At 67.4% G+C, this 56,486-nt stretch carries 52 protein-coding genes and 1 pseudogene (1 of these 53 running past the window's edge); 30 read left to right on the plus strand and 23 right to left on the minus strand.

From position 1 onward, the window contains the following. Positions 1–346: 346 nt before the first annotated feature. Entirely contained in the window at positions 347–1,867 is a 1,521-nt protein-coding gene (locus ARC63_RS14985; RefSeq protein WP_057503677.1) for a thioredoxin family protein, read from the minus strand. A 119-nt stretch (positions 1,868–1,986) separates the two neighbouring features. Beyond that, positions 1,987–2,436 (minus strand): GNAT family N-acetyltransferase, encoded by a 450-nt coding sequence (locus tag ARC63_RS14990; RefSeq protein WP_010485217.1) that lies wholly within the window; start codon positions 2,434–2,436, stop codon positions 1,987–1,989. A gap of 66 nt (positions 2,437–2,502) precedes the next feature. On the opposite strand from ARC63_RS14990, the gene ARC63_RS14995 reads away from it, so the two are divergent. The 9 genes from ARC63_RS14995 (at position 2,503) to ARC63_RS15035 (ending at position 13,590) form a co-directional block, all read left to right on the plus strand. Next, positions 2,503–3,438, plus strand: a complete 936-nt coding sequence (locus tag ARC63_RS14995) for a TIGR03571 family LLM class oxidoreductase (protein WP_057503678.1) — start codon at positions 2,503–2,505, stop codon at positions 3,436–3,438. A 125-nt stretch (positions 3,439–3,563) separates the two neighbouring features. Continuing rightward, a complete protein-coding gene (locus tag ARC63_RS15000; RefSeq protein ID WP_057503679.1) occupies positions 3,564–3,875 on the plus strand; it encodes a DUF3817 domain-containing protein in 312 nt (103 codons plus the stop codon). A gap of 154 nt (positions 3,876–4,029) precedes the next feature. After that, positions 4,030–5,226, plus strand: coding sequence for an MFS transporter (locus ARC63_RS15005; protein WP_057503680.1), 1,197 nt, complete (start codon positions 4,030–4,032; stop codon positions 5,224–5,226). After that, on the plus strand, positions 5,223–6,416 hold the full coding sequence (locus ARC63_RS15010) for an isochorismate synthase (protein ID WP_057503681.1): 1,194 nt from the start codon (positions 5,223–5,225) through the stop codon (positions 6,414–6,416). The genes ARC63_RS15005 and ARC63_RS15010 overlap by 4 nt, the downstream gene beginning before the upstream one ends. Then, a complete protein-coding gene (locus ARC63_RS15015; RefSeq protein WP_057503682.1) occupies positions 6,413–8,065 on the plus strand; it encodes a (2,3-dihydroxybenzoyl)adenylate synthase in 1,653 nt (550 codons plus the stop codon). Before ARC63_RS15010 ends, ARC63_RS15015 begins: the two co-directional genes overlap by 4 nt. Further along, positions 8,065–8,697, plus strand: a complete 633-nt coding sequence (locus tag ARC63_RS15020) for an isochorismatase family protein (RefSeq protein ID WP_019337843.1) — start codon at positions 8,065–8,067, stop codon at positions 8,695–8,697. Before ARC63_RS15015 ends, ARC63_RS15020 begins: the two co-directional genes overlap by 1 nt. Then, positions 8,697–8,954, plus strand: a complete 258-nt coding sequence (locus ARC63_RS15025; RefSeq protein ID WP_046986169.1) for a phosphopantetheine-binding protein — start codon at positions 8,697–8,699, stop codon at positions 8,952–8,954. Before ARC63_RS15020 ends, ARC63_RS15025 begins: the two co-directional genes overlap by 1 nt. Continuing rightward, a complete protein-coding gene (locus ARC63_RS15030; RefSeq protein ID WP_057503683.1) occupies positions 8,951–12,841 on the plus strand; it encodes an enterobactin synthase subunit F in 3,891 nt (1,296 codons plus the stop codon). The genes ARC63_RS15025 and ARC63_RS15030 overlap by 4 nt, the downstream gene beginning before the upstream one ends. Beyond that, positions 12,832–13,590, plus strand: coding sequence for a 2,3-dihydro-2,3-dihydroxybenzoate dehydrogenase (locus tag ARC63_RS15035; RefSeq protein ID WP_010485235.1), 759 nt, complete (start codon positions 12,832–12,834; stop codon positions 13,588–13,590). The genes ARC63_RS15030 and ARC63_RS15035 overlap by 10 nt, the downstream gene beginning before the upstream one ends. A gap of 138 nt (positions 13,591–13,728) precedes the next feature. Here the strand turns inward: ARC63_RS15035 and ARC63_RS15040 are convergent, their stop codons facing one another. From ARC63_RS15040 to ARC63_RS15065, 6 genes are all read right to left on the minus strand, one after another. After that, on the minus strand, positions 13,729–15,186 hold the full coding sequence (locus tag ARC63_RS15040; protein WP_057503684.1) for an esterase-like activity of phytase family protein: 1,458 nt from the start codon (positions 15,184–15,186) through the stop codon (positions 13,729–13,731). Positions 15,187–15,207: 21 nt separating this feature from the next. Beyond that, complete coding sequence (locus ARC63_RS15045) at positions 15,208–17,526, minus strand: TonB-dependent receptor (RefSeq protein WP_057503685.1); 2,319 nt, start codon at positions 17,524–17,526, stop codon at positions 15,208–15,210. A 284-nt stretch (positions 17,527–17,810) separates the two neighbouring features. Continuing rightward, on the minus strand, positions 17,811–18,188 hold the full coding sequence (locus ARC63_RS15050; RefSeq protein WP_057503686.1) for a DUF2894 domain-containing protein: 378 nt from the start codon (positions 18,186–18,188) through the stop codon (positions 17,811–17,813). Continuing rightward, positions 18,178–18,816 (minus strand): OmpA family protein, encoded by a 639-nt coding sequence (locus ARC63_RS15055; protein WP_049480903.1) that lies wholly within the window; start codon positions 18,814–18,816, stop codon positions 18,178–18,180. The genes ARC63_RS15050 and ARC63_RS15055 overlap by 11 nt, the downstream gene beginning before the upstream one ends. Further along, complete coding sequence (locus ARC63_RS15060) at positions 18,813–21,077, minus strand: DUF802 domain-containing protein (RefSeq protein ID WP_057503687.1); 2,265 nt, start codon at positions 21,075–21,077, stop codon at positions 18,813–18,815. The genes ARC63_RS15055 and ARC63_RS15060 overlap by 4 nt, the downstream gene beginning before the upstream one ends. Before the next feature lie 10 nt (positions 21,078–21,087). After that, positions 21,088–21,741, minus strand: a complete 654-nt coding sequence (locus ARC63_RS15065; RefSeq protein ID WP_010485248.1) for a DUF3348 family protein — start codon at positions 21,739–21,741, stop codon at positions 21,088–21,090. A 146-nt stretch (positions 21,742–21,887) separates the two neighbouring features. Here ARC63_RS15065 and ARC63_RS15070 point away from each other — a divergent pair, with 146 nt between their 5' ends. Next, positions 21,888–22,808, plus strand: coding sequence for a M14 family metallopeptidase (locus ARC63_RS15070; protein WP_043396360.1), 921 nt, complete (start codon positions 21,888–21,890; stop codon positions 22,806–22,808). On the opposite strand, the gene ARC63_RS15075 is transcribed toward ARC63_RS15070, so the two are convergent. From ARC63_RS15075 to ARC63_RS15105, 7 genes are all read right to left on the minus strand, one after another. Further along, a complete protein-coding gene (locus tag ARC63_RS15075) occupies positions 22,712–24,523 on the minus strand; it encodes a phosphoethanolamine transferase (protein ID WP_057503688.1) in 1,812 nt (603 codons plus the stop codon). The genes ARC63_RS15070 and ARC63_RS15075 overlap by 97 nt on opposite strands. Positions 24,524–24,596: 73 nt before the next feature. Then, on the minus strand, positions 24,597–24,983 hold the full coding sequence (locus tag ARC63_RS15080) for a diacylglycerol kinase (protein ID WP_057503689.1): 387 nt from the start codon (positions 24,981–24,983) through the stop codon (positions 24,597–24,599). 59 nt (positions 24,984–25,042) lie between these two features. Next, positions 25,043–26,275, minus strand: a complete 1,233-nt coding sequence (locus ARC63_RS15085) for a HAMP domain-containing sensor histidine kinase (RefSeq protein WP_057503690.1) — start codon at positions 26,273–26,275, stop codon at positions 25,043–25,045. After that, positions 26,272–26,946, minus strand: coding sequence for a response regulator transcription factor (locus tag ARC63_RS15090; RefSeq protein WP_057503691.1), 675 nt, complete (start codon positions 26,944–26,946; stop codon positions 26,272–26,274). Before ARC63_RS15090 ends, ARC63_RS15085 begins: the two co-directional genes overlap by 4 nt. 111 nt (positions 26,947–27,057) lie before the next feature. Beyond that, positions 27,058–27,588, minus strand: a complete 531-nt coding sequence (locus ARC63_RS15095; RefSeq protein WP_057503692.1) for a Cif family virulence factor — start codon at positions 27,586–27,588, stop codon at positions 27,058–27,060. A gap of 35 nt (positions 27,589–27,623) precedes the next feature. After that, the gene (locus ARC63_RS15100) at positions 27,624–28,070 is read right to left on the minus strand and encodes a YbbD-related protein (protein WP_057503693.1); all 447 of its coding nucleotides are present in this window, start codon (positions 28,068–28,070) and stop codon (positions 27,624–27,626) included. After that, complete coding sequence (locus ARC63_RS15105; RefSeq protein ID WP_057503694.1) at positions 28,063–28,257, minus strand: hypothetical protein; 195 nt, start codon at positions 28,255–28,257, stop codon at positions 28,063–28,065. Before ARC63_RS15105 ends, ARC63_RS15100 begins: the two co-directional genes overlap by 8 nt. Before the next feature lie 492 nt (positions 28,258–28,749). Between ARC63_RS15105 and ARC63_RS15115 the strand changes: the two genes are divergently transcribed. Then, on the plus strand, positions 28,750–29,067 hold the full coding sequence (locus ARC63_RS15115; RefSeq protein WP_057503695.1) for a hypothetical protein: 318 nt from the start codon (positions 28,750–28,752) through the stop codon (positions 29,065–29,067). Positions 29,068–29,116: 49 nt separating this feature from the next. Here ARC63_RS15115 and ARC63_RS15120 read toward each other — a convergent pair whose 3' ends face one another. From ARC63_RS15120 to ARC63_RS15140, 5 genes are all read right to left on the minus strand, one after another. Continuing rightward, positions 29,117–29,464: an RcnB family protein gene (locus ARC63_RS15120; protein WP_019337825.1), complete on the minus strand. Its 348-nt coding sequence runs from the start codon at positions 29,462–29,464 to the stop codon at positions 29,117–29,119. A 133-nt stretch (positions 29,465–29,597) separates the two neighbouring features. Continuing rightward, positions 29,598–31,034 carry an efflux transporter outer membrane subunit gene (locus ARC63_RS15125; protein WP_057503696.1) on the minus strand — a complete coding sequence of 479 codons (1,437 nt, stop codon included), beginning with the start codon at positions 31,032–31,034 and terminating at the stop codon, positions 29,598–29,600. Then, positions 31,031–31,915: an HlyD family secretion protein gene (locus ARC63_RS15130; protein WP_057503697.1), complete on the minus strand. Its 885-nt coding sequence runs from the start codon at positions 31,913–31,915 to the stop codon at positions 31,031–31,033. The genes ARC63_RS15125 and ARC63_RS15130 overlap by 4 nt, the downstream gene beginning before the upstream one ends. 1 nt (position 31,916) lies before the next feature. After that, a complete protein-coding gene (locus ARC63_RS15135) occupies positions 31,917–32,126 on the minus strand; it encodes a DUF1656 domain-containing protein (RefSeq protein ID WP_057503698.1) in 210 nt (69 codons plus the stop codon). A 4-nt stretch (positions 32,127–32,130) separates the two neighbouring features. Continuing rightward, complete coding sequence (locus ARC63_RS15140) at positions 32,131–34,092, minus strand: FUSC family protein (protein ID WP_231298645.1); 1,962 nt, start codon at positions 34,090–34,092, stop codon at positions 32,131–32,133. A gap of 79 nt (positions 34,093–34,171) precedes the next feature. On the opposite strand from ARC63_RS15140, the gene ARC63_RS15145 reads away from it, so the two are divergent. The 3 genes and pseudogenes from ARC63_RS15145 to ARC63_RS15155 all read left to right on the plus strand — a co-directional run bounded on the left by ARC63_RS15145 (position 34,172) and on the right by ARC63_RS15155 (position 37,185). Next, positions 34,172–34,966, plus strand: coding sequence for an AraC family transcriptional regulator (locus ARC63_RS15145; protein WP_057503699.1), 795 nt, complete (start codon positions 34,172–34,174; stop codon positions 34,964–34,966). An 18-nt stretch (positions 34,967–34,984) separates the two neighbouring features. Further along, positions 34,985–36,099, plus strand: a pseudogene (locus ARC63_RS15150) (RHS repeat-associated core domain-containing protein); the annotation flags it as partial. Positions 36,100–36,849: 750 nt separating this feature from the next. Next, entirely contained in the window at positions 36,850–37,185 is a 336-nt protein-coding gene (locus ARC63_RS15155) for a DUF6984 family protein (protein ID WP_049480918.1), read from the plus strand. Between the two features lie 45 nt (positions 37,186–37,230). Here the strand turns inward: ARC63_RS15155 and ARC63_RS15160 are convergent, their stop codons facing one another. After that, a complete protein-coding gene (locus ARC63_RS15160; protein ID WP_057503701.1) occupies positions 37,231–37,605 on the minus strand; it encodes a hypothetical protein in 375 nt (124 codons plus the stop codon). A gap of 564 nt (positions 37,606–38,169) precedes the next feature. Between ARC63_RS15160 and moaA the strand changes: the two genes are divergently transcribed. The 11 genes from moaA to ARC63_RS15215 all read left to right on the plus strand — a co-directional run bounded on the left by moaA (position 38,170) and on the right by ARC63_RS15215 (position 46,141). Continuing rightward, positions 38,170–39,150 carry a GTP 3',8-cyclase MoaA gene (moaA, locus tag ARC63_RS15165; RefSeq protein ID WP_057503702.1) on the plus strand — a complete coding sequence of 327 codons (981 nt, stop codon included), beginning with the start codon at positions 38,170–38,172 and terminating at the stop codon, positions 39,148–39,150. 8 nt (positions 39,151–39,158) lie between these two features. Next, the gene (gene moaCB / locus ARC63_RS15170) at positions 39,159–40,157 is read left to right on the plus strand and encodes a bifunctional molybdenum cofactor biosynthesis protein MoaC/MoaB (protein ID WP_057503703.1); all 999 of its coding nucleotides are present in this window, start codon (positions 39,159–39,161) and stop codon (positions 40,155–40,157) included. Beyond that, entirely contained in the window at positions 40,154–41,407 is a 1,254-nt protein-coding gene (locus tag ARC63_RS15175; RefSeq protein ID WP_057503704.1) for a molybdopterin molybdotransferase MoeA, read from the plus strand. The genes moaCB and ARC63_RS15175 overlap by 4 nt, the downstream gene beginning before the upstream one ends. Continuing rightward, a complete protein-coding gene (locus tag ARC63_RS15180; protein ID WP_005413671.1) occupies positions 41,407–41,667 on the plus strand; it encodes a MoaD/ThiS family protein in 261 nt (86 codons plus the stop codon). The genes ARC63_RS15175 and ARC63_RS15180 overlap by 1 nt, the downstream gene beginning before the upstream one ends. Before the next feature lie 3 nt (positions 41,668–41,670). Next, positions 41,671–42,171: a molybdenum cofactor biosynthesis protein MoaE gene (locus tag ARC63_RS15185; protein WP_057503705.1), complete on the plus strand. Its 501-nt coding sequence runs from the start codon at positions 41,671–41,673 to the stop codon at positions 42,169–42,171. 108 nt (positions 42,172–42,279) lie between these two features. After that, positions 42,280–42,822, plus strand: coding sequence for a molybdenum cofactor guanylyltransferase (mobA, locus tag ARC63_RS15190; RefSeq protein WP_057503706.1), 543 nt, complete (start codon positions 42,280–42,282; stop codon positions 42,820–42,822). Further along, positions 42,819–43,184 (plus strand): hypothetical protein, encoded by a 366-nt coding sequence (locus ARC63_RS15195; RefSeq protein ID WP_057503707.1) that lies wholly within the window; start codon positions 42,819–42,821, stop codon positions 43,182–43,184. Before mobA ends, ARC63_RS15195 begins: the two co-directional genes overlap by 4 nt. 68 nt (positions 43,185–43,252) lie before the next feature. After that, positions 43,253–44,029, plus strand: coding sequence for a helix-turn-helix domain-containing protein (locus tag ARC63_RS15200; RefSeq protein ID WP_057503708.1), 777 nt, complete (start codon positions 43,253–43,255; stop codon positions 44,027–44,029). 23 nt (positions 44,030–44,052) lie between these two features. Beyond that, positions 44,053–44,796: a molybdate ABC transporter substrate-binding protein gene (gene modA, locus ARC63_RS15205; RefSeq protein ID WP_057503709.1), complete on the plus strand. Its 744-nt coding sequence runs from the start codon at positions 44,053–44,055 to the stop codon at positions 44,794–44,796. 3 nt (positions 44,797–44,799) lie between these two features. Beyond that, on the plus strand, positions 44,800–45,483 hold the full coding sequence (gene modB / locus ARC63_RS15210; protein WP_057503710.1) for a molybdate ABC transporter permease subunit: 684 nt from the start codon (positions 44,800–44,802) through the stop codon (positions 45,481–45,483). Then, the gene (locus ARC63_RS15215; protein WP_057503711.1) at positions 45,473–46,141 is read left to right on the plus strand and encodes an ATP-binding cassette domain-containing protein; all 669 of its coding nucleotides are present in this window, start codon (positions 45,473–45,475) and stop codon (positions 46,139–46,141) included. Before modB ends, ARC63_RS15215 begins: the two co-directional genes overlap by 11 nt. 93 nt (positions 46,142–46,234) lie before the next feature. On the opposite strand, the gene ARC63_RS15220 is transcribed toward ARC63_RS15215, so the two are convergent. Both ARC63_RS15220 and ARC63_RS15225 read right to left on the minus strand, forming a co-directional pair. Next, positions 46,235–47,764 (minus strand): diflavin oxidoreductase, encoded by a 1,530-nt coding sequence (locus ARC63_RS15220; RefSeq protein WP_057503712.1) that lies wholly within the window; start codon positions 47,762–47,764, stop codon positions 46,235–46,237. After that, positions 47,761–48,189 (minus strand): PAS domain-containing protein, encoded by a 429-nt coding sequence (locus tag ARC63_RS15225; RefSeq protein ID WP_010485321.1) that lies wholly within the window; start codon positions 48,187–48,189, stop codon positions 47,761–47,763. Before ARC63_RS15225 ends, ARC63_RS15220 begins: the two co-directional genes overlap by 4 nt. A gap of 441 nt (positions 48,190–48,630) precedes the next feature. Between ARC63_RS15225 and glgA the strand changes: the two genes are divergently transcribed. The 5 genes in view from glgA to treY are tightly spaced (each overlapping or abutting the next) and all read left to right on the plus strand, a layout consistent with a single transcriptional unit that may run on beyond the window. Continuing rightward, positions 48,631–50,157: a glycogen synthase GlgA gene (gene glgA, locus ARC63_RS15235; RefSeq protein ID WP_082587881.1), complete on the plus strand. Its 1,527-nt coding sequence runs from the start codon at positions 48,631–48,633 to the stop codon at positions 50,155–50,157. Further along, positions 50,154–52,388 (plus strand): 1,4-alpha-glucan branching enzyme, encoded by a 2,235-nt coding sequence (locus tag ARC63_RS15240; RefSeq protein ID WP_057503715.1) that lies wholly within the window; start codon positions 50,154–50,156, stop codon positions 52,386–52,388. Before glgA ends, ARC63_RS15240 begins: the two co-directional genes overlap by 4 nt. Beyond that, positions 52,385–54,103: a malto-oligosyltrehalose trehalohydrolase gene (gene treZ, locus ARC63_RS15245; RefSeq protein ID WP_057503716.1), complete on the plus strand. Its 1,719-nt coding sequence runs from the start codon at positions 52,385–52,387 to the stop codon at positions 54,101–54,103. Before ARC63_RS15240 ends, treZ begins: the two co-directional genes overlap by 4 nt. After that, positions 54,100–55,944, plus strand: coding sequence for a 4-alpha-glucanotransferase (locus tag ARC63_RS15250; protein ID WP_057503717.1), 1,845 nt, complete (start codon positions 54,100–54,102; stop codon positions 55,942–55,944). Before treZ ends, ARC63_RS15250 begins: the two co-directional genes overlap by 4 nt. After that, positions 55,941–56,486, plus strand: the start of a protein-coding gene (gene treY / locus ARC63_RS15255) for a malto-oligosyltrehalose synthase (RefSeq protein ID WP_057503718.1). 2,028 nt of this gene lie beyond the right edge of the window; the window shows 546 of its 2,574 coding nt (coding positions 1–546); it begins with the start codon at positions 55,941–55,943; its stop codon lies off the right edge, out of view. The genes ARC63_RS15250 and treY overlap by 4 nt, the downstream gene beginning before the upstream one ends.

Consider the following 56,486-nt stretch of genomic DNA (forward strand, 5'->3'; position numbering starts at 1 on the left):
CGACCTGTCGGAACGGCGTATTGCCCTGGTGGGTGTCGACCTTGGTCGACACGGTAGATCCACGCCGTGCGTGGATGACTCATTCGATATATGCAAGAAAAATCGTGTCGACCAAGGTCGACACCCACCAACAACCGCGCTGAACAACGGCCGCAGTTACCAACAGACCGCAGGGATCTATCAGAGGCGGGGCGGTGGGGGTGGACAGGACCGTTGGCGCCATGGATGGCGCCATCGAGCCCCCCAGGATGGGTTTACGGCGTGTCCCGGCCAGCCCCTCCCCCCGCCAGAACCGATATCAACAAAAGCGCCGGCAGGCGAACCCGCCGCCAGCGTTTTCATCAACTCAACTCAACCAATCCTTGCACGCGCCATCTACCTGATCGCCGCACGCCTGCTGCATCCTCTGCTGCAGCCGCGCCAGCGTCTCCGCGCCCTGGTGCTTGCCGCTCCACGTCTTCAACTGTCCTGCCAGGCGTTCGAAACGCTGGCGGGTACGCTGGTGGTAACCGGAAGGCTGCGCTTCCAGTTCGGCGATCAGCGAGGCGGTGGCCTGCTCGATGCGTGGTGCGTCGTCCGGCGCCAGCTTCAGCAGGCCCTCCACGTACAGCACGCCCCACTGCACGCGGGTGGCCGGGCCCTGCGCACCGTCGTAGGCACGCTTCAACCACTCCAGCGCACCGGCGGTGTCGCCGCGCTGCTCGGCCAGTTCGGCCAGCTCGGGCATGTAGTAGTACGGCTGTTCGCTCCGCTTCAGTTCCGCCAGCAACAGCGACTCGGCGCCTGCGTCGTCGTCGACCTGGCGTAGTGCGTAGACCGCGCTGCTGATCGTGGCCTGGCGCGCATGCGCATCGGTGGCGGCAGCGTCGGCAGCAGCCACGCGCTGCTTGACCCGATCAACCAGGGCCGCGGGCAATGCGCCCTTCGGCTGCTGCTGGCGGGCCAGCGACACTTCGGTCAACGCACGCGACAATGCGTCGTCGGCGCGGTCGCCGCGCTCGGCGTCTGCCCGCTCCAATGCCACCAGCAGCTGCTGTCCCAGCGTGTTGCTGGTGGCCGGCCCGGCACTGGCCTGCTTGACCAGCTGTACGCCTGCATAGCCCAGCAACTCACGGTTGCGGCGGACTTCGGCGGGCTGCGCCAGCACGGCCTGCAGCAGCTCGCGTACTTCGGTGGGCGAGGCATCGGGCTTTTCGGCCGTTGCCAAGGCCAGCAGGGCGAAGCGGCGCTGCAGGGCAGCGTCGGGTGCGGCCTTGGACAACTGGCGCAGCACATCCTCGCTGCTGCGCTCGCCGGCCAGGCGGTTGGCGTCCACTTCCCAGCCGTAGTCGCCCAGCACCTGCCAGTCTTCTGCGGCCAGTCGGTCCGGCGTTGCCAACGCGGTGGCCAAGGTGGCGGCAACAGCACTGCGGCGGCCTCCGGCGACGGTCAGTGCCCGGGTCAGTTCGGTGGCATCATTGCCGCCGGCCACGCGGGTGATTTCGTTGCGCTTTGGGTCCAGCACGATCAGGGTCGGATAGCCGCGTACGCCGAAGCGCTCACCCCAGGCTTGCGCACCTTCCTCGTCGCCATCCAGGTAGACGGGAACGAATTTGCTGGTCAGCGCGATGAAGGCCGGGTCCTTGAACAGGCCCGCCTTGAGCTGGTTGCACGGTGGGCACCAGACGGCGCCCCAGTACAGCAGCACCGGCTTGCCGCTGTCGGCGGCCTCGGCGAAGGCATCATCGACATCGCCCTGGCGCCAGGCGATTGCCTTGGCCGGCGCGGGCACCTCGGCGGAGTTGGCGATGGAAACCGGGGCCGGGGTGCAGGCGCTCAGCGCCGAAGCCAGCAGCAACATAGAAAGCGCGACGCGCATCGGCAGCATCTCGAAGGCCAGGGTGACAGGCCATTGTAGGAACGGCCGGGGAGCCTGCTGATTCAGTTTGCTTATGACGGGCGTGCCGCAGGGCATGACGCCCGCCGGGCATTGGCCGGCGGATGCCTTCAGGCCGCTGCCCGCACCATCTGCTGATACACCAGCCCATTGAACTCGCCGACGTCGCCGTCCAGCACGAAGCCATAGCGCAGGTAGGTTGGCACTGCATTGAGTGAGGCGCGCACGGTCAGGACCGGCTCGCGCACCTGCGGGAGCACCGCGTCGAACAAAGCATGGCCGATGCCCTGGCCCTGGTAGCCGGGATCGACGAACAGCATCGCCAGGTGCCGGCCTTCCTTCAGTTCGATCACGCCGACGACGCGGCCGTCCTGCTCGGCCACCAGGATGTGGTTGTCGCCGTGCAGGCGCGCGCCGAACGCTTCGGCCGCGGCGACGCTGCCGAAGGTGGCGATGCCGGCCGCGCTGAGCGAAGGTGCGACCGCCGCAGTGAAGGCAGCCAGGCACACCGTGCTGATCGCGGGCAGGTCATCGACGTGGGCGGGGCGGATCGTCGGCATGCAGTGTTCTTCCGGTGGTGGGCGGCGCGTCATTGTTGCCGCAGGCCTTCACGCTAAGCTGGCGGCATGAGTGATTTCAATCCCGCGTACGCTGCCTTGTTTCCGCAGCAGGGTCTGAGCCTGGGCCTGATGACGCCCGTGGCGTCGCATGGGTTGGCCGATCCACGTGAGGCGCGACGTATCGCGCGACTGGCCGATGACCTGGGCTTTGCCGCGTTGTGGACGCGCGACGTGCCGCTGATGGTGCCGCAGGGTCCGGACGCGACAACGAGCGCGTTGGACGACCCGTTCCTGTGGCTGGGCATGCTGGCTGCGGCGACCGAGCGCATCGTGGTCGGCAGCGCGGCCATCGTGCTGCCATTGCGCCATCCGCTGCAGGTGGCGAAGTCGGCCTTGAGCCTGGACCGGATCAGCGACGGCCGCTTCGTGCTGGGCCTCGGGTCTGGCGATCGGCCGGAAGAGTTCGCCGCATTCGGCGAGGATCTGCAGGGCAGGGCGGCGACGTTCCGTGAACGCTGGACCTTGTTGCGCGCGGCGTTGTCACCGGAGTCCGAAGAAAGGGTCGCGGTAGTGCAAGCCACCGGTGGCTTAGACGTACTGCCGGCCCCGGCCACGCGCATTCCGATGCTGGTGGTGGGCACTGCGCGGCAGAGCCTGCAGTGGATCGCACGCGAAGCCGAAGGCTGGGCCACCTATCACCGCGAAGAGGCCGCGCAGGAAGGGCGCATCGGCCTGTGGCAACAGGCGCAGGCGCAAGGCGCTGGGCCAGGCAAGCCGTTCGTGCAGTCGATGCTGCTGGATCTGCAGGCCGATCCGCAGGCACCGCCCGAGCCGCTGCCACTGGGCCTGAAGGTCGGCCGCGACGGCTTGCGTGACTACCTGCTGCGCGTGCATGCGCAGGGCGTGGGGCACGTGATGTTCAACCTGGTCGACAACGGGAGGCCGATGGACGCGGTGCTGCGTGAGATCGGGGAGCACGTTCTGCCATACACACTCCGGTAGGTGTCCACCTTGGTGGACACGCTCCAGCAGTCGAGCACGGCTCGACTCTACATGGCGTTCGCATCTGCGTATCATTCGCATTTGATATCCCGATGCCGGAGCCCCGCGTGACCCAACGTTCCCCCATGCACTCGACCGGACGCCTGTTCGCCGCGGTCGCTTTCATCGAGGCCGTGACCTGGGCCGGCCTGCTCATCGGCATGTGGATGAAATACGGCCCCATGACCAACGTGGCGCTGGTGAAGCTGTTCGGGCCCCTGCACGGCGTGGCCTTCCTGGTGTACGTGGCGGTCACGCTGTTTGCGGCGGTGCGCCTGCGCTGGCCGTGGTGGGCCAGTGCCCTGGCCCTGCTGGCGGCCATCCCGCCGTTGGTGACGCTGCCGCTGGAGTGGTGGTTCAAGCGCCGTGGTCTGCTGGGCCTGCGTGCAATGCGCTGAACCCACTGTTGCATGCCCATTCAAGAGAATGGGTATCAAATGCAAATACGAGCCGTTATCATTTAAGGGTGGCATCCGGTCCTGAGTGGGGCGGGTGCCGGGCGGGGCGTGCAGACGCGCCCGGCCAATCCTTTCCTGTTACGGCTGGTGTTTCATGCACGCACGTCCCGTCGTTCCCGGCTTGCCGGCGCTGGTGTTGGCTGCCCTGATCGGCACCATGGCGATGATGTCCTTCGTCGCTGTGATCGGCCCGGTGGTCCGCATGCTCGGCCTGTCCGAGTGGCATGCCGGCCTGTCGGTCACCGCCGCAGGCGTGCTGTGGATGCTGGCCGCGCGCCCCTGGGGCCAGCTCAGCGACCGCATCGGCCGCAAACGCGTGCTGATGCTGGCGATGAGCGCCTACACCGTCGTCTATATCGCGCTGGCGGTGTTCATCGATGTCGCCCTGCAGGCAGCGCCGCCGGTGCTGGTGTCAGTGCTGGTGCTGGTCGGTGCGCGTGGCCTGATCGGCCTGTTCTACGCGGCTGTGCCTCCTACCGCAGCGGCGCTGATCGCCGACAGGGCACCCACCGGACAGCGTGCAAAATTCCTCGCCCGCCTGGGCAGTGCCAACGCGCTGGGCATGGTGCTCGGCCCGGCCGCCGCGGGCTGGCTGGCCTATACGAACCTGTCGCTGGCGCTGTACGTGGCCGCGCTGCTGCCGTTGCTGGCACTGGCATTGCTGGCCTGGCGGCTGCCGGCTACACCGCCCGTGGTGGGCGCGTCCGCACAGCGCCGCACGCCGATGAGCCGCCTCGACGCGCGCCTGTGCCTGCCGCAGCTGGCAGCGTTCATCGCCATGGTCTCGGTGACTATCGCGCAGGTCACGGTCGGCTTCTTCGCAATTGATCGCCTGGGTCTGGATGCGGCGACCGGTGCGCGCATGGCCGGCATTGCACTCACCGCCGTTGGCGTCGGCCTGATCCTGGCGCAGGCGCTGGTGATGAAGCTGGAGGTGCATCCACGTCGCTGGATCGTCCTCGGCGCTCTCATTTCCGGCATCGGCTTCACTTCGGTGGCGGGCGTGCAGCAGGCCTGGCAATTGCCTGCGGCGTATGCGCTGGCTGCGTTCGGCATGGGCTTCGTATTCCCCTCGTTCCAGGCGCTGGCCGCCGATGCGGTAGAGGCGCACGAGCAGGGCGCCGCCGCAGGCACCGTGGCGGCCGCGCAAGGGCTGGGCATGGTGGCCGGTCCGATGCTCGGCACGCTGTTGTATCGCGGCGGGCCAAGCCTGCCTTACCTGCTGGTGGGCGCGCTGCTGCTGTTGCTGTGCGCGCTGGCCGCAGCGCATCGGATGAAGGAGACCCCATGAACGATTCCCTGATGCAGGGCGCGTGGCCGGAGGCTGCGCCAGCACCACAGGAGAGCACCGACGACGCGTCGCTGTTCCTGCTGCAGCATGCCGGCCAGCACGTGCACGCCCGCGGTTGCCGCGCCACGTTGCCAGCCGGTGCACTGGCGACGTTGGCAGAACGCGTTTCGGAGTTCTTTGCCCAGCAGCGTGGCGGCCCGGGCCTGCTGGTTGGCGCGGTGCCGTTCGAGCCGCGTGCCGACGATGCGCTGTACCAGCCCGAGCGCCTGCTGCCGGCGCTGGCACTGCAGCCGCAGGCCGCACCGCCGCTGGACGGCGCCCTGCGGGCCGAACCTGTGCCGCAGGACTATGCCGCTGCAGTCGCTGCGGCAGTGCAGGCCTTGCGTGCGCCCGAGCAGAACCTGCACAAGGTGGTGCTGGCGCGCAGCCTGCTGGCACGCACCCGCCAGGCGCTTTCTCCGGACGTGCTGCTGGCACGCCTGGGCGCGGATCCGTCGGTGGCGACCTACGCGGTGCCGCTTCCGGTGGAGCTGGGCCAGGCACCGGCATGGCTGGTCGGTGCGACGCCGGAGCTGCTGCTGCGCAAGCGCGGCGCCGAACTGTTGTCGCATCCGTTGGCGGGTTCCGCGCGGCGCAGTGCCGATGCCGCCGAGGACGAGCGTGCGGCGCAGGCGCTGCTGGCCTCGACCAAGGACCACGACGAGCACCGCCACGTGGTCGAAGCCATCGTCGAGGGCCTGGCACCGTACTGCAGCCACATCGATGCACAGCCGCGCCCGGTGCTGCATGCCACCGCCAGCATGTGGCACCTCGGCACCCGCATCCACGCCACCCTGAAGGTTCCGCAGACATCGGCGGCCGAGCTGTTGGCACAGCTGCATCCCACGCCGGCGGTCTGCGGTACGCCGCGGTTGGCGGCGCTGCAGCGCATCCGCGAGCTGGAACCTGTACCGCGTGGCTTCTATGCCGGCGCCGTGGGTTGGTTGGACGCGCAGGGTGACGGCGACTGGTACGTGGCGATCCGCTGCGCGCGCCTGCAGGGCACGCAACTGCGCCTGTATGCCGGTGCCGGCATCGTCGCCGAGTCGCACCCCGAGGCCGAGGTGGCTGAAACCGCAGCGAAGTTTGCTGCCCTGTTGAACGCGCTGGGTGTCCATGAATCCGCGCCCGCCATCGAGCCTGCCGCATGAATGCTTCCGTTGAATCCTCCCGCCTGCCACTGCAGCAGGTGTGGCCCGACGCGCTGGTGGCGCGCTATCGCGAGGCCGGTCACTGGCGTGGCGAGACCTTCCCGGCGTTCCTGCGCGACCGTGCAGAACGCTATGCCGATGACATCGCGGTGGTCGCCGGCGACGTCCGCCTGAGCTATGCACAGCTGTGGCACGAGGCCGGGCGGATCGGCGCCGGCCTGTTGGCGCTGGGCCTGCAGCCAGGGGGGCGGGTGCTGGTGCAGCTGGGCAACACGGCAGGCTTCATCACCACGGTCTGTGGCCTGTTCCGTGCCGGGCTGGTGCCGGTGTACGCGTTGCCGGCGCACCGCATCACCGAGCTGGTGCACTTCGCCAGCAAGGCCGAAGCCAGTGCCTACATCACCACGGCACTGCACGACGGCTTCGATCACCGCGGGCTGGCGCGGGCGCTGCAGGCCGAGGTCCCGGCGGTTCGCCATGTGGTGATCGACGGCGATGCGGCGGAGTTCGTCGCGCTGGAGGCGCTGCAGGGCGATCGCAGCCAGCTGCCGGTCGATCCGGACCCGCAATCGGTAGCGTTCCTGCAGATTTCCGGAGGCAGCACCGGGCTGTCCAAGCTGATTCCGCGTACCCACGACGACTACATCTACTCGTTCCGCGCCAGCAATGACCTCTGCGGCATAGACCGCGACAGCGTCTACCTGGTCGCGCTGCCGGCTGCGCACAACTTCCCGATGAGCTCGCCCGGCTTCTTCGGCGCGCTGTACGCCGGTGCCCGCGTGGTGCTCAGCCCCGGCCCCGGACCGGATGCGGCCTTCCCGCTGATCGCACGGGAGCGGGTGACCTGCTGTGGCCTGGTGCCGCCGCTGGCGTTGCTGTGGGCGCAGGCCGCCGCCACCAGCAGGCATGACCTGTCCAGCCTGCAGGTACTGCAGGTGGGCGGCGCCAAGCTGGTGCCGGAAGCCGCGCGGCGGGTGATCGACGGCCTCGGCTGTACCTTGCAGCAGGTATTCGGCATGGCCGAAGGGCTGGTGAACTACACCCGCCTGGATGATCCGGAAGAACTGATCGTGGCCTGCCAGGGGCGACCGATCAGTCCGGATGATGAAGTGCGCGTGGTCGATGACCATGACCAGCCGGTGGCCGAGGGCGAGGTGGGGCATCTACTCACCCGTGGCCCGTACACCATCCGTGGCTACCACAACGATGCGGTGGCCAATGCGCGCTCGTTCACCGACGACGGCTTCTATCGCACCGGCGACCGTGTGCAGCAGCTGCCCGGTGGCTATCTGGTGGTACAGGGCCGTGCGGGTGACCACATCAACCGCGCTGGCGAGAAGATCTCCGCTGAGGAGATCGAGGACCACCTGCTGGCGCACCCGGGTGTGTTCGACGCCGCCGTGGTCTCCATTCCCGATGAGTATCTGGGCGAGCGCAGCTGTGCGTTCGTGATCGCGCAGGGCGAGCCGTTCAAGGCCCCGGCACTGAAGGCCTGGATGCGCGGGCGCGGCCTGGCGGCGTTCAAGGTGCCCGACCAGGTCGTGTTCGTCGAAAGTTTCGATACCACTGCGGTCGGCAAGATCAGCCGCCGCGAACTGCGCGCGCAATTGCGTGCGCGTCATCTGCAACAGACAGGAGGAACGCGCTGATGGCGCTGCCCCGTATCACCGATTATCCCTTGCCGACTGCCGCCGAACTGCCGCAGGCGCGTGGCCCGTGGCGCCCGCAGCGCGCTCGTGTCGCGCTGTTGGTGCACGACATGCAGCGTTACTTCCTGGCCGCCTTCGACGCCGGTAATGCACCGCTACGGCCGGCCGTGGACAACATCGCACGGCTGCTGGCGCACTGCCGCGCGCACGGCATTCCGGTGTTCTACACCGCCCAGCATGGTGACCAGGATCGCCGTGACCGTGGCCTGCAGGCCGATCTGTGGGGGCCGGGCATGCGCCGCAGCGCCGACCACGAACCGATCATCGAGGCGCTGGCACCGCAGCCAGGCGAGCACGTGCTGGTGAAGCACCGCTACAGCGCCTTCCAGCGCAGCAACCTGGAGACGCTGATGCGGGTACGTGGGCGCGACCAGCTGCTGGTGACCGGCGTGTACGCCCATATCGGCTGCACCGCGACCGTGGTCGAGGCCTTCCAGCGTGATATCGAGGCCTTCATCGCCGCTGACGCGGTGGCGGACTTCTCGCGTGCCGATCATGATCAGGCGCTGCACTGGATCGCACGCACCAGCGGGGTGCCGATGACCACCGACCAGCTGCTGGAGGTGCTGTGATGGCTGCCACGGGTGAGGTGCTGGATTTGGAGCGGATGCGTGCCGATGTGGCGCGCGTGCTGGAGTGCACACCGGCAGAGATCGGTGACGACGACAACCTGATCGACCTGGACCTGGATTCGATGCGCATGCTCGGCCTGGTCCTGGCCTGGGGCAACACCGGCCTGCCGCTGGAGTTCTCGCAGTTGGCCGAACACACCACGCTGCGCCAGTGGTGGAACGTGGTGCAGACGCTGCAGGCCGCGCAGAACGCATGAACGCCGCCGCGCTGGCCACGCCGGTGGCATTGACCGAGGCCCAGGCGGGACTGTGGTTCGCACAGCGGCTGGCACCCGACAACCCGTCATTCAATACCGCGCACGCGGTGTGGATCGATGGCCCGCTGGACGTGGCCGCGTTCGTCGCAGCGGCAGACCAGGCTGCAGGCGAGGCCCAGGCCTTAGCACTGCGCTTTGCCGAAGGGGCCGATGGCCAGCCGCTGCAGTGGCATGACCCCGCACACGTGCCGTTGCTTTCGGTGCGTGATGTGTCCACCGAGACGGATCCCGCCGCTGCGGCACGCAACCTGATGCACGCCGACCGGCTGAGCCCGGTCGATCCCACCCGCGACCGGATCAGTCAGCAGGTGCTGCTTGAGCTGGGTGGGCAGCGCTGGGTCTGGTACCTGCGTGTGCATCATCTGGCCACCGATGGCTATGGCATGGCGCTGTTCACTGATCGCATGTGCGCGTTGTATGCCGGTCGTATGGGTGAGCCACTGCCGGGGCTGGCGGGCGTGCTGGCCGACGATGCTGCTTATCGTGCCGACCCGCGCCGCACGCAGGCCGGGCAGTGGTGGCGCGAGCACATGCAGGGGGCACCGGCGGGCGTCGGTCTGGCCGGTACGCTCGCGGCCAGTGACGACGCGCTGCGCTGGGTGCAGCCGCTCGATGCGGCATTCCGTGAGCAGTTGCTGCAGGCATCGGTACGTTGGTTGCAGCCCTGGCCAGACGTGCTGGCCGCGTTGTCGGCCGAGTACCTGCGGCGGATGAGCGCGGCCGATGAAGTGGTGCTGGGCGTGCCCTACATGGGCCGGCTCGGCAACGCGTCGGCGCGGGTGCCGGCGATGGTGATGAATGTGTTGCCGCTGCGCGTGGCCGCCGGCGAGGGCAGCGTCGAGACCTTTACCCGCAGCGTGGGCCGGCAGCTCAGCCAAGGGCGCAAGCACGGCCGTTACCGAGGCGAGCAACTGCGCCGGGATCTGGGCCTGGTGGGCGCGCAGCAGCGCCTGCACGGTCCCATGGTAAATGTGCAGCCGTTCTACAAGCCGCTTGCGCTGACGGGCGTGCAGGCGACGCTGGAGGTGCTGTGCACCGGGCCGGTGGATGACCTGACGCTGGGCTTCCGTGGCGATGGCCAGCGTCTGCTGGATCTGGAGATCGAGGCCAATCCCGCGCTGTACAGTCGCGAGGATGTCGAGGCACACGCGGCACGGTTGCTGCATTTCGTGTCGGCGGCACTGCAGGCTGACGATATCGCAGCCGTACCTCTGGCGACGACCGACGAGGTGCAGCAGGTGCTGCACGGTTTCAATGCCACCGCGCACGCGCTGCCGGAGACGACCCTGGTCGAGCTGCTGCAGCAGGGCATGGATCGGGACCCGCACGCGCCGGCACTGGTGTTCGGCGACACTACGCTGGACTACGCAACGCTGGAAGCGCGCAGCTTCGCGCTGGCGGCACAGCTGCGGGCAATGGATGTCGGCCCGGGCAGCGTGGTGGCGGTGGCATTGCCGCGCTCGCTGGAGCTGGTGATCGCTCTGGTCGCGGTGCTGCGAGCAGGCGCGGCCTACCTTCCGCTGGACCTGGCCCATCCCGATGAGCGGCTGGCACGTATTTTCGCGTCGGCACAGCCGGTGTGCGTACTGGCTGCGGCGGACGTATCGGTGCGCGTGGCCGGCGTACCGGTGCTCGCGCCGGAGCAGTGGACTGCGCTGAGTTTTGCCGCACCGTGGGCCGATCCGGCACCTGACGATGCGGCCTACGTGATCTATACCTCCGGCTCGACCGGCGAGCCCAAAGGCGTGGTCATCGAACACCGTGCCATCGTCAATCGCCTGCTGTGGATGCGCGAGCACTACGACATCCGCGCCGATGACCGCGTGCTGCAGAAGACCCCGGCCACCTTCGACGTCTCGGTCTGGGAGTTCTTCCTGCCGCTGCTGTGCGGGGCCACGCTGGTGGTCGCCGGGCCGGACGCGCATCGCGATCCCACTGAACTGGCGCGGCTGATCCGCGAGCATGGCATCACCACGGCGCATTTCGTGCCATCGATGTTGGATGCCTTCCTCGCTGCACCGGCCTCCGAAGGGCTGCAGCTGCGACGGGTGTTCACCAGTGGCGAGGCGCTGGATGCTTCGTCCCGCGACCGCTTCCACGCGCGTGTGCACGCCGAGCTGCACAACCTGTATGGCCCGACCGAAGCTGCGGTGGACGTCAGCTACTGGCCGGCGTCGGCGCAGGATCGTTCGCGGCCGGTGCCGATCGGGTTCCCGGTCTGGAACACCCGCCTGTACGTGCTGGACGCCCGGATGCAGCCGGTGCCGGTGGGCGTGCCCGGTGACCTGTACCTGGGTGGCGTCCAGCTGGCGCGTGGCTATCTCGGTCGCGATGATCTGACTGCCGAACGTTTCATTGCAGATCCGTTCCGGGCGGGCGAGCGTATCTACCGCACCGGCGACGTAGCCCGTTGGCGCCGCGATGGTGCGGTCGAGTATCTCGGCCGCAGCGACCACCAGGTGAAACTGCGCGGCCTGCGCATCGAACTGGGCGAGATCGAGGCGGCACTGCGCGAGCTGCCTGGCATGGAGCGGGTGGAAGTGCTGCTGCGCCAGGATGCTCCCGGCGAAGTGCGTCTGGTGGCGTATCTGCCGACCGCGCTTGCCGATGCCGTAACGCTGCGCAGCCACCTGGCCACGCGCGTGCCGGACTATATGGTGCCCTCGGCATTTGTCGGCGTGGACCACTGGCCGGTGACCGCCAACGGCAAGCTCGACCGCAACGCGTTGCCGAAGCCACCGCAACTTGAAGTTGCCGGCTTGGCGCCGCGCACGCCGTTGGAACAGGAGCTGGCGTTGTTGTTCGCCCAGGCGCTTGGGCGTGAGGCGCCGGTGGCAGTGGATGCAGATTTCTTCAGTCTCGGCGGTGATTCGCTGTCGGCGGTGCACCTGCTGCTGGCGATCGAGCAGCGCTGGCGCTGCGATCTGGGTCTGGGTGCATTGTTTGCGCAGCCCACCGTGGCCGCGCTGGCGGTTCGTATTGCCGAGCCTCCCGCGCTGGCCGATCACGCACTGGGGCCGGTGATCGCATTGGCCGCAACCGACGCCGCCGGGCCCACGCCGCTGTTCGTGCTGCATCCGGCCGGGGGGATCGCCTGGAACTACCGCACCCTGGCCCGGGCACTGCAGCCGGCACGCCCGGTGTACGGCCTGCAGTCGCCGGCACTGGACGCCCGGCAGCCGCTGCCGAGCAGCATCGAGGCGATGGCCAACGACTACGTGCAGCGCGTGGTCGCACTACAGCCGAAGGGGCCAGTGCATCTGCTGGGGTGGTCGGTAGGTGGCATCCTCGCCCAGGCGATGGCGGTGCGCCTGCATGAAATCGGCCGCGACGTCGGCGAGCTGGTGCTGCTGGACGCGTATCCCAGCGAGTGCTGGCGGGCCGAACCGGAACCCGATCCCATCGCCGCATTGCGGGCATTGCTGGCGATTGCCGGCCACGATCCGGATGCGCATCCGGAACTCGACAGCCGTGAACGCATTCTGGGGTTCCTGCGCCGTGGCGGCAGTGCACTCGGCAGCCTGCCGGATGTGGTGCTCGATGGCGTGGTGCGCGGGGTGACCGGCACCAATCGACTGATCCGCGAACATATTCACCAACCGTTCGACGGCACGCTGGTGCACGTCCGTGCGGGTCGGGATCATCAGGCGCGGCCACAGCTGCAATCGACGTTGTGGCGGACCCACGCGCGCAGGGTGCAGGCGCTGGAACTGCCGTTCCTGCACGCCGAACTGACCGGCCGCGATGCGGTGGCGCAGCTGGCGCCGTGGTTGTCGGCGCGGCTGCGCCACTGGGATGAGCAACAGGAGATCGCAACATGCAGTTGACCGGTTTCGACGGCCGCGTGGCGTTGGTTACGGGTGCATCCGGCGGCATCGGCGAGGCGTTGGTACGGCTGTTGGCCGAGGCCGGCTGCACGGTGGTGGCGACCGATCGCGAGACGCCGCGCGTGGCCGATACCCGGGTGAAGTCGCTCGCACTCGATGTAACCGACAGCGCCGCCGTGGACGCCTTGGTGGATCAGGTCGAGTCCAGCATCGGGCCGATCATGCTGGCCGCCAGCGTAGCCGGCGTACTGCATGTGGGCGGCGTCACCGGGACCACCGACGACGACTGGCGCCGGGTGTTTGCAGTCAATGCCGATGGCGTGTTCCATGTCGGAAGGGCGTTGGCGCGGGTGATGTCACCGCGTCGGCAGGGCGCGATCGTTACCGTCAGCTCGAATGCGGCCGGTGTACCAAGGCACGGCATGGCGGCCTATGCGGCCTCCAAGGCCGCCGCCACGATGTTTACCCGCTGCCTCGGGCTGGAACTGGCGCCGCTGGGCATCCGCTGCAACATCGTTGCCCCGGGTTCAACACTGACCCCAATGCAGACCGGCATGTGGCTGGACGAGCATGGTGCCGAGCGGGTGATCGCCGGCAACCTTGAAACCTACAAGGCCGGCATTCCGCTGCGCAAGCTGGCCACCCCGGAGGACATCGCGCACTCGGTGATGTTCCTGCTCTCCGAACAGGCCGGGCATGTGGCGATGAGCGACCTGTATGTGGACGGCGGCGCCACCCTGCGTGGGTGAGCTTTTGTAGAGCCGAGCCCATGCTCGGCTGTTCCTTCAGAGATACGGATGCCTGAAGGAAAAGCAGCCGAGCATGGGCTCGGCTCTACAACAAACAGCGGGTTGATCCGGTAGCGGCGGGCCAAGCCCGGCGACGATTCAAGGCAGGGTCAGGCGGTACACCAGCACGCGGTTGTCGTTGTCGTACGGGCTGTCGCAGGCCTGGCCCTGCATGCGGCAGTGGCGGGCGATGAAGTCGTTGTCGTTGCCGATCAGCAGCAGTACGCCGTTCGGGTGCTGCGGGTCGAGCGCCGGCAGCACGTCCATGGCTTCCCACTTCTCTGACAGCAGTCCGGCATGTGGGCCGCGCTTTGTGTCCAGGTCCAGCCCGGCACGGGCCAACTGCGGGCGGTCCAGCAGGTTCAGCAGTTCGTCGCTGCGTGCTGGCATGATTTCCGGCTTCAGCGCGGTGTCGGTCGGGTCGGCCAGAACCGAGGCCGTGCCGGTTTCATAGGCACTTTCGGCCAGGTTGGTGGCATCGGCCACATCGACCAGCAGCACCGACTTGTAGACGATCGGGTCGTCGCCGTCCTTGCCCAGCCCGTTTCCGTCGCGGGCCAGCAGCAGAAAGCGATGGCCATCCAGCGCGCGCAGCTCGCTCTGCGCCGCGGTTCGGTCCAGCTTGCCCTTGCCGTCGTGCGCGTAGGCAGGCAAAGCCATCACGTAATGGCCGATCGGCTGCTGTGGCGTTGGCGAGGCCGTCACGTCGTAGACCAGCACGCGGGTGTTGATGCGGCCCGCCGCGTTGCCCTGCGCGCTGTCCTGCAGCGTCGCGCTCTGCAGGGCGACGAACAGGCGGCTGCCGTCGGGTGACAGGCCCATGCCTTCCACGCCCTGGTTGTTGCGTCGGCCGGTCTGCGGTGGCGCCAGCGAACCGAACGCCGGCTTGCCGTCGCGCTGCGGACGGATCGCGGGTGGTGCCACGATCACACCCTGCACCTGGCCCTGCGCATCGAAGTAGTAGACGTTGGCGGTGTACTCGTCGCCGATATAGAAGTGGCCATCTGCGGTGAACTGCAGTGACTCAGCATCCAGCGAGACCTTGCCCGCACCGGCGCCGCTGGCCGGCGAAGGCAGCACCACCTGGCGCTGGGTGACCGTGTGGTCGCCCGGGTCGGCACCGGTGAACGGCTGCCCGTTGAAATCCTTCAGTACCACACCCTTGTCGGGCGCCATCGTCAGCGTGCCAAGCTCGGACTTGCCCGGGGAAACGTCGATGCGCAGCTGCATGCGCTCCACGCGGCCGGTGTAGTCGTAGAACAGGCCAGCCCCGGGATCGTTGCGGCCGCGGTCGGGCAGGGTCCACAACACGCCTTCGTAGCCGTTGGCAGTGCGCTTCCAGGTGCCGGGCTGCACCGCCAGCGACGAGAACGATCCCAGCGTGTCGCCCAGGAAGTCCACCGTGCCCGCCGACAGCCGCCCGGCGGCGACCAGGCCTTTGTCCACATAGCTGCGACCGCCCAGCTGCAGGGTGCGCGGCGCTGCGCCCGTCGCCTCATGCGGAGCGGAGTATCCGCTGGCGGAGAGAGTGGCCATCAGCAGGGCGGTCGTGAGCATCAGTGGACTCCGGACGGTCAATCAGAAGCGAAGGTCGATCGTACCGAACACCTGGCGTGGTGCCGAGGCATGGAACACGTACAGTTTGCCGGCCGGGTCGCTCGGGGCGAACACGCTCGAATCCAGGTTGCTGGCATAGCGCTTGTTGGTCAGGTTGGTCACGTTGAACGACACGCGCATGCCCTTGGCGAAGCCGACCTGGCCGAAGTCATAGCCACCGGCCAGATCGAACACGGTAAAGCCGCCGAAGCCCTGGTCGTTGGTGTAGGTGTAGAAGCGTTCGCCGGTGTACTTGCCGCGCAGGCTGGCGAACCAGACGTTGTCGCGCCAGGTGATCTCGGTGGCCAGCAGCTGCTTGGGTGTATCGGTCTGGATCTTGCCCTTGATCTGCTGCTCGACGCCGGCCTGCACGTAGTTCGACGCATAGGTCGAGCGGTTCAGCGAGGCCGAGGTGTACCAGCTGAAGTGCTCGTTCGGGGTCCACAGCACGGTCAGCTCGGCACCACGGCTGTCGACGCCGCCCACGTTGTAGAAGCGGTTGCCGCAGGTCGGGCCGACCGGCTGCCGCGAGTCGCAGGGGTTGTACTGCAGCAGGCGGTTGTCGAAGCGCACGCTGTAGGCCGCGACCGAGGCCTGCAGGGTATCGGTGACGAAGCGGTAGCCGGCCTCCAGCGAGCGGGATTCTTCCGGCTTCAGGTTGCCCTGCGCGTTCCAGGTGGCCTGGCTGACTGCCTGCGGGCCCAGCTTGAAGCCGCCCTGGAACATGGCGATGTTCTCGGCGTAGCTGGCGAAGATTTCGTGGTGCTCGGCCAAGCGGAAGTTGGCGCCGATGCTGGGCAGGAAGTTCTTGCTGGCCTTCAGCGAGCCGGTGGCGAACTGGTTGTTGGAGGTCGGCGAGATCGGCGTCTTCGCGTCGCCCGGCAGGGCCTGCGCATCGGAGGTGGCATGCGGGCTCTTGGCACCGAACTCCAGGGTCAGGCGATCATCGAGCAGGCGCCAGGTGTCCTTCAGGAAGAACTGGTGGGTCTTCCAGCGCGTGCGCTGGGCGAACACGCCGACGTCGGAGGGCAGGGTGTTCATGCCACTCAGGTCGCGCGGGCCGTCCACGGCGGTCTGGTAGCGCTCGGCGCTGCTGGTGTTGCGCTCGTACCAGACGCCGCCCTCGATGCGGTGCGCGCCCAGTTCCCAATCGAACGACAGCGTGCCGCCATCGCGGTCGATGGTATAGATCGTGTTGCGGAAGATGATCGGGATTTCCTGCGCGGTGCCCTTGTTCGACCACGCGCCGCTGTTCCAGTTGTGGCCTTCGCCGCGGTCGTCGTGGTGGTAGGCCAGGGCACGCAGGCTGAAGCCATCGGCCAGGAAGAAATCGCCGGCCAGGTAGTACAGGTTGTCATCGCGCAGGATCTGCCCGGCGGTGAACGCACCGTCGGCATCCTTGTCCGGGCCGCTGCTGTCGCACTTCTTCGCGTTGAAGCTGGCGGTATTGCAGTAGGCCTTGGCCACGGCCTTGTTCCAGTCCGGCGCATAGCCGCCCCAGTCCCAGCCCAGCCCGCGCGACATCTCGTCCTTGGACAGGTAGAAGTAGTCGGCCTGGGTGGTACGTGACGTATCGACGAAACCGGTGATCTGGCCGCGGTCGAAGTTCCACACGCCCTTGGCGTTGAACTGCTTGGTGGTGGATCTGTTGTAGGCGGTCTGGTCGTTCCACAGATCGGAGACCGCGTTCATGCCGGAAACGTAGCCGGAGAAGCCGTTGTACTCGCCGCTGTCCACACGCACGAAGGTGCGGCGGTTGGCATCGCTGCCGAAGGTCTGCACCACGCGGCCGCCGAGTTTCTGGGCCGGGCGGTCGGAGGTGTACGAGATGGTGCCACCGAGGTTGCTGGTGGACGGCGTGCCGAGGCTGCCGATACCCACGGCCAGTTCGGCGCCGGCCATGTTCTCGCTGATCAGCGCACGGTTGATGGTCAGGCCGTTGTAGTTGTTGTACGCGCCATCGCCCAGCGGCACGCCATCCAGCGTGTAGCCGAGGCGGGTGGAGTTGAAGCCACGCAGGCTGAGGGTCATCGACTGCTCGTTGGTGCCCAGCGCATCGGCCGACTGCGCGTTGACGCCCGGCAGCAGGTTCAGGGTCTTCTGCAGGCTGGTCCCCGGCGGCAGGATGTCGAGGTTCTCGCGGGTGATGCGCTGCACCTGGCGCGCTTCACCGCTGCCGATCACCGAAACCGCATCGAGGTCGGTGGCGGACGTGCCATGGGAGGTCGGGGCAGCATCCTGTGCCCAGGCCGCGGGAGCAAGCGCGATCGACAGCGCGGCGGCCAACAAAGTCTTCGTCATGTTGCAGACACTCAGGCAGGCACGAGCCACCGCGCTGGCGCGGAGCTCATGGAATTGAAAAGGGGAGACAAGCGATGCGACTGCAGGCGCTGCACGCGCCGTGGGCCCACGTGAAAATGGTGCGCTAGACAGATGACTGTCTGGTGACACCGCTACACGCGTGGCATGCCGGAGCATGCATTGATATATGCCAACCTTGGTTGGCATGCGCGGCGTCGTTGGTGGAACGCCAACCAAGGTTGGCGTCTACGGGGGCGCCGAACGAGGTCGGCGTCACTGTGCGATCAACCCGCGTTGCGCGGCTTGCGCGTGCGCTTCGGCTTTGCGGTGTCACCACTGCTCACGGCACCGTCCTGCAGCGCCTGCAGCCAGGACAGGGTGTCCACGTAGTCGATGAAATGGCGCAGGTAACCTGGGCTGGTGGCCTGCATCGTGTCCAGCATGCGCTGCACCAGCACCGCCGAGTTCAGCGGGCCGCCGTCAGCCGGAGCCTCGGCGCGCAGCGAGCGGCGCACCTGCAGTTCGCTGCGCAGTTCCGACCACTCGCGCTGTACCTGCTGCAGCATCGGCACCTGCGGGTAATGCGGCAGCGACCGCGACCCCGCATCGAGGTCACGCACCAGTGCGCGCAGTCCTTCGAGTGCTGGCGGCTTATTTGGCATCCGTGGCCTTGGGCTTGGGAATCGGTGCGATCTCCACGCGACGGTTGCGTGCACGGCCTTCCTCATTGGCGTTGGAGCTGACCGGCTGCTCGCTGCCGAACGCGGCGGCGAACACGGCGTCGGCCGGTACGCCATCGGCAATCAGGGTGCGGGTCACGGTCAGCGAACGCTGCGCGGACAGCTCCCAATTGTCGGCGAAGCGGCGGTTGCCTTCGCGCACCGGCGCATCATCGGTGAAGCCGCTGACCATGAGGATTTCTTCGCGACTGCCCAGATAGGCGGCCAGCGGTGCCGCCAAGCTGCGCAGCAGCTCCTGGCCTTCCGGCTGCAGCTGGTCGGAGTTGAGCGCGAACAACACGCTGCCGCTGATGCCGATGCGGCCGTCGACCAGCGTCACGCGACCGGCAGCCAGCGGGCCAGCCAGTGCCTGTTCGAGCGTCTGCAGGCGCTTGGCTTCGGCCTGGCGCTGCTTCACTTCCTGGTCCAACCGCTGCGACAGCTCCAGCTGCACCGCGACCACACCCACCAGGATCAGCACGAACGCACCCAGCAGCACCGACATCAGGTCGCCGAAGGCGGCCCAGATCGGGGCGTGTGAGCCGCCATCGACCTCCAGCTCGTCGCTCATGCGCTGCCGGCCTTGCCGCGGCGCGTGGCCAGCTGCTGCAGTTCTTCCATCACCTGCTTCTGCGACAGCAGGCTGAGGTCGACCACCTCGCGCGCCTGTGCCACGTAGTAGGCCAGCTGCTCATCACTGCGGGCCAGCGAGGCATCCAGTGCGCTGCCAATCTGTTCCAGGCGGCCGGAAAGCTCGGTGGAGGCACTGCCGAACTGCGCGACCGCTTCACCAAAGGTGCTGGCCAACTGGCCCACTTCACCGGCGCTGCCGTTGAGCGCTGCGGCGATGCCGTCCAGCTTCCCGGTCTCGGCGGCGATATGGTCGGTGAAGCGGTTGCCGACGCGCTCCAGCAGCTCGGCCGATCCGCCGACCAGCGCGTCCACGGCGGTGCGCTGCTCGTGCGAGGCATGGTTGATCGCATCGAGCAGGGTCTGCACGGTGGCCAGCAGGCGACCGCGTTCTTCCAGCATTGCGTTGTCACGCACCAGGCTTTCAGAGAGCGTGCTGCGCAGTTCGTTGATGACGTCGGCAGCGGCCTTCGGCGCGGCTGCCGCGGTCTGCAGCAGGGTGGAGACTTCGGCCAGCGTTGCGCTGGCCTGTGCACGACCGTTCTCGCCGATCTGCTGTGCGGTCGCCGCCAGCGTGTCGCAGACCTGCTGCTGCTGCGCAGCCAGGCGCTCGCCATTGACCTGCAGGCGCTCGGCCAGCTCGGCGGAAACGTGCTGCAAGGCATCGCTCCAGCGTTGCAGGCGCTGTTCGTCGCCGGCCTGCAGCTGCGCATGCAGCGCGGCGTGGGCTTGCTGCAGTTCGGCGCTGACCGCGTCCCAGCGCGCCTGGCGCTGCTGCTCGCGAGTGTCCAGGTTGGCCTGCAGTTCGGCGTGCGCAGCTGCGGCGGCAGCCTGGGCGGCCTGCCACTGCTGCGAGCGCTGCTGTTCGTGGTCCTGCAGCAACGACTGGCTGGCGTCGTGACGCTGCTCCAGTGCCCGCAGCAATGCCTGCGCATGCTCGTCCAGCTGCTGACCGGCCGCCAGCAGCGCCTGCTGCTGGCGCTCGACCAGCGCGCTGTTCAGTGCCTGCTGCTGCTCGATGGCGGCGCGCCAGGCCTCGGCGTTGCCGTTGGCATCGACCTGCAGGCGCTCGCCGATGCGCGCGACCAGTGCTTCGGCCTGCGTGCCCTGGCCATCGCTGAAGGCCTGCAGGTGCTGGCGCAGATCGTTCACCAGGGCCTGCTGTGCCTGGCTCTGTTCACTCACCACCTTGGCCCAGCTGGCTTCGGTCGCAACGCGGCTGCGCTCGAAACCGTCGCTCAGGCCAGCCAGCTGCTGCTGCACGGCCTGCTCGACGCGGGCGTGCAGTGCTTCGCTGTGACGGGCCAGGCCAGCCAGCGTGGTCTCGGCCATCGGCTGCAGCGCACCGCCGATGGCGGCGGCGCTGGCTTCGGCGCCTTCGCGCAGCGACTGCTGCAGCGAGACCGCCAGACGCTCCTGCAGCGCCTGGCTCTGGGTCAGGAATTCGGCCTGGCCGGCCAGCAGGCGCTCGTTGGCGGCCGTGCTGTGCTGTTCAAAGGTCTGTGTCATCGCCTGTAGGCGGTCGACCAGTGCCGGCAGCGCGGCGGACTGTGCCTGCAGCAGGCGCAGCGACTCGGCGCGCTGCCAGGCCTGCGAGTAGGGATGCAGGTCGCCTGCAATGGCCCGGTCCAGCTGCTGCACGGCCTGCAGCCGATCCCGACGCAGCAGCGCCGCCAGCAGGCCGAGCATGGCCGAGCTGGCCACACCGGCGATCGAGGTACCGAATGCCACCGCCAGGCCCTGCACCGGCGAGGCCAGCGAGCCGCGGATGGCGGCCATGTCGGTCGCGCTCTGCAGGGCCAGTCCGGTGCCACGCAGCGTGTCCATCATGCCCAGCAGGGTACCGAGCATGCCCAGCAGCACCAGCAGGCCGACCAGGTAAGGGGTCAGCACCGGTGCGGGCAGGGCGGTGCGCTCGCCCTCCACGCGCAGGCGCACGGCGTTGCGCAGGCCTACCGGCACGCGCTCCAGCCAGGGGGCGAGGCTTTCCTTCGCGCTGGACAGGTCGTTCAGTGCGGCGCGCAGGCCGTTGCTGGCCTGGCGGTAGCGGTACAGCTCCACGCCACCGGCGATGTAGCAGGCCGCGATGATCGCCGCCACCGCTGCACCCAGCGGATGCACCGAAACGTAGCCAATGCCGATCCAGCACACGGCCAGCAGGCCGACAAGGAAGACAACGACATGGAAAGCAGTTCTGGACATGGTGTTCCGGTCAGTGGGAGCGCAGGGCGTCTTGCAGCCCTTCGATCGGGTGGAAGCGCAGCTGCAGCTCGGCGAGCAGCAGCGTGCGCATGTCATGGCGGAAGGCCGTGCGCCAGCCGGGTTGGCCGTGCACGCGTTCAAATCGGGCGCCGAGCACGGCCGGCGCAGTGGCCAGCAGGCTGTGCTCGCGCGGGGTGAGGGTCTGTTCCATCACCGCATCGACCTCGGCCAGCCGCGCCAGCTCGGGCGAAACCTGTACCAGCTGGTCGCGCAGGCGGCCGCGCAGGCGGCCCGTGGCGGTCTGGATGGCCTGCTGCAGTACCCGGTAGCGCTGGCGCAGCGAGGCGAAGTTGGGTGCGGCGGCAGCTTCGGCCAGGTCCAGCAGGCGCTCGGCCTCGGCATCCTCACTGATCGAGGCGAGCAGGCTGGCGTGCGCCTGGGCGCAGTCGGCCAGTACATCCTCGACCGCTTCGGCGGCTTCACCGGGCTCGGGCAGGCGTCCGCCGAGCGCCCCGGACAGGGCCACGGCACGGCTCCAGTCCACCCACTGGCCGAGGCGATCGGTCAGGGCGGGACTGGTGGCCGGCATCGCGCCGTCGCTGAGACGGGCGAGCAGGCGGAGGAACTCCGGTCCACCGAGGACCGGCTGCGCTGCGTTCGCCATCAAGGGGTGAGGGGCCAAAAACCATTGATTTTACAACCAGATGACCCCGGTTGGATGAAGGCGGGGCGGGGCGGGGGCGCCCGCAGGCGCGACAAGGCTTAGAATGTCCGGCTGCACCCATCCCGTTCGACCCCTGGAGTTCCCCAATGACCGTTGCGCAGTTCTACCCGATCGGCACCCCCGGACAGCCCTGGGGCGACGCGGAACGCGCACAGTGGCGGGCCCGCCAGCAGCGCCGGCGCAGCTACCACGACGACGTGGTGGCCGCGCTCGAGCGCCTGGACGACAGCTTCGATGTGATCCAGTACGGCCAGCTGGACTATGCGCCGGACCATTACCCGCTGTTCGCCGTGGTCAACCACGACTGGAACCCGGCGCTGCCGACCGCGCTGATCACCGGTGGCGTGCATGGCTACGAGACCAGCGGCGTGCACGGTGCCCTGCAGTTCCTGGAGCAGCAGGCGGAGCGTTACCTGGGCCGGCTGAACCTGATCGTGGCGCCGTGCGTCAGCCCGTGGGGCTACGAGCGCATCCAGCGCTGGAACCCGGACGCCATCGACCCCAACCGCAGCTTCCGTGACGGCGGCCAGATCGTGGAAGCCGCCGCCCTGATGGCCTGGGTGGCCGAGCGCAAGCCGAACCTGCTGGTGCACCTGGACCTGCACGAGACCACCGACAGCGACCTGCAGGAGTTCGATCCGGCGCGTTGTGCCCGCGACGGCAAGCCATTCGAGCGCGACACCATTCCGGATGGTTTCTACGTGATCGGCAACAGCGAAGATCCGCAGGCCGAGTTCCAGAAGGCATTGATCACCGCCGTGGCCCCGGTCACCCATATCGCCCCGGCCGATGCCGAAGGCAACCTGGTCGGCCTGCCGCTGCAGTCGCCGGGCGTGGTCTGGGGTGAATCGCGTTCGATCGGCGCCTGCGCCGGCTTCACCGACGCGCGCTTTGCCACCACCACCGAGGTCTACCCGGACAGTCCGCGCACCAACCCGCAGGAATGCAACGACGCCCAGGTGGCGGCGGTGTGTGCGGGCCTGGATTTCGCCCTGGCGGCGCAGTAGCGCGCCACGTTCCGGGCAGCGACCGGCATCAGCCGGCGCCTTTCCTTGGCCGGTGAGGTGGCCACAGCCGGCGAAGCCGACGCGCGGCAACCTGCGAACACATCCAGATCGTGCTGGTACACCCCGCTGTTGACCGCGAACAGGCCCAGCAGCGAGTGGAAGAGGTTGTCGTGGCTGTGCGCCCGGTGCAGGGCATTCTGGTGCAGGCAGGCCAGGTCCAGGCCTGCGTTGCGGCTGAATTCCGGTGAGAACCACATCACCATCGGCACCTGGGTCTGCTCGCGCGGGGCGATGAAGTAGGGCGTGCCGTGCAGGTACATCCCGCGTTCGCCCAGCGACTCGCCATGGTCGGACACATAGATCAGTGCGACATCACGCTGGTCCGCATAGCCCTGCAGCAGGTCGATGGCCTTGCCCAGCAGGTGGTCGGTGTGGACCAGAGTGTTGTCGTAGGTGTTGACCAGCGCCTCATTGCTGCAATGCTGGATCTGGTTGCTGTCGCAGGTCGGGCTGAAAGCCCGCGACGCTGCGGGATACCGTTCAAAGTAGGTCGGCCCATGACTGCCGAGCTGATGCAGCACGATCAGGGCGTCGCCGTTGATGGCATCGATGCGTGCGCCCAACTGGTGCAGCAGCACGTCGTCGTAGCAGGTGCCGTCGGCGTTGACGCACTGGCCGGCCACCTTCAGCGCAGGCATGTCCTCGGTCGATACGCGTTCGCACACGCCCTTGCAGCCGCCGTTGTTGTTGTTGCGCCAGAGCACGCTGATGCCGGTGCGCTGCAGGATGTCGAGCACGTTCTCCTCGGTTGCGGCGCGCACGTCGTCGTACTGGCCTCGGGTCATCTGCGAGAACATGCACGGCACCGAGATGGCCGTGGCGGTCCCGCATGAGGAGACATCATTGAAGCTGATGACGCCTTCCTTGCGCGAGAGCCGGGGATTGGTCGCGCGTGGGTAGCCGTTGAGCTGGAAGTTCTGTGATCGCGCGGTCTCGCCGACGACCAGGATCACCAGCTTCGGGCGCGGGCCCGGCGCGCGCCGTGCGTCCATGCCAATCGCGCGCAGCGGTTGCTGGCGGGTGCTGTAGAGGCTCTTCAGGTAACCGTGGGTATGCCGCACCACGTTCAACGGCAGCACCTGGTCGCGGATGTAGCGGTTGTTGCGAAGCAATGACGAATAGTCCTTGTAGAACGCAAAGCCGATCGCCAGCAGCACCATCATGGATACCAGGACGTTGACTGGCCACACCAGGAACGAACGTATCGAGCCCGCCCCGCTGGCGGTGCGCATCAGGACCAGCCCGGTCGCGGGCAGCCCGCCCAGCGCCAGCAGGGTCAACAGCAGTGGCAGCGACAGATAGGCGTTCAGTTCAGCCTGGTTGGTCCCGAACACGTTCTGCACCATGCTGCGATCGATCAGCACGTTGTAGTGCAGCATGAAGTAGCTGCAGGCGGCGCTGACGACAACGAGCAGCACCAGCAGCGGCCTGCGCAGGAACGGCAGTGCCAGCAGTGGCGTCAGAAGCAGGTTGAACAGGCAGAAAAGCACCACCGGCAAGCTGGCCAGGAACAGCACGCTGCGCAGGCTGTTGAGGTCGATCAGCCCCCACAGCGTCTTCCAGAGGGCGATGTTTCCAATCGTGGTGAAGAACAGTGCGGTGGCCCAGACCAGAACGATCGGATGGGGCCGTGGAAAACGGCGGCGTTGACGCACGAGCAGGTTCCGTGGAGCGGGAGTGCGCGCAGTATCGAAACCGCTTTATCAGGAAGTTGTCAGGTTGGGCGGACTAGCCCAGCAGGATCACGCCCCACACCGCGCCCACCATCAACAGTGCGGTGGTCTGCGCGGCGCTGCCCATGTCCTTTGCGTTCTTGGACAGTGGATGCCGTTCCAGTGAGATGCGATCGACCACTGCTTCGATCGCCGAGTTGAGCAGTTCCACCAGCAGGCTGATGAAGCAGACCGCCAGCACCAGCGCCCGTTCGAGCTTGCTGATGTCCAGCACGAACGCTGCAATGATCAACAGCGCGTGCAGAAGCAGCAGTTGGCGAAAGGCCGCCTCGCCGCGGAAGGTGGCGATGAAACCATCGCGCGAATGGATGAGGGCGTGGAAGATGCGGCTCAGGCCGCTCTTGCCGTGCGGGTACTTGCCGCTGTCCTTGGGGTGCTGCATGCCGTTTCCGCCGTGAAGTGAGCAATCCCCAGCATGTGCAGGCGCGCGTCAGGAAACCGTCAGATGGGCCACTCCAGTCTGAACCGGCAGCCCTGCTGCGAGGAACGCACCGTCATTCTCCAACCCAGGTGCTCGACGATGCGCTGCACGATGGACAGCCCCAGTCCCTCGCCACTGTGCGGGCTGCCGGGCACGAAGCGCTGGAACTGCTGTGGGTCGATACTGGAGGGCAGGCCGGGTCCGGTGTCGGCGACGGTGAGTGCGGTGTCGTGGAGGGTGATCCTCACTTCGCCCCTTTCGGTGTACTGGCAGGCGTTGCGCAGGAGGTTCCAGATCACGCTGTGCGCCAGATCTGCGTTGGTGTCCAGCACGGCGTCATGCCGGGCATCAAACGCAACGATCACCGGCTTGCCGGAAATCCACGGCTGGCAGCGCTCCATGCAGGATTCGATCAGCGGGCGCAGGGCCACCTTGTTGCGCGGCACGGTACTGGGGGCGCGTGAGAGCAGCAGCAGGCAGGTCAGCTGGCGCTGCATCTCCTGGGTGGTGCGCAGGATGCGCTCCGCGCTGGGAACCAGGTGGCTGTCGGCCGGAAGCTGGCAGGCGAGCGTCTCCGCAGCGCCGCCGATGATGGCCAGCGGCGTGCGCAACTCGTGGCTGGCATCGCCGCTGAAGCACTGTTCGCGATGCAGGAACCGTTCGAGCTCGTCACTGTGTCGGGCGAAGGCGCGGGCGAGTACACCGATCTCATCGCGCGCGTCCTGGTAGGGAAAAGGCTTCTGGCCGTCCTGCACCGCGTCCGCCAATCGCGTGATGGGTGCGATGACGTGCGTCGCTACCTTGCGGCCGATCAGGAAGGCGCCGAGCACGCAGATCGAAATGACCAGTGCCGCAAAGGCGTTGATCAGGTGTTCCAGATAGCCATAGTGCGCCGCATCCTGCAGCAGGTAGTAGCGCTGGTCGCCGTTGTTGAAGACGCTCAGGTGCCACTCGTTGGGCGCCTCTTCGCCGTGATGGCCCGGGCCGTACTGGCGCAGCACGACAGGCGCGTCATGGGCATCGAACAGCTGGGTCCCCGGTGGCAGGGCGGGGCGTTGGCCACGAGCCAGCGCGGCCTGCAGCCTTTCCACTTCACCGTGCTGGGTCCGCGCGACGACAGCAGCCCGGACCTGGTCGTAGTCGACCTGTTCGGCCAGAACGATGAAACCCATGGCACCGGCCATCAACAGCACGAACGAGATCGTGATGCGGGCACGCAAGCTCAGGCGGCGGTAGAGGGAGGCAGGGCTCACGCCTGCATGCGCCAGCCGACGCTGTGCACCGTGGTGATCAGCGCGGCGTCGAAGCTGCGGTCCACCTGCAGGCGCAGCTCATGGATGTGTGTTCGCAGCGCGCCGCTGTCCGGTGGCTCGTCGCCCCAGACCAGGTATTCCATCTCCTGCTTGCGCACCACGGCGGGCGCCGCGCGCACCAGGCACATCAGCAGCTTGTGCGACGTGGGTGTCAGCGCAATGCAGCGGCCTTGCCGCCAGGCCTGCGGCGAGCGCGTGTCCACCTGCAGATCCTTCCACGCCAGCACGCTCTGGACCTGGCGGCCCTGGGCGCGTCGTATCAGGGCCTTGATCCGCGCATCCAGTTCCGTCAGCGAAAACGGTTTGACCAGGTAGTCATCCGCGCCCAGGGCCAGGCCCTGCACGCGGTCTTCGACCGGATCGCGCGCGGTCAGCATCAGGATCGGTACCGGGTTCTGGAACTCCTGGCGCAGCTTCTGGCACAGCGTCATGCCGTCCAGCCGGGGCAGCATCAGGTCCAGCAGGATGGCGTCGTAGTCGTGCTGCGTGGCCCGGCGCAGTCCGCTGGCGCCGTCGCGGGCGTCGTCCAGGACGTAGCCCAGCGGTTCAAAGAAGGCATACAGATTGGCAACCAGCTCGGGGTTGTCTTCGATGATCAGCAGGCGGGTCATGGCGTGCGTCCTTGCGCGTGGCCGAACTCTGCCCGATCTCTTGCCGGATGCCAATGCCCTGGCTGAATGGATCGCAATCGGCAATCGGCGCTCAGCGTCCTCAAGCGACGTTCAATCGGCCGGGCTGCGTGAGTCGCGGATCGAATAGATCACCGAAAAGATCTTCCAGCCCTGTTCGGTGCGGATCAGCTGCCACATTTCCTTGCCCCAGTTGGTCTTCACCCCATCGTCGTGGAAGCTGTAGTCGAACGACACCGAGGCCACGTCGCCGTCTGTCTCGATCTTCGTGTTGGAGAACTTCTCCTCCTTCGGCTTCGGCGAGGCCACCGCTCCATCGATCAGCGCGATGAAGTTGTTGGCGGGAATCTGCCGCACCTTGATCGCATCGGGCTTGGCCTTGCGGATGTCCTGCAGGCGCACGTCCTCGGAAACATACTGCCAGCCGATGTCTTCCGGCTTGTCCGAAAAGAACAGGTCCATGTAGGTCGGCTTGTCCTTGTTGATCAGCGAGGTCCGGAAGGATTCGACAACCTGTTCGATCGCTTCGATGTCGGCGGGGGCGTTCTGCGCGGCGTAGGCCGGCAGGCACGCCGCGAGAGAGAGGGCGAGGGCGGCGAGGCGTGCACGCGCGTTGGGCATCATGGGTTCCTGAGAAGAGGGGCGGCGGTGCGGGCGCATCACCGTGCGTAGGTTCGCCAGAAGAGCACGCGGTCTTCGGTCCTGTTGATGGCGACGAAGACCGATTTTCCGGATTCAGGTGCGCAGCGAAAGACGCGGTACGACGCGCTGAGCGTCGCGTCGCCAGGCCACCAGTGTCGATTGAACGCAACAGGATCGCTGTCGTTGAATATGGTTGCCTGGCAATCCGCAGGCAGCTGCAGTGGTATCGCAGGGGGCTTGGTGAAGGCCAGCGCGCTGGTGTTCGAGTCGAGGTCGTGTACCTCGCGCAGGTCGGTCGCCTCGTGGGGTACCCAATCGGGAATCCATCCCTTGTTCACCATGTCGGCGTCAAGCGCCTCGCACAGAGTGTCGAACGAACTGTCCATCACCAGTCCGCAGGCGCCGAGCGCGCTACAGAATGTCACGACGATGGCGCGCCTGGCCATTCCGGCGGGGCTAGTCATCGTCGTCCTCTTCTCCGGAAAGCAGCCTACCCAGTTCTTCCGGTGGCAAGCGCTTGAGCCGCGCTTCCAGTTTCCGATCGTACGGCCGGTCGTTGGGTCCGGTATGGCGCTGCGCCTTGCGCGCGTACTGCTGCATGAACAGGCCGATCTCCTGCGCGATCCTGTCCTTCCGGCGCTTGCCTGCCATCGACGGGCGTCCCTGTGTTCATCCTGAATCATCGGTCGGCGCACGCTAGCACGGATGCCGGGCGCTGCAACAGGCCCGCTTGTCGAGGTTTGACGTTGAAGAAGGTCTGCGCGGATGATGCGCGGGCGCGAGGCGCGGGAGGGGGTCTGTCAATGAGGACACTGATGGGGGGGCTTGCCGGCCTGTTCGTGGCGTACGTTGCCAGTTGCTCGGCGATCTCAGTGTGGCATTCCCACGCGCTTGCCTCGGTCCCGGTCGGGGCGAGCAGGGCCTAGGTACTGCGGGTGCTGGGGCAACCTGACGTGGTGGAGCATGCCGGTGCTCCCTTTACCCGCTATGCCAGCAGTGGATGCGGGGTCGCTGTGCGCAGCGATGGTGGTATGAGAACCGGCTGGGCCTGGATACCCAAGCCTGGTCGGTGGAGTTGGCTGCTTCCGATCACGTGCTCGTAACGTCGCGCTTGACATCACTGTAGAAGACCGCGACAAGCGCATGCGTATCCATCGACCTTTCATCTTCATCGCAAGCTTGGCCCTGATGGCGTCGTGCGGGCTGATGGGCGTAATGGTGCTCATTTATGGCTTCAACGAGCACGGCCTGAGCTGCGGCAGGCTGTGCTCACTGGAGATCTCCATCCGCCTGCTCTTTGGTGATCGGGGATTCGAAATACTGGTTGCGATGGGGCTCGTTGCCGCGGCGCTGATGGTCGGGCATATCGCACTGCGGGAGGGCATGCATGCCGGGCGGCAGCGGAGGCATGTGGGGCGCGGTGGGCGCAAACACCCCCGACCGGAGCGACCCCGGTCGTAGGGTGTCTGCACCGGGGTAAATCGCTCCATGTCGGACGCTGCAGGTCGCTTCAGCGATGCAGGGCGTCGATGATCAGCCCGGTGGCGATCTCCACCAACAGGTACTCGTTGTCGGACTGGCGCACCCAACGCCGGTCGCGGCCCGGCTCGCGCAGGTCATAGCGCGCGTAATCGTCTACCCAGTAGCGGCGGTCCACTTCGGCCCACGGCAGGCGCTCGCCACGTCGCCAGGCCTTCTTCTGCCAGCCCGGCGGCGGCGCATCACGGTTATGCGGGCCGCCCGCATGCGGTGGCGGGCCGTTGCCGCGGGCGTGGTGCGGCGGATCGGCGAAGGCGGGCGCTACGGCGAGTGCTGCGGCCGAGCCCACGGCAATGGCAAGAAGACGTATGGATGTCATCGGGATGCCTCCGTCATGGCCGCGATATGCGGCGCTGTGAGCGCGAATATAGGGCAGGCCGTGTGAATGAATACGGATGTGGACAGGGCTTTCATGAACAGATCGGGTAGCGGCTGCTGCTGCGAAGACGACGTCAGCGGGCCGCACCAATGGCGACGGCCCCTGCAGCCCAACCGCCACCCAGTGACAGGAACACATCCATCTGACGGTCGACCCGCTCCGCGCGGGAGGCCGCCAGTGCGGACTCCGCATCTGCCAGCGCGGCCTGGGCCGAAAGCACGTCGAGAAAATCGATCCTGCCGAAGCGGTAGAGCTGCTGTGCCTGTCCGGCTGCGCGCGCCGCGTCCCCGCGCGCCTGCGCCAGGCTGCGCTCGCGTTCAAGCTCCTGCGTGCAGGCAGAAAGCGCGGTCTCGGTCTGGCGCAGTGCCTGCAGCACGATGCCGTCAAAGGAAGCAAGAGCGGCATCCACATTGGCGCCGGCCGCCGCGATGCGGGCCTTGGCCACGCGGCGGTTGGGCCAGTGCCATGAGAGCAGCGGCCCGACGCTCGCCCCGAAACCGTCGGCCGAAAACAGCTGCCCTCGCGTGCCTGCTGTGCCCAGGGATGCGCCCAGGGTGACCCGCGGATAAAGTTCCGCGGTCTCTACGCCGATCATCGCCGTGGCCGCGGCAAGGCTCCGCTCGGCGGCACGTATGTCAGGGCGCCGCTGGAGCAGCTGCCAGCCCTCACCGACCGGCAGCGCCTGCTCCAGCTCCGGGGGGCGCGGGCACGCTTCCGCCTCCCTCGGATAGTCCGCCGGCACCCTGCCCATCAATGCGGCCAGTTCGAACAGTGCGGCCTGACGTTCGGCCAGCAGGTGCGGTATCCCCGCCGCGCTGCGGTTGACGGCGGCACCGGCACGGCTGACATCGAAGTCCGTTCCTCGGCCGCCTGCGGCGAGGCGGCGGGTTGCCTCCAGCGTGGCGCGCTGTATCGCCAGCACCTGCCGGGTCGCAGCGAGCGTGTGATTGCTTGTGCAGATCTGGAAATAGGCACGGGTGACGGCAGCAGCGACGACCACGCGGACCTGGTCGCGTGCCGCAGCGACGGCCTCGGCGTCCGCGTTGGCGGCTTCGATGCCGCGGCGGATGCCGCCTGCAAGATCCAGTGGATAGGAGAGGTGAAGGCCCAGCGCATACGACTGCGGCGCGGCCGGCGCTTGGGCGTAGCCACCTGTATGGGTGAGCGTGCCCGATGCATCCACGTCGGCTTGCACGGCACCGCGCGCGCGGTACTCCAGCACGGTTGCGCTGGCGCGCCGAAGGTTGGCATCGGCGGCGCGCAGGTCGGTATTGGCCGCCAGTGCTTCGCGTACGTAGGCGTCAAGCCGGGGGTCGCCGTACAGGTGCCACCATCGATCTGGTGGCGCGTCCTGGCTGAACGATGCCTCCTGGCCCGAGACGAACGCCCGCGCCACCTGGGGGGAGGCCGCGACCGCATTCGCAGGCAGGTGATAGTCGGGGCCGGATACGCAGGCCGTCATGGGCAGCAGCAGGGCAAGCAGCCCACCGCGTAGTGTTCGCACGCTCACTTGCAGGCTCCCGGTGCCGAGGGTGTGATGGTCACACTCGCAGTGCGACCCACGATCAGGCGGATATCCGACGGCGCATCATCGATGCGGATGCGTACCGGGATGCGCTGCGCCAGCCTCACCCAGGTATAAGTTGGCGCCACGGCGGGCAGCAGGTTGTGTGTGCTTGAGCGCTGATCGTCGGCAATGCCGGCGGCGATGGTATCCACGTGTCCGCGGACGTCGTGGTTGTCGCCCATCAGCCGGGCCACGGCGGCATCCCCCTCGGTGATGCAGGCCAGTTTGGTTTCCTCGAAGTAGCCCTCGATACGCAGGCTGCCGGTGTCGATCAGCGCCAGTGCCTGCGCACCGGGTTGCAGGTAGTCGCCCGCGTGCAGGTCGAGGTTGGTGATGATGCCATCGGTGGTTGCGCGCACCTCGGTGCGTTGCACGTTGAGCTGGGCAACGCGCTGTTCGGCCCGTGCCTGCGCCAGCGCGGCCAGCTCGGTATCGACCTTGGCGGCATTGCGTTCGCGGGTTTCCGAAGCGACCAGGTTGCCAAGTGCGTTGTCCCGCGCCGATTCGCGGCGGGCCAGCGCCAGCGTGGCATGCGCGCTCCTGACCGCCGCGTCTGCCTTCTCCAGCGTGGCGGCGAAGCGTGGCTGATCGAGCACCAGCAGCAGCTGGCCGGCACTGACCCGCTGGTTGTCGTGCACCAGCACCTGGGTGACCAGCCCCCCCATGTCCGACGCAACGCGCACCACATCGGCGCGCACCCGCCCATCCCGCGTCCACGGGCGCATTTCGTAACGATTCCAGAGGGAGAACGCGGCAATGGCGGCAAGCGCACACACGCCCAGAGTTGCGCTCCAGCGCCCGATGACAGCAAGCAGGTGTTTCATTTCATTTCTCGAGCAGGGGCGAGAGCCGGATCATCAGCTCCGCCAGGATCACGAACAGGGACAGGCCCACCAGCGGCCGCGCGGCGAACAGCCGGTACAGACCGAGGCTGGCGAGCAGGCGTGAAGTCAGTATCGACAGCACCAAGGCGGCAGCGGCCACGGCGAGCAGGCCGGGAATGTGCACGCCATCAATGGAAAGATCAGAGAGCATGCGGTCAGTGCCGATGGGTGAGCGGTGAGGCCAGCAGGTCGCGGCGCAACCCGCTGAGCAGGTGCAGCAGATTCCCTCGATCGGCCTCGGCGATGGCTGTTGCGGCCTCGCGCATGCAGTCCAACAACTTCAGAAGATGGGCATCGACACTGCGTGGCGCGTGGGCGCGAACCCTGAAATGTGCGGCGACGCGTTCGACCAGCGCCGCGTGTAGCGCCCGAACGTGCGGGTTGTCCAGGTACTTGTCCAGTGTGCGGAGTTGGCTGGATGCATGTGCCGCACGAACGTCCGCAAACAATACCCGCAGCTCGTGTACTGCGCTGGAACGGCCCTGCAACCTTGGAGCGAGCAGCCCGATGCGATCCAGCATGCGGCTGAGCCAGGCGCGGGTCACATCACCTCGTCCGGCGGTGTGTCGTGCGATATCCCGACGGATCGAATGCTCCAACCGTGCGCGGTTGCGGCCCGCGTCGGCGGTCTGGAACAGCTGCATGCTGCACAGTGCCACCGTCGTACCCACGAACAGCGCAACGCTGTTGTTGAGTGCGCCGACGATGTTGACCGAATTGGTCGCGCCCAGGCCTGCGATGATCGGGAAGGTCAGTACCACGCCCAGGGCGGCCATGATGAAGGGCGGCCGGGCCAGGAACGATCCGCACAGCAGCAGCACCGGCGCGAGCGCGGCAATCAGGCCGGTGATATCGGACAACGCGGGGAAGATCAGCAGACCGTAGAGCAGGCCGACGGCCACGCCGATGCACGATCCCACCAGGTAGCGCATGACATGCGGTGCCGGCGCTTCGATCGTGCCGAACAGCACGCACGCCGTGCCGATGATGGATACCGCCGTGGCGCCCTCCGACCAGCCGGTGACGATCCACAGAACGCAGCTCAGCAGGATGCCGGCGAACGCGCCCAGCGCGCTGCGCAGGGCAAGCCGATGATCCCGGTGAAGTACCGCACCCTGCACATGTCGCGCAAGGCGGGCAGGCACATGCCGACGCCAGTCGGGACGGGCAGTGTGCAGTTGCGCCTGCAGCACGCGGCAGTCGGCGTGGGCGAGGTCGAGCTCGGCCTGTTGCGCGGCGAGGCCGGCCTGCAGCAGATCGCGCCAGCCCGTTGCATCCATCGCGCCGGCCTGTGGTGAACGCAGCCGGTCGATGGAATCTTCCACCGCGCTGGACAGCATCAGGACGTCCAGCATCCGGTCGTGCAGGGCGCGCAGGATCTGCACCTGCGCCACGCCGTGGGCGCTGTCGTAGGGCAGGTGGATCGACAGCACATGCAGCTCGAGCAGGTCGGCGGCCACTTTCGAGCGGTCCGTCGCCAGTACCGTGTCCGATGCACCGGCGCGCATGTCCCGTGTCCATCGTTCCGCATCATCCAGCACGGCAGCAACCCGCGCGTGCACGCGCATCGAGACCCGGCGCGGCAGCACCAGCGCATGTACCAGCGTTGCAGCCAGGATGCCGATGGCGATTTCCTGCACCCGCGTGATGGCAATGGTGAACACGTCTCCCGGCACCATCACCGCAGGAAATCCAATCAGGCTGGTGGTATAGCCGGCCAGCAGGAACGCATAGGCACGTGGCGTGCGGTCGAGCATCGCCAGATACAGGCACAGCGCCATCCACGTGGCGAGTGCGGCGCTCAGCACCAGGGGGGCATTGGCGAAACGTGGCACCAGCACGACGGTGGCGACGGCCCCGCCCACGGTACCGAGCAGGCGGAACAGGCCGCGGCTGAGTGTTGCCCCGGAAAAGGGCTGTGACACCAGATAGACCGTGCCGATCACCCAGAACGGGCGATTCAGGCCGACCCTCAGAGAGACATACAGCCCCAGCGACGCGGCGAGCAGGCATTTGAGCGAGAACAGCAGCGCTTCCTGATCGGTCCTGAGGGCAGGGTTTTTCAACCGGGCAAATGCCTGGCGCATGTAGGGGCGGAACGGGGTGGGGGAGTGCATGCGGCTCATGCTAGTGATCGGCCGCACTGGCGAATTTCGCTACAATGACAATCAATCGCTAAAACCGGTCAATGTGAGAATGGCTCGCATTTCGCTCCCCGGCTTTGACCTGGACCCGGACGAGACCGATCGCCCGGCGGTCGCCAGCCGCCTGCAGGTGGCCGAGCACGACGCGGAGATTCCCGTGCATGAGCACCGCAAGGGTCAGCTCATTCTTGCGCTGCATGGGGCGGTGACCTGCGAAGTGGCCAATGCGTTGTGGATCGTGCCGCCCCAGTGTGGCGTCTGGATTCCGGGTGGCATGCCGCACAGCAACCGCGCCACCGCCAACGCGCGCCTGTGCTACCTGTTCGTCGAGCCCGGCATTGTCGATCTGCCCATGCAATGCGTGACGCTGGCGATCTCCCCGATGCTGCGCGAGATGATCCTGCACCTGGCCGACGCGCCGCTGGACTACCCGCATGGCAGCCACACCGACCGGCTGGCGCGGGTGTTGCTGGACGAGCTGGTGCAGATGCCGGCCGAGCATCTGTCGCTGCCGGTCAGCCATCACCCGAAGGTGCGTGCGCTGGCGGCGGCGCTGTCGGCGGATCCGGCAGACCGCAGCACCATCAGCCAGTGGGCCATGCGCCTGGCCCTGGGCGAGCGGACGTTGACCCGGCTCATCGAACGCGAAACGGGATTGTCCTTCGGGCGCTGGCGGCAGCAGTTGCATCTGCTCATCGCCATTCGTGAACTCGCCGCGGGTGCACCGGTACAACGCGTTTCCGAGACGCTGGGCTATGAGTCGGTGACGGCCTTCATCACGATGTTCAAGAAGGCGCTTGGCCTTTCCCCGGCGCGGTACTTTGCCGTGCGGCTGCGCGGGCAGTAGCGGGGAACAACGGGGGAAGCCGTTGCCTGGAACGTGCGCGATATCCAGGGCCGCATCAGCCAGATCGGCCTGACCCGGCCCGGCCAAGCCCGCCAGATCGTGGTGAACAACGTGACCTATGCGGCCTTCGGACCGGCGACCGGTTGGACTTATGGCAACGGCCGCCAGTTGCAGCGCCCGCTGGACCTCGACTATCGCCCGCAGGCGGTGCACGACCCGGCGGCAGGCGGCCTGTCGCTGGGCTACGGCTATGACCCGGTCGGCTCGGTCACCGAGCTGAAGAACGGCACGGGCTCGACGGTGCTGGCCAAGTACGCCTACGACACGCTGGGTCGCCTGACCCAGACTCAGGACGGCGCGACTGGCACGCCGATCGAAACCTATGCCTACGACGCCACGGGCAATCGGACCGCGCTGACCATCTCGGCAGGCACCGCCAGCTACACCTATCCCGCAACCAGCCACCGGCTGACCGCCGTGGATGGCGAAGCGCGCACCCAGGACGCGGTGGGCAACACCACCAGCATCGGCAGCAAGACGTTCATCTACAACGATGCGAACCGCATGAACGCGGTGAGGCAGGGTGATGCCGTGCTGGAAAGCTACGGTTACAACCATCGCGGCGAGCGCGTGCTGCGTACCCCGGCCGGTGGCGCAGCGCAGATCACGTTTTACGACGAGGCTGGGCAGTGGCTGGGCAACTACTCGGCCACGGGCCAGGCGCAGCAGCAGGCCATCTGGTTGGACAACTACCCGGTGGCGCTGATCAATGGGCAGAGTACCGGCGTGCCGGAACTGGCCTACGTCCAATCAGATCACCTGGCACACCGCGCGTTGTGATCGACCCGGTGCGGAATGTCTCGATCTGGGAGTGGAGCAACAAGAGCGAAGTATTTGGCAACCAGATTCCCAGCGCCGATCCGGACGGCGATGGCGTGGCATTCGAGTTGGCGCTGCGATTCCCGGGCCAACAGGCGACGGATGCGAGTGGGTTGTTCTACAACTACCAGCGGGAGTATGACCCTGCGGTGGGTCGTTATTCGCAGAGTGATCCGATTGGGCTCGCAGCGGGGCCAAATACCTTTGGCTACGCGATGGGAAATCCGATGAGTTGGATTGACCCTGAGGGCTTGGAAGTACTTGTATGTAGTCAGCCGGCCTTTGGAGTATCCAACAATCCAATTGATCACCAATGGATTCGTACGGATACAGTTGAGGCAGGCATGGGTGGCACTCGTGGAAACGTACCTGGTAACGACAGTGGAGACATGCCAGGCGATCCCGTGCAGGTGACCAACCATGTCGGTCGTAGCAATGAGCCTGGAGCATCATGCAAAGTGGTTAAAAATGTCGACGAAGCGAGAGTCAATTCCCAGCTTCAGATAGGGAGATCACTTGGTAGGTGGGGGCCTGCCAACCATTGCCAATCATTTGTAGCCAAGACACTTTGGAATGCTAGTACAGTCGAACTGCAGCAAGAGCAGAACAAACGATTGCTCAACTCGAAGGTTCCTGGGCTGAGGTAGGTATGAAGAGATACATGACATGCGTCCTGCTGGCGTCACTTTCTTCGGCATGTGCGGATCAGAAGCAGGGCGCAACGACGAATTCGTTCGACGATGAGCGGATAGAATGTGTTGAGCCCGCTCGACTGAAGACCGGGCCGTGGGGAAAAGCGGGCTCTTTGAAGGGGTGCGAGATTGCTGATGGTCCATTTGTCGCCGCAGATGATGGGTATATTCGTATGCGTGGACAGTTTAAGAATGGGCATAAGGCCGGTGTGTGGCGATGGTACGACCGAAGTGGAAATGTCACTAAAGAAGTCAATTACTCACAGTAGTCTTTGCGGGGGAGGCTGGATGCAGTGCCCTGAAGGACATCCCGTGCCCAGATTCCTCACCCCCGACGAGGTCTCCCTCATCCACAGGCTGCTGCCCGAGACGAACGAGCTGTCCGAACGGTTGTTGAAGGATCTGGCGCTCGCCCAGGTGGAGGACGTGGAGGTCGTCGGATTCGGAGGCGTGGTGTTCCTGTCCAGCACGACCCAGGTCTTCGGAAGCGACATTGCCACTGCAATGCTTGCCGATGCCGACGGCGTGCCGGTGAGAGTCACCCTGTGCCTGGACAATCACGATCAGCTCTTCGAGCTGGAGCTGTGCAAAGTGGACTTCTCACCGATCATCGGGGTCGATCTGAGGAGCGCTTTCAGCGAGCACTGACACCTGCTGAAAGTGGTCCTCGCCGAAGGGCGTGGCGCATCGCGTTCACCCTTCGGGCTGCAACCGCCCCACCGCCTGCGCGCACAACGACTGGCAGGCCATGACCAACCCCTCCATCACCCGGTCGCCCACGTACTCTTCCGGTTCGCCATTCTGCCGGGTGCGTTCGGCCGCCAGCAGCATTTCCAGCACCACCCGCAACCCGGTCAACGCGCAATCGGCGTCGGCCAGGGCGAGGCGGCGGCCGGGCAGCTGGTGACGCTCCGGCCACGGTTGCCCATCGGCCGCCGCACCGGAGCCGATGCGGTGGAGATTGGCAATGAAGGTGTTCCTGTCCACTGTTGGCGCAGCCTGTGGCGAACCGTCATCGCCGGCGGCGCTGCGGTAGGCGTGCAGATGCGGGAAGTCCGATTCGTTCATGGCGAGGCTCCGTGCAGGGCAATCGGTAGCCGCCACTCGAAAGGTGGCGGGCGGTACGTGGTTCGAATCCGGGTTGGCCTCAAGCCGGCGGGCGCGAACGCCCCCAACGCACCGCCCGCCATAGCCGGCAGACGGATTGCCAGCCGGCGCCACGCATGGTGACGCCGGCTGGCAAGCGCACTTACTCAAGGCCAACACGGGATTCGAAGCCCGGCCACCCTTTTCCGGTGGCACGCCATCTGAGCCCCTGGCGCTGTGCAATGCCAATCAGAAGAGTTGCAAACATCACTCGATTGGAGACGCTTTTGACATTGTCCTACGCTGTTAAGCCCCGCCAGTGCTGGCTGGCGTAGTGATCCGCCCGCAACGTGCAATCTGCGACATGTGTCCAGGTTGTCACGGCGAACGGGACGGGCGGGGAGGGCCTATCACGACAGGCGGTGCCAATTCAGGCTGCGTGCCTCCCGGGTTGACGCTTTCAACGCCCCAGCGCACTCTGCGGGTTGGGGTCGACAACCCGTTCAGGGGCAGGGCTGCAGGGTGGTACCAGGAGGCGGAACAGCGATGAGCCAACTCACCGACAGCTTCGGACGCAGCTTTCCGTACCTGCGCTTGTCGCTCACCGAAGCCTGCAACTTCCGGTGCAGCTACTGCCTTCCCGACGGGTACCAGGCCGACGGCCGCCCGCGTTTCCTGCAGGTGGATGAGATCGGCCGCTTGGTGCGGGCCTTTGCCGCGCTGGGCATGAGCAAGATCCGCCTGACCGGTGGCGAGCCCAGCCTGCGCAAGGATCTGGACGAGATCATCGCCACCGTGGCGGCGGTGCCGGGCATCCGCAAGGTGGCCATCACCACCAATGGCACGCTGCTGCCGCGGCGCCTGCCGGGTTGGCACCGGGCAGGCCTGACTGCGCTGAACGTGAGCATGGACAGCCTGCAGCGCGAGCGTTTCCACACCATCACCGGCCACGACCGTCTGCCAGAGATCCAGCAGGGTCTTGCGCTGGCGCAGGCGCTGGGCCTTTCGGCAATCAAGCTCAACGCAGTGCTGCTGCGCGGCCTGAACGACGACGAGCTGCCGCAGTGGATGGAGTACCTGCGCGATCGCCCCTTCAGCGTGCGCTTCATCGAACTGATGCGTACCGGCGACAACGAAGCCTATTTCCAGCGCCACCACCTGCGCGCCGACGTGGTGATCGAGCAGCTGCTGGCGGCTGGCTGGCACGAGCGCCCGCGCGCCGCCGATGCCGGCCCGGCGCGCGAGTTCGGCCACCCCGACCATCGCGGCAGCATCGGCATCATCGCGCCGTACTCGCGTGACTTCTGCAAGGGCTGCAACCGCCTGCGGGTGACCGCCAAGGGCGACCTGCGGCTGTGCCTGTTCGGCGAGTTCGGCGTGCCGCTGCGCCCGCTGCTGCAGCGCGACGAGGACCACGACGCGCTGCTGGCACGCATCACCACCCAGCTTGGCCTGAAAGCGGCCGGGCATGGACTGCACCAGGGCCAGACCGGGCTGACCCCGCACCTGGCCTCCATCGGAGGATGAGCAACACGATGAGTGGGGAATTGAATGCGGCCTTCCACATGGCCGATGTCCGCAACAAGCGCATCAGCCGCCGTCGTGCGGTGGCGGTGGGCGAGCTTCATGCCGGTCCGGTGGCCTATCCGCTGATTGTCGAGCGCCGCCTGCCCAAGGGCGATGCGCTGGTGATGGCCGAGATTGCCGGCCTGCAGGGCGCCAAGATGGCGTCGATGCTGATGCCGCTGTGCCATCCGCTGCCGCTGGAACTGGTGCAGGTGTTCTGCGCACCGGTGCCGGAGCGGCAGGCGATCCGCGTGTGGTGCGAGTGCGCCAGCGAGGCGCGCACCGGCGTGGAGATGGAGGCACTGGCCGGCGTCAACGCGGCGCTGCTGACCCTGTACGACCTGAGCAAGCCGGTGGAGCCGGCGCTGCGCATCGAAGGCATCCGCCTGCTGTTCAAGGAAGGCGGCAAGCGCGGGGTCTGGCTGCACCCCGACGGCATGGACGAGGCCGAGCGTGCGCGTTTCAAGCCGCGTGCACCGAAGGGGTTGGAGGGTGCGGCCTGCGCGGTGATCACACTGAGTGATCGCGCCAGCGAGGGCAGTTATGAGGATGTGTCCGGCCCGACCCTCGTGACCGGGCTGAAAAAGCTGGGTGGCGAGGTGGTGGCCGCCGAGGTCTTGCCTGATGGCATCGAGCCGTTGGCCACCCGCCTGCAGGCCTTGGCGGCCGAGGGCGTGCGCCTGTGCCTGTGTACCGGCGGCACCGGGCTGGGCCCGCGTGACCTGACCCCGGAGGCGCTGCGTTCGTTGAACGCGCGGCCGGTGCATGGCCTGGCACAGATGGTGCGGGCGCTGAGCGCGCAGCACACGCCGATGGCCTGGCTGAGCCGCGCCGAGGTGGTGCAGCTGGGCAACATGCTGGTGTTTGCATTGCCTGGCAGCCCGAAGGCGGCGGCGCAGTGCCTGGATATCCTGGCGCCGGTGCTGGGCCATGCGCTGGCGATGGTCGAGGGGGATGGCCACGCATGATTGCCTACAGTGAAGCGCTGCAGCACCTGCTGGACGCGGCCACGCCGTTGCCGGCCGAACACCTGCCGCTGCATGAGGCGGCCGGGCGGGTCCTGGCCAGTGACATCCACAGCGCGCAGTCACTGCCGCCGTTCGACAATTCGGCGATGGACGGCTTCGCGCTGCGCGCCAACGGCGCGACGTTCGAAGCTGGTACCGAGTTCGCTGTTCAGGGCTGGCAGGCAGCAGGCGATGCCGGCGCCGAAGGCGGCGAGGGTGCCTGGGAAATCATGACCGGTGCGCGCATGCCGGCAGGGCTGGATACGGTGGTACCGGTCGAGAACGTAGAAATCCTCGCCAGCGAGGATGGCCGCCCGACCCGCATTGCCCTGAAGGCATTGGTGAAGCCGGGCCAGAACGTGCGCCTGCGCGGCGAGGATGTAAGCGACGGCGAGCGCGTGCTGCAGGCCGGGCAGGTGCTGGACATCAACGCGCGCACCCTGCTGCATGCCATTGGCGTGGGCGAGGTGGCGGTGGTGGCGCGGCCAAAGGCGGCGGTGATTGCTACCGGCAAGGAGCTGGTGACCGAGGCGGCGCAGACGCTGGCATCCGGGCAGATTCGTGACAGCAACCGGCCGTATCTGGTCGGCCGCCTGCAGGCCGCCGGTGCCGAGGTGGTCTGGCAGGGCACGGTGGGCGATGAGGTGGCGGCGTTCAACGCGGTCCTGGATGAAGCGCTGGACGCGGGTGCGCAGCTGTTGATCAGCACCGGCGCGGTGTCGGCCGGCCGCTACGATTTCATTCCCGACGCGCTTCGCGGCCGGGGTGCGCGCATCGTGTTCCACAAGGTGGCGATCCGGCCGGGCAAGCCGTTGCTGTTTGCGGTGCTGCCCAATGGCGCGCTGTATTTCGGCCTGCCCGGCAACCCGGTGTCGGCTGCGGTGGGCCAGCGCTTCTTCGTCGAGCCGGTACTGCGCCGCCTGCTGGGGCTGGCACCGGAGCCGGTGTTGACATTGCCCCTGCAGACCGACGTGCGCACGCCGCCCGGCCTGCGCTTCCACGCGCGGGCGCGGGTGGAAGTGGATGCGCAGGGTCGCCTGAGTGCGCGCGTGCTGGCCGGGCAGGAGTCGTTCCGTTTGATGTCCATGCTGCAGGCCAACGCCTGGGTGGTGCTGGAAGGCGAGGGCGGTCTGGCCCCTGCCGGCACGCCGGTGCGTGTGCAGGGCTGGGGTCATCAGGACCCGGTGCAGCTGGCGAGCCAGGAGCCGTGATGAGACAGGTAAATCTGCAGTTGTTCGGCGCGTTCTCCGATCTGGATGCCAGCCGCGAGATTGCCGTGGAGGTGGCCGGCGGCACCGTGGCCGATCTGCGCCAGGCGCTGCGCGAGCTGCTGCCGCTGCGTTGGCCGGGTTTCCGTGCCGGGCTGCTGGATTACTCGGCGTTCGCCGACCAGCAACGCGTGCTGCGCGACCACGAGGCGTTGCCCGACGATGGCCGAGTGGCGATCCTGCCGCCGGTGAGCGGGGGCTGAGCGATGAGCGAGACGATCATCGCGAAGGTGGTGGACCGCGCGCAGGCGGCGATTGATCCGGCCGAAGGCATCGCGGCGGTCTCCGATCCGGGCTTCGGCGGCATCGATGTGTTCATCGGCAAGGTGCGCGACGTCAATGTGGGCCGGCGGGTGACCGGGATCACCTACGACCTGTTCGAGCCGTTGGTGCTGAACGAGTTCAAGCGCCTGGCGGCCGAGGTCGAGGCTACGTTCGGTCCGAAGTTGAAACTGTATGTGGCCCATGCCAAGGGGCGACTCGGCATCGGCGATGTGGCGGTGGTGGTGGCCGCCGGCAGCCCGCACCGCGACGAGGCGTTCCGCGCGTGCCGGCAGCTGATCGAGGTGGTGAAGCACCAGTGCCCGATCTGGAAGCAGGAGCATTACGAAGACGGCGACAGCGCGTGGAGCGAGGGCTGCAGCCTATGCCATGCAGACAGCGAAGCTTCGCACTCCCACGACCACACACATGACCATGGGCATTGACCGCGCCCTTCGGAGGGGCGCGGGACTCAGTAGATCCACGCCATGCGTGGATGAGGCCTTTCCCGCGCGTCCGGCCGACACAGCCACGCATGGCGTGGCTCTATTGCGATGACCATCAACGGCATCGTGCTGGCCGGTGGCCTGTCCAGCCGGATGGGCCGCGACAAGGCGCTGCTGCCCTGGCACGGCCGCACAATGCTGGAACACATGCGGGGGCTGTTGCTGCAGGCGGGCGCCGGGCGGGTGTGGGTGAGCGGTGACTACCCGGCGTTTGGCGGAATCCCGGACCGGGTCGCACGCTGCGGCCCGCTGGGCGGCCTCTACAGTGTCGCGATGAAGATGACTGATGGCCCCGCCTGGGTGGTGCCGGTCGATACGCCGCGGGTGACACCCGCGCTGTTGCAACGGCTGCAGGCCGATCAAGCGCGTGCCTGCACGGTGTTCGACGATGAACCGTTGCCGATGCGGTTGCCGATCGATGATCATTGCCGCCGCGTGCTGCAGGAGCTGATTGAGGATCCGACGGCGCGTCGTTCACTGCGCGCCCTGCAGGAACGCCTGGGCGTGACGCGGTTGCCACTGGCGCCGGAGGATCAGGCGTTGCTGCTCAACTGCAATACCCCGTCGGAATGGGAGTCCATCACAGCATGAAGGTCCAGCTGCAACAGCAATCGATGCGCCTGCGCGTGGATGAAGAGGAACTGGCACGACTGCTTGGCGGGGAGTCGGTGGAGAACCTGACCCGCTTCGGTGGGAGTGGCGGCTGGGGCGCCGCGGTCTCGTTGCATGCAGGCGATCAGGCCGTGCTGCTTGATGGCGGCACATTCTGCCGGTTGGTGCTGCCACGCGAAGCTGTTGAAGGGCTGGCGGGGCGGCTGCCTTGCCGCGATGGCCTGGGCTTCGGCATCGCCCTGGATGACGACAGCATGTTGCAGCTCCAGTTCGACGTGGATGTGCGAGACAGCGTGCGGCAGCGTGGCCCGCAGCGACGTTCTGAACCTGCGCCGGAGTAAGCGCAGGTTGCTCAGGGCCGGGTGACGCGCTGTCGTATGATGAGGGCCTTCGTTCCTGCGTTGCTGCAATGCCCCTGAATCCCTCCGCTCCCTCCGCGTCCCGACCGGCCACGCCCAATCCGGCAGCGGCCGATGACGGTGACGCGCTGCACTTCTGCAGTACCTGTGCGTTCTCGGACGCCTGCATGTCGCAGGGCTACGACAAGACCGCGCTGGGCGAGCTTCATGTGCTGGTCGATCATGTGGGTCCGTTCCAGGCTGGCGACTATCTCTTCCGTGCGGGCGATCCGTTCGATTCGATCGCAGCGGTCCGCGCGGGGATGGTCAAGACCTTTGTCGATGACAGCCAGGGCAACGAGCAGGTGCTGGGATTCAGCCTGCCCGGTGAAGTGATCGGGCTCAATGCCATCCATGGCGCGCGCTTCCCCTGCAATGCCATAGCGCTGGACACGGTCTACCTGTGCCGTATTTCCTTTCCGCGCCTGAGCCTGCTGGCCACCCGCATGCCGGGACTGCAGGCCCGGCTGTTCAGCCTGCTCAGTGCGGAGATCGGCAAGGTCGCCACGCTGGCGGCCAACCATCGCACCGAGGAGCGCATGGCCGCGTTCCTGCTGGATCTTTCCGAGCGCTATTCCCGGCGCGGTTTCTCGGCCACCCGTTTCAACCTGAGCATGGCCCGTACCGAGATTGCCAACTACCTGCGGATGGCGCCGGAGACGGTGAGCCGGGTGCTGCGCCGGTTGAGCGACGAGGGTGTGATTGCGGTGAACCAACGTGAGATGCTGTTGCTGCAACCCGAGCGGCTGGCGGAACTGGCCGTGACCCGGGAATCCGGACTGGACTGATCAGGCAGGCGAGGGGCCGACCCATGATGCGAGCGGGGCTGTTGTTGCTGGGAATGCTGGTTGCAGTACCGGCCTGGGCGGCTGAGCTGACGGTGTCGGCGGCATCGAGCCTGACCGAGAGCTTCCGCGAACTGGGCACCGCCTATGAGAAGGCACACCCGGGAACCAAGGTGGATTTCAACTTCGCCGCCTCCGGCGTGCTGCTGCAGCAGATCAGCCGCGGCGCACCGGTGGATGTGTTCGCGTCGGCCGATGAAACCACGATGGACCATGCCCAGCAGCAGGACCTGCTGGCGGCCGGCACCCGCGAGGTGTTCGCGGTCAATGCGCTGTGGGTGGTGGTGCCGCCGCAGGCCAAGGCTGCGCCGCATACCTTGAAGGACCTGGCCGGTGCTGGTGTGCAGCGCATCGCACTGGGCAACCCGGACAGCGTGCCGGTCGGCCGCTATGCCAAGGGCGCGCTGGAAGCGGCGGGCCTGTGGCCGTCGGTGCAGGGCAGGATCATCACGACGCAGAACGTGCGCCAGTCGCTGGATTACGTGGCGCGCGGTGAAGTGGATGCCGGCTTCGTCTATGCCACCGATGCACAGGCAATGCCCGACCGGGTGCGCCGTGCCTTCGCGGTTCCGGTGCCCGGGCGCATTGCCTATCCGCTGGCGGTGACCAAGGCCAGTACGCAGCCGGTGGAGGCCAGGCGCTTCGCTGCCTTCGTGCGTTCGCCGCAAGGCCAGGCGATCCTGGCCAGGCACGGGTTCGGCACGCCCTGAGGCATGGATCTGGACTGGAGCGCACTGTGGTTGTCGCTGAAGGTGGCCGGCTGGGCCACCGCGATCAATCTGGTGCTGGGCGTGGCACTGGGCGCATTGCTGGCGCGGCGGCGATTTCCCGGCCGTGAGCTGCTGGATTCGCTGCTGACCTTGCCGATGGTGCTGCCGCCGACGGTGCTGGGCTACTACCTGCTGGTACTGATCGGTCGCAACGGCCCAGTCGGCGCATGGCTGCAATCGTGGTTCGGCATCAACCTGGTGTTCACCTGGCAGGCCGCGGTGATCGCGGCGGCGGTGGCCTCGTTGCCGCTGGTGTTCAAGCCGGCGCGCGCGGCGTTCGACGAAGTGGACGGGCAGCTGGAACAAGCCGCACGCACGCTCGGTGTGTCCGAAGCCGCGGTGTTCTTCCGCATCACGTTGCCGCTGGCCTGGCGTGGCATTCTTGCCGGGCTGCTGCTGGCATTCGCACGCGCCATGGGCGAGTTCGGTGCCACGTTGATGGTGGCGGGCAGCATTCCGGGTCGCACGCAGACGCTGTCGATCGCCATCTACGAGGCGGTGCAGGCCGGTCAGGATGGCAAGGCCAATGCGCTGGTGATCCTGACCTCGGTGGTCTGCATCGTGATCCTGTTGCTGGCTGCGCGGCTGGTGGGCGGACGTCGCCGGGAGCTGCGTGATGTGGCTTGACCTGCAGGTGCAGCGCCGCCTGCGGGCGGCCGGCCAGGATTTCGTGTTGGACGTATCGCTGCAGTGCACGCAGCGGCAGGTGGTGCTGTTCGGACCCTCGGGTGCCGGCAAGAGCCTGACGCTGAAGGCGGTGGCCGGGCTGCTGCGGCCCGGGCAGGGACATGTGCGCGTGCAGGGGCAGACCTTGTTCGATGCGGCCAACGGCGTGGATCTGCCGCCGCATCGCCGCCGGCTGGGCTACGTGTTCCAGGATTACGCGTTGTTCCCGCACCTTAGCGTGCGCCAGAACGTGGCGTTCGGGCTGGAGCGCGGGTGGTTGAATCCGCGCGCGCGCCAGCGCTTCGATGCGGTGGAGCAGTGGCTGCACGCATTCCGCATCGACACGGTGGGTGATCTGCTGCCCGCGCAGGTCTCCGGTGGCCAGCGCCAGCGCACTGCATTGGCGCGCGCCCTGGTGACGCAGCCGCAGGCGCTGCTGCTGGATGAGCCGTTCTCCGCACTGGACCACGACCTGCGCCAGCACCTGCGCCAGGAGCTGGAAACCGTGTTGGACCGGACCGGCATCCCGTTGTTGCTGATCAGCCACGACCCGCAGGACGTGGCCATGTTCGGCCAGCAGGTGGCGCGCGTGGTCGACGGCCGCATCGTCGGCGATTGACCTGCACCTGTAGAGCCGAGCCCATGCTCGGCTGCTCTGCGCGACACCGCCAACAGCAGCCGAGCGTGGGCTCGGCTCTACAGGATCAACGGATCAATACAGTTCACAGTGCGTGCGGCCTTCATTCCGCAGCGCGTCCCATTGCCCTGCACCCGCGACGGCATCGATGGCCTCGCGCACCGCGCCTTCCAGGTGGCGCTTGCTGCCGCACAGGTACAGATGCCCACCGCGGGCCAGGACGTCGCGCACTTCGCTGGCGCGCTGCTGCAGCACATGCTGCACATAGACCTTTTCGGTGCCATCGCGCGAGAACGCGGTATGCAGGCCGGCCAGCACGCCACGCGTGTGCCAGTCCTGCAGCTGGTCGCGGTACAGGTAGTCGTGCTGGCGATGCTTCTCGCCAAACACCAGGTGCACTTCACGTTCGCAGGCGTTGGCCTGCAGTTCCTGCATCAGGCCCATCAAGGGCGCGATGCCGGTGCCGGTGCCGACCAGCAGCAGCGGTGCCTCGCCGGTATCGGGCAGGTGGAAGCCGGGGTTGGAGCGGCAGTACACACGGGCATGGTCGCCGCCATGCAGCAGGCTGCCGGTGGCAGTGCCGAAGCGTTCGCGGCCGCGCAGAGTGTAGCGCACTTCGCGCACGCATAGGCTCAGCTGGTCGTTGAACGGGTGCGAGGCGATCGAATAGGCGCGCGGCAGCCGCGGTGACAGCAGTTCGCGCAGCCGGTCCAGCGGAACGCTGTCCGGGGTGGCGTGGTCCTGCAGCACGTCCAGCAGGTCCAGGCCATGCAGGTAGGCGTCCAGCTCGCGCTTCTGGCTGACCTTCAACAGGCCCTTCAGTACCTCGCTGCCACCGAGCCTGGCCAGTTCGCGTAGCACGCCCTTGCTCGGCAGGCGCAGCTCGCGGTCATGCAGGGCGGCCACGGCGGCGGTGTCGCCGTACCAGGTGGCCAATGCCTGCAGCAGGGCAGGATCGTTCTCGGGTACTACGTGCAGGGTGTCGCCCGCGCGATAGGCCATGCCACTGCCGGCAATGTCCAGTTGCAGGTGCCACGCGGCCGGGTCGCTGCTGTTCAAGCGGCGGCGTTCGAAAATGGGGGCGGAAAAGGCATTGTCTTCGCCATAGGCGGTGACCTGCAGGCGCAGGTCCTGGCCAGCGCTGAGGTCACCATCCAGCACCTGGCCCAGCACCGGCTGCCATTGCTGGAAGAACTGCTCGTAGCCCAGATCGGCGTCCACTCGGTGCAGTAGCGGCTGGGCCTGGCGCTCGCTTAGTGCAACATCCAGCGCCTTGGTGAAGCCGCAGAAACTGGGGTAGCCGGTGTCACCCAGGCCGAACACCGCATAGCGCAGGCCGCGCAGCGTCGGGGTCTGGCGCAGTGTTTCGAAGAACTGCTCGCCATTGGCCGGCGGTTCGCCATCGCCGAACGAGCTGGAGATCGCCAGCAGCACATCGCCGTGGCCGAGACTGGCCACGTCGATGTCGTTGAACGGGAGCACCTGCGGCCCGTGCGGCTGCAGGTCCGCGCCCAGGCGCTGGGCCAAGGCGCGGGCGTTGCCAGACTCGGACGCGAAACCCACCAGCAGGCGGCTGAAGGGCGTACTGGCCGGGAGGGCGTTCACGCGGCCTCGTAGAAGTCGTCGAACTTTTCCTTGCTGAACTCGACCAGGTCGTAGTTCTGCATCAGGTCGTTCACCACGCGGCGGATGCTGATGTACGAGGTGATGTTGCCGTCGGCGTCGAACAGCGGCTGCACGGTGGTATCGACCACATAGAGCACGCCGCCCTTGCCGAGGTTGGGCACGATGCCGGTCCAGGTCTTGCCGGCCTTGATGGTGTCCCACATGTCCTTGTAGACCGCCTTGGGCACATCCGGGTGGCGCACGATGCTGTGCGGCTGGCCGATCAGCTCCTCGCGGGCGAAGCCGGTGAGCGTGCAGAACAGGTCGTTGGCATAGGTGATATTGCCCTGCAGGTCGGTGGTGGAGATCACCATGACGTTCTGCATGGCGTTCAGAAGCTGGACGTTGTCGGGGGTGTAGCTCATCGCAGGGTCCTTGTGGATGCCGGTAACGCCGGCGTGTTCGGGTCCTGCATAGAAATACGCCCGCGCGGCGGCGGGCGGTTTGACATTGGTCAAGTGGGGCGCACGATGGCCTGCGACCGGGTGTCGCAGGAAGAATCTCTGTAGAGCCGAGCCCATGCTCGGCTCACGGGGCAAACGGGATTGCCAGCAGCCGGGCGCGGGCTCGGCTCTACAGGAGAGACACAGGCAGCAGGCGGGCGCACGTCATGTGTACTGAGCTCATGACGCCTTGTCACAAAGAAATCGCCATGGCTTCACGGTTGGTTGATCGCATGCAGGGCTATTGTCGTCCTGAGCCTCTCGCTGACGTCCCCCACGTCCTGCGTCGACTTCCCTCCCAGCATCAGCGCCCGTCCGGGCGCCGCTGGCGTCTGTCTGCCTGAAGCATCCGAGATCATCCCCATGGCCCGCGCCGCCCAGTCCGCTTCACCCGTTGCGATCTCTCCGGTCACGCCCGTGCCGATCGGCACCCGCCGTGGCCACTCGCAACCACTGCAGCTGCCGGAACTGGTACAGCGTGTGTTGTTCGTCGCGACCGAGATGGCCGACTTCATCAAGGCCGGAGGCTTGGGCGACGTGGCCGCAGCCCTGCCGCGTGCGGTGCGCGGCGCCTGTGATTCGCGCGTGCTGCTGCCCGGCTACCCGGAAGTACTGCAGCGCCTGCCACAGTTGCAGCGGGTGGGGCAGGTCAGCGCGCGGGCCGGCTTGCCGGCGTGCACGATCGGCATGGCGGTGCAGGCAGACGGTCTTCCGATCTATGTGCTGCTGTCGCCTGAGCTGTACGAGCGTGAAGGATCGCCCTACGTCGACGGGCAGGGCCAGGAGTGGAAGGACAACGCGGTTCGCTTCGCCACGCTCTCACACGCGGCCGCGGAGATCGCGGCCGGGCGTGCCGGGCTGGACTGGTCGCCGCAGCTGCTGCACCTGAACGACTGGCCCGTGGCCATGGCGGCCGCCTACGTGCGTTGGGACCGGACCACCGTGCCGACCCTGCTGACCATCCACAACCTGGCGTACCAGGGGCTGTTTCCGTACGCGCTTGCAGCTGTGCTGGGCGTACCGGCCGAACACCTGGATGAACTGCACTTCCACGGGCAGATGTCGTTCCTGCAAGGCGGGATCACCAACGCCACGCGCCTGAACACGGTCAGCCTGCGCTACGCGCAGCAGATCACCGCCCCGGATGACGGCTGCGGGCTGCATGATCTGTTGGCGCGTCGCGCGGCCGGCGGGCACCTGAGTGGCATCGTCAACGGCATCGACGCCAGCTGGGACCCGCGTCGCGATATCCATCTCAAGGCCCACTTCGGCATTGGTGAGTGGACCGGGCGCGCCACCAATGCGCATGCGGTGCGCAAGGCATTCGGCCTGGCGCCCTCCGCCGGCCCGCTGTTCGCGGTGGTCTCCCGCCTGGTGCACCAGAAAGGCCTGGACATCACCTGCGACGTGGCGCCGCAGATCGTGGCGGCCGGCGGCCAGCTGGTCATCATCGGCGGTGGCGAGCCGCAGGTGGAAGCGCAGGTGCAGGCGCTGGCCCGGCGCTACCCCGGACGGGTGGGCGCATTCATCGGCTTCGAGGAGGCGCTGGCCCGCCAGATGTTTGCCGGCGCCGACTTCCTGCTGATGCCTTCGCGTTTCGAACCCTGTGGGTTGAGCCAGATGTACGCGCAGCGCTTCGGCTGCCTGCCCATCGCGCACGCGACCGGCGGGCTGGTCGATACCGTCGAGGATGGCGTAACCGGATTCCTGTTCCACGGCGCCAATGCCGACGGCCTGCGCCGCTGCGTGGAACGGGCGATGCGCACCTTCCGCCTGCCCGGCCTGCTGCAGGCCATGCGCCGCGCGGCCATGCTGCGGCCGGGCGGTTGGGATGCGGCGGGGCGTGCCTACCTGGCGTTGTACCAGCAGACCTGCCAGGTGGCCGCATGAGTCACGACAGCCTGCATCTGGCCGCCCTGGAGGATGAGACGATCCCGGAGACGGGATTGGATCAGCGCGTCGCGCCGGCGCTGGAGGACCTCGTCCATGCGCGACCGGCCGATGCGTTTGCCTGGCTCGGGCCGCACCAACAGCCCGATGGCCAGCGCCAGCTGCGCGTTCTGGTGCCCCACGCGCGTCGCGTGGAGGTGATTGCGGGCCCGGAGCGGCGCTGGGACCTGCAACCGGGCCCCTTGCCTGGCCTGTTCGAAGGTGCAGCAGGTGAAGCGCCCGTGCCGCTGCTCGCCCTGCATTTCGAGCAGGGTGTGGAACAGATACACGATGCCTATTCCTTCGGTCCGCTGCTGGATGAGGCGCTGCTGGAGCGTTTCCATGCCGGTGATGCTGAGGCAGCGCGGCAGTTGGGCGCGCTGCCGATGCAGCTGCAGGGCATCGACGGGGTGCGCTTCGCGGTATGGGCCCCCAATGCGCGACGGGTTGCCGTGGTTGGCGATTTCAATGGTTGGGATGGCCGACGCCATCCGATGCGTCTGCGGCATACCGCTGGCGTCTGGGAGTTGTTCCTGCCTGGCGTGCAGCCGGGCGCCCGTTACAAGTTCCGCATTGTCGGCGCTGATGGCCAGGTGATGCCCGACAAGTTCGATCCGATGGCGCGCTGGGCCGAGCTGCCTCCCGCGACTGCTTCGCGGGTGCCTTCTGCGGGGCGGATGGAGTGGCACGATGACGCATGGATGGCGGCCCGTCCCCACGCCGGAACCCGCGCGCCACTGTCGATCTACGAGGTGCATGCGGGCTCCTGGCAGCGCAGCGACGAGGGCGCGCCGCTGGACTGGGATGCCCTGGCCGACCGGTTGATTCCGTACGTGGCCGGGCTTGGCTTCACCCACATCGAGCTGCTGCCGGTGAGCGAGCATCCCTTCGGCGGTTCCTGGGGCTACCAGCCGCTGGGGATCTACGCGCCGACGGCGCGCCACGGCACGCCGCAGGCCTTCGCGCGCTTCGTGGACCGCTGCCATCAGGCCGGCATCGGCGTGATCGTGGACTGGGTGAGCGCGCACTTCCCCAACGATGCCCATGGCCTGGCCGGGTTTGATGGGACCGCGCTGTACGAGCACGCCGACCCGCGCGAAGGCGTGCACGCCGACTGGGACACGCTGATCTACAACTATGGCCGCAACGAAGTGGCTGCCTACCTGATCGGCAGTGCGCTGGAATGGGTGGAGCGCTTCCATATCGACGGTCTGCGCGTGGACGCAGTAGCGTCGATGCTGTACCGGGATTACAGCCGTGCCGAGGGGGAGTGGATACCCAACGAGCAGGGCGGACGCGAGAACCTGCAGGCGGTCGCGTTCCTGCGGCGGATGAACCAGACGCTGCGCGAGCGCTTTCCGGACGTGCTGGTGATCGCCGAGGAATCCACCGCATGGCCAGGGGTGACCGCGCCGGTGGAGCAGGGCGGACTTGGTTTCACCCACAAATGGAACATGGGCTGGATGCACGACACCCTGCAGTACCTGGGGCGCGATCCGGTTCATCGCCAGCATCATCATAGTGAGATCAGCTTCGGCCTGGTCTACGCCTTCTCCGAACGGTTCGTGCTTCCGCTTTCGCATGACGAGGTGGTGCACGGCAAGGGGGCGCTGCTGGCCAAGATGGCGGGCGAGCCGGCGCAGCGGCCGGCCCAGCTCCGCGCGTACTACGGTTTCATGTGGGCGCACCCGGGCAGCAAACTGCTGTTCATGGGCGGCGAGTTCGGCCAGGGACAGGAGTGGTCGCACGATGCGGCACTGGACTGGGTACGGGCGGCCAGCAGTGAGGGCCAGGGCCTGTCACGCCTGGTGGGCGACCTCAATGCCGTGCTGCGTTCCGAACCTGCGTTGCATCGCGACGAACGCGACGAACGCGGTTTCGACTGGAGCGTGGCCGACGACAGCCGCAACAGCGTCTACGCCTTCATCCGCCGGGATCCTGCCGGTAGCGGCCGCACCCTTCTGGTGGTGAGCAACTTCACTCCGGTGCGTCGCGACGGCTACCGGGTCGGCGTGCCGCAACCGGGGTGTTGGACCGAACGGCTCAACACCGACAGCGCGTATTACGGTGGCGGCAATGCGGGAAACCTCGGTGCAGTGCATACCGAGTCGAGGCCGATGCACGGCCACGCCCAGTCGCTGCGGCTGACCCTGCCGCCGCTGTCCACGCTGTACCTGCAGGTTGATGCATGACCACAGTGGCCCCGCGCCTGGGCGCTTGGCCGGTGGCCGGTGACGGGGTGGAGTTCCGCGTGTGGGCACCGGACGCAAGGACGATGGCGCTGTGCCTGCGCGGCACGCAACAGCCGATGCAACGTGACCCGGACGGCTGCCACTGGCTGCGGACACCGGCATCGCATGGCGACCGCTACCGTTTTCGCCTTCCTTCCGGTCAGGACGTGCCCGACCCGGCCTCGCGCTGGCAGCCGGACGGCATCGACGGAGACAGCGCGGTGGTGCTGGACACGGCCATGGCGCAACCCGCTTGGCGCGGGCATGCCTGGCAGGATCTGGTGATCTATGAAGCACACATCGAGGCCGGCGGCGGCTTCGCGGCGTTGACCGCGCAGCTGCCGATGCTGGCCGCGCTGGGCATCACCGCCATTGAACTGATGCCGGTCGCGCAGTTTCCCGGCCAGCGCAACTGGGGCTACGACGGCGTGTTCCCGTATGCGCCGGCCCATGCCTATGGCGGGCCGGCAGCGCTGAGGGCCTTCATCGAAGCGGCGCACGATGCAGGGCTCTCGGTGCTGCTGGATGTGGTCTACAACCACTTCGGACCACAGGGCAACCACCTGCGCGACTACGCGCGCGGGTTCTTCCGTGACGACCGCAGCACGCCGTGGGGCGAGGCCATCGACTTCCGCCAGCCCTGGGTGCGGCGCTTTTTCATCGACAACGCGCTGATGTGGTTGCGCGACTACGGCTTCGATGGCCTGCGCCTGGACGCGGTGCACGCCATTGACGATGACGGTTTCCTCCAGCAGCTGGCCGATGAGGTACGTGCGGTGGCCCCGCACGCGCACCTGGTGCTGGAGAACGAGCGCAACCAGGCGCGGTGGCTGCGCGGCGCCTACCAGGGGCAGTGGAACGATGACTTCCACAATGCGCTGCACGTGATGCTGACCGGCGAGCAGGAGGGCTATTACGCGGCCTATGCCGGTCGCGCCGAAGCACTGCTGGCGCGCTGCCTGGCCGAAGGATTCGCCTGGCAGGGTGAACCGGACCTGCGCGGCGATCCCCGCGGCGAACCCAGCGCCGACCTGTCTCCCGCGTGTTTTGTGGCATTCGCGCAGAACCACGACCAGGTAGGCAACCGTGCTTTCGGCGAGCGCTTGTCGATGCTGGTGGATCCGGCGCGGCTGCGTGCGGCGCTGGCGTTGACCCTGCTGACGCCGATGATCCCGCTGCTGTTCATGGGCGAACCGTGGCAGGCGCAATCGCCGTTCCTGTTCTTCACCGACTACGCGCCGCCGCTGGACGAGGCGGTGCGCGAAGGGCGTCGCCGCGAGTTCGCTGGTTTCAGCGCCTTTGCCGACGCCGCCGCGCGCGCGCGTATTCCCGACCCGAACGACCCGGCCACCCTGCAGGCGTCCTACACGTCGCCGCCCGGCGATGATTCCTGGTCGCAGGACTGGCTGCGCTGCACGAGCGGGTTTCTGGCACTGCGCAGGCGCTATCTGCAGCCCGGGTTGCTGCAGGCGCGGTCGTTGGGTGCGCGCGTGCTGGGCGAAGGCGCGGTGCAGGCGGGCTGGCAGCTGCCGTCGGGCCAGTGGTGGATCGCGGTCAATGTCGGCCCGTCGCCGGTGGTGCATGCGATGCCGGCCGGGGAGCACGTTGTGGGGCCGGACGCTGCCACGTTGCTGCCCGCAGGCGGCGGCGTGCTTGCCTGTTGGGTCGCCGCATGAGTACCGATGCGGCGGTTCTGGAGGCGGCACGGCGCGCGGGCCTGCTGGTTCGCTGGACCGACGTGGCCGGTGTCGAGCGCGAGGTCGCACCGGACGTGCTGCGCGCGGTGCTGGAGGGGCTGCAGGGCGATGCAGCGCCCGAGCACGGTGGCCTGCGCACGGCCTGCTGTGGACAGCTGCTGGCGATGCCGGACGCAGCCGGCGCAGCGTGCTGGGTGGATGAGCATGGCGCAGTGCTGCCGGCACGCGCCGATGCGCAAGGGCGCTGGCGCGTGCCGGACCAGCCGGGTTACTGGCAGTGGCGCCGGGGCGACCGGCAACAGGCGGTTGCGGTGGCGCCACAACGTGCCTGGTGGCCGCAGGGCACGCTGCGCGGCTGGGGCCTGTCGGCGCAGGTCTACAGCCTTCGCGCCTCTTGCGACGCTGGCATCGGTGACAGCGCCGGCTGTGCACGATGGAGCGAACTGCTGCACCGTCACGGCGGCGATGCAGTGGCGTTGAGCCCGCTGCATGCCGGCTTGCCACCTGGGCCAGGCTACAGCCCCTATTCGCCCAGCGACCGGCACTGGCTCGATCCACTGCAGGTGTCCCTGCCGCAGGTACTGCCGGAGGCAGCCGACGCCGTGCTGGCTGAAGACCAAGCACTGGCGACGGCAGTTGCAGCCGCCACCGCAGCGCGCCGCATCGACTGGCCGCACTCGGCGGCGTTGAAGTGGCGCTGGCTGCGCCAGGTGCACCAGTGGCTGCGGCAGCAGGCGCCGGCACAGTGCGAACAGATGCAGACGTGGCGCGATGCGCAAGGCGAACCCCTGCTGCGCTATTGCCAGCACGCCGCCGACCGGTTCACTGGAAGCGCCGACGACCATGCGTTTGCGCAATGGTTGGCGCGGCAGGGCTGGGCGCAGGTGCAGGCGGGATTGCGCAACGACGGCGCGTCGATCGGGCTGATCGCGGATCTGGCGGTGGGTTGCGCACCGCAGGGCGTCGAGGCGCGGACCGGCGGCGACCAACTGCTGCAGGGTCTTGAACTGGGCGCGCCGCCGGATGCGTTCAATCCGCTGGGCCAGGCCTGGGGTATCACCAGCTGGTCACCCTTCGCCCTGCAGCGCGAGGGCTTTGAGCCGTTCATCCGCGTGCTGCGCGCTGTGATGGCCGGCCGTGGCGGGCTGCGCATCGACCATATCCTTGGCCTGCAGCGCCTGTGGGTGCTTCCCCGCGGGGCGGGCGCCGGGCAGGGCGTTTACCTGCGCTATCCGTTCGATGATCTGATCAACCTGCTGGTGCTGGAATCGTGGCGGCATCGCTGCGTGCTGATTGGTGAAGACCTGGGCGTGGTGCCGCCGGGCGTTCGCCAGCGGCTGGCAGCCCGCGGCATCCTGGGCATCGAGGTGCTGCCGTTCGCCCGCAACGGTGAGCGCTTCCTGCCGGCGCCACGGTGGCGCCGCGATGCGGTGGCCATGCCCTCCACCCATGATCTGCCACCGCTGTCCGGCTGGCTGCACGGGCGCGACCTGCGCTGGCGTGCCCGCCTGGGTGAGCTGAGCGGGCTTCCGTCGGCGCTGCACGCGCGCTCCAGAGAGGTCCAGGCGCTGTCCGCAGTCGCCCGGGGCGAGGGGGCCACGCTTGAAGCGCGTGCGCTGTCGCTGGTCGCGCACGCATCGTCACGGCTGGCGCTGCTCCCGCTGGAAGACGCCCTGGGCAGTCGCGCGCAGGTGAACCTGCCGGGCACCGTCAACGGCCATCCGAACTGGCGCCGGCGGCTACCGCTAGCGTGGGACCAGGACGCGGTTGACGCACGTATTGCCCGCTTCAGCGCCACGCGGCGGAGGGAGCGGCGATGACTCCATTGCGTGCCACCGTACGCCTGCAATTGCATGCAGGCTTCGACCTCGAGGCCGCCGCGACGAAGCTGCCGTACTACGCCGCGCTGGGCGTCAGCCACCTTTACCTGTCGCCGATCACCGCTGCGCTGCCCGGGTCTACGCATGGCTACGATGGCATCGACCCGGCCCGCATCAATCCGGAACTGGGCGGCGAAGAAGCCTTCCGGCAACTGGCCACAGCGACGCGCGCGCACGGCATGGGCCTGATCCTCGACATCGTACCCAACCATCTGGCGGCGTCCCCGCACAGCCATTGGTGGAACGATGTGCTGATGCACGGGCGTCGAAGCCCGCACGCAGAATGGTTTGACATCGACTGGGAGGCGCCGGGCTGCGAGGGCCGGCTCTGGCTGCCTGCACTGGACCGGCCGTTGCACGACGCGGTGCGCGATGGCGTAGTGCGCGTGGTGGTGGACAACGCGCGTCCCGTGCTGCGCCACCACGGGCTGGCGTTGCCCTTGTCGCCGCGCAGCCATCCACTGGACCCCGCGCAGTGGCCG

It is taken from the genome of Stenotrophomonas geniculata ATCC 19374 = JCM 13324 (assembly GCF_001431625.1).
Taxonomy (GTDB): domain Bacteria; phylum Pseudomonadota; class Gammaproteobacteria; order Xanthomonadales; family Xanthomonadaceae; genus Stenotrophomonas; species Stenotrophomonas geniculata.

Coding starts and splice junctions, on each gene's coding strand:
- ARC63_RS15195 (WP_057503707.1), top strand. CDS start 42,819: ATGAAGGTCCAGCTGCAACAGCAATCGATGCGCCTGCGCGTGGATGAA.
- ARC63_RS15095 (WP_057503692.1), bottom strand. CDS start 27,588: ATGATGCCCAACGCGCGTGCACGCCTCGCCGCCCTCGCCCTCTCTCTC.
- mobA (WP_057503706.1), top strand. CDS start 42,280: ATGACCATCAACGGCATCGTGCTGGCCGGTGGCCTGTCCAGCCGGATG.
- moaCB (WP_057503703.1), top strand. CDS start 39,159: ATGAGTGGGGAATTGAATGCGGCCTTCCACATGGCCGATGTCCGCAAC.
- ARC63_RS15050 (WP_057503686.1), bottom strand. CDS start 18,188: ATGCCAAATAAGCCGCCAGCACTCGAAGGACTGCGCGCACTGGTGCGT.
- ARC63_RS15080 (WP_057503689.1), bottom strand. CDS start 24,983: ATGCAGCACCCCAAGGACAGCGGCAAGTACCCGCACGGCAAGAGCGGC.
- ARC63_RS15005 (WP_057503680.1), top strand. CDS start 4,030: ATGCACGCACGTCCCGTCGTTCCCGGCTTGCCGGCGCTGGTGTTGGCT.
- ARC63_RS15105 (WP_057503694.1), bottom strand. CDS start 28,257: ATGGCAGGCAAGCGCCGGAAGGACAGGATCGCGCAGGAGATCGGCCTG.
- ARC63_RS14995 (WP_057503678.1), top strand. CDS start 2,503: ATGAGTGATTTCAATCCCGCGTACGCTGCCTTGTTTCCGCAGCAGGGT.
- ARC63_RS15225 (WP_010485321.1), bottom strand. CDS start 48,189: ATGAGCTACACCCCCGACAACGTCCAGCTTCTGAACGCCATGCAGAAC.
- treZ (WP_057503716.1), top strand. CDS start 52,385: ATGACCACAGTGGCCCCGCGCCTGGGCGCTTGGCCGGTGGCCGGTGAC.
- ARC63_RS15120 (WP_019337825.1), bottom strand. CDS start 29,464: ATGACATCCATACGTCTTCTTGCCATTGCCGTGGGCTCGGCCGCAGCA.
- ARC63_RS15160 (WP_057503701.1), bottom strand. CDS start 37,605: ATGAACGAATCGGACTTCCCGCATCTGCACGCCTACCGCAGCGCCGCC.
- ARC63_RS15135 (WP_057503698.1), bottom strand. CDS start 32,126: ATGCTCTCTGATCTTTCCATTGATGGCGTGCACATTCCCGGCCTGCTC.
- ARC63_RS15140 (WP_231298645.1), bottom strand. CDS start 34,092: ATGCACTCCCCCACCCCGTTCCGCCCCTACATGCGCCAGGCATTTGCC.
- ARC63_RS15250 (WP_057503717.1), top strand. CDS start 54,100: ATGAGTACCGATGCGGCGGTTCTGGAGGCGGCACGGCGCGCGGGCCTG.
- ARC63_RS15145 (WP_057503699.1), top strand. CDS start 34,172: ATGGCTCGCATTTCGCTCCCCGGCTTTGACCTGGACCCGGACGAGACC.
- ARC63_RS15010 (WP_057503681.1), top strand. CDS start 5,223: ATGAACGATTCCCTGATGCAGGGCGCGTGGCCGGAGGCTGCGCCAGCA.
- ARC63_RS15040 (WP_057503684.1), bottom strand. CDS start 15,186: ATGCTCACGACCGCCCTGCTGATGGCCACTCTCTCCGCCAGCGGATAC.
- ARC63_RS15035 (WP_010485235.1), top strand. CDS start 12,832: ATGCAGTTGACCGGTTTCGACGGCCGCGTGGCGTTGGTTACGGGTGCA.
- ARC63_RS15065 (WP_010485248.1), bottom strand. CDS start 21,741: ATGGCGAACGCAGCGCAGCCGGTCCTCGGTGGACCGGAGTTCCTCCGC.
- ARC63_RS15200 (WP_057503708.1), top strand. CDS start 43,253: ATGCCCCTGAATCCCTCCGCTCCCTCCGCGTCCCGACCGGCCACGCCC.
- ARC63_RS15015 (WP_057503682.1), top strand. CDS start 6,413: ATGAATGCTTCCGTTGAATCCTCCCGCCTGCCACTGCAGCAGGTGTGG.
- ARC63_RS15070 (WP_043396360.1), top strand. CDS start 21,888: ATGACCGTTGCGCAGTTCTACCCGATCGGCACCCCCGGACAGCCCTGG.
- ARC63_RS14985 (WP_057503677.1), bottom strand. CDS start 1,867: ATGCTGCCGATGCGCGTCGCGCTTTCTATGTTGCTGCTGGCTTCGGCG.
- moaA (WP_057503702.1), top strand. CDS start 38,170: ATGAGCCAACTCACCGACAGCTTCGGACGCAGCTTTCCGTACCTGCGC.
- ARC63_RS15180 (WP_005413671.1), top strand. CDS start 41,407: ATGAGACAGGTAAATCTGCAGTTGTTCGGCGCGTTCTCCGATCTGGAT.
- ARC63_RS15185 (WP_057503705.1), top strand. CDS start 41,671: ATGAGCGAGACGATCATCGCGAAGGTGGTGGACCGCGCGCAGGCGGCG.
- ARC63_RS15115 (WP_057503695.1), top strand. CDS start 28,750: ATGCGTATCCATCGACCTTTCATCTTCATCGCAAGCTTGGCCCTGATG.
- ARC63_RS15030 (WP_057503683.1), top strand. CDS start 8,951: ATGAACGCCGCCGCGCTGGCCACGCCGGTGGCATTGACCGAGGCCCAG.
- ARC63_RS15215 (WP_057503711.1), top strand. CDS start 45,473: ATGTGGCTTGACCTGCAGGTGCAGCGCCGCCTGCGGGCGGCCGGCCAG.
- ARC63_RS14990 (WP_010485217.1), bottom strand. CDS start 2,436: ATGCCGACGATCCGCCCCGCCCACGTCGATGACCTGCCCGCGATCAGC.
- glgA (WP_082587881.1), top strand. CDS start 48,631: ATGGCCCGCGCCGCCCAGTCCGCTTCACCCGTTGCGATCTCTCCGGTC.
- ARC63_RS15025 (WP_046986169.1), top strand. CDS start 8,697: ATGGCTGCCACGGGTGAGGTGCTGGATTTGGAGCGGATGCGTGCCGAT.
- modB (WP_057503710.1), top strand. CDS start 44,800: ATGGATCTGGACTGGAGCGCACTGTGGTTGTCGCTGAAGGTGGCCGGC.
- ARC63_RS15000 (WP_057503679.1), top strand. CDS start 3,564: ATGCACTCGACCGGACGCCTGTTCGCCGCGGTCGCTTTCATCGAGGCC.
- ARC63_RS15130 (WP_057503697.1), bottom strand. CDS start 31,915: ATGAAACACCTGCTTGCTGTCATCGGGCGCTGGAGCGCAACTCTGGGC.
- ARC63_RS15240 (WP_057503715.1), top strand. CDS start 50,154: ATGAGTCACGACAGCCTGCATCTGGCCGCCCTGGAGGATGAGACGATC.
- ARC63_RS15060 (WP_057503687.1), bottom strand. CDS start 21,077: ATGTCCAGAACTGCTTTCCATGTCGTTGTCTTCCTTGTCGGCCTGCTG.
- ARC63_RS15100 (WP_057503693.1), bottom strand. CDS start 28,070: ATGACTAGCCCCGCCGGAATGGCCAGGCGCGCCATCGTCGTGACATTC.
- modA (WP_057503709.1), top strand. CDS start 44,053: ATGATGCGAGCGGGGCTGTTGTTGCTGGGAATGCTGGTTGCAGTACCG.
- ARC63_RS15055 (WP_049480903.1), bottom strand. CDS start 18,816: ATGAGCGACGAGCTGGAGGTCGATGGCGGCTCACACGCCCCGATCTGG.
- ARC63_RS15020 (WP_019337843.1), top strand. CDS start 8,065: ATGGCGCTGCCCCGTATCACCGATTATCCCTTGCCGACTGCCGCCGAA.
- ARC63_RS15175 (WP_057503704.1), top strand. CDS start 40,154: ATGATTGCCTACAGTGAAGCGCTGCAGCACCTGCTGGACGCGGCCACG.
- ARC63_RS15045 (WP_057503685.1), bottom strand. CDS start 17,526: ATGACGAAGACTTTGTTGGCCGCCGCGCTGTCGATCGCGCTTGCTCCC.
- ARC63_RS15090 (WP_057503691.1), bottom strand. CDS start 26,946: ATGACCCGCCTGCTGATCATCGAAGACAACCCCGAGCTGGTTGCCAAT.